The organism is Phreatobacter sp. AB_2022a, assembly GCF_026847585.1.
Lineage (GTDB): Bacteria > Pseudomonadota > Alphaproteobacteria > Rhizobiales > Phreatobacteraceae > Phreatobacter.
The window spans coordinates 1-57671 of the sequence record NZ_JAPSET010000041.1; the positions used below are offsets into that span (position 1 = coordinate 1).

Below are 57671 nucleotides of genomic sequence, written 5' to 3' on the forward strand. Positions count from 1 at the left end.
GCGGCTTCCGCCGCCGGCCAATAGCCGGCTTCGCGCAGCAGGCTGCCGTCGGTGCCGACAAGGCTCGCATAGACATGACCGTGGCGGGCATCGATGGCGGCGAGAACGGGACGCGGGCCGGCTCGGGCCAGGAGCGGCGCGGCCAGCGCGTCGAGCGTCGAGATGCCGACCGCATCGCCGCCGGCGGCAAGGGCCATGGCGCGCGCGGCCGCGACTGCCACGCGCAGGCCCGTGAAGCTGCCCGGCCCGACGGTGGCGGCGAAGCGACCGATCGTGCGCAGCTCGACGCTGGCGCCGGCGGCGAGATCGGCAACCAGCGGCATCAGCCGCTCGGCGTGGCCGCGCTCCATGGGCTCGCTCAGGCGCGCCACGACCTCACCGGTCTCGGTCTCGAGGATGGCGGCAGAGGCCGCGCCGAGCGCGGTATCCAGGGCAAGCAGGAGCATTCTCCTCCTCTATACCGCCGCGGCTGCGCCGCGAAGAGGCCCGAAGTCGCGGGGGAACAGATTTTCCGGTGTTTCAGGCCGGGCGGCGGCCGAGGCCCATGAGCGCGAGGCCGACAAGGGCGAGGCTTGCAAGGCTCACGGCCGTCCGCGCGCCGTTCCAGGCGGTCCAGCGCGGCGCATAGCCGGTCCAGAGCCTTGCCGCCGCGGCCGCATCGGCCGGCGCGCCGGCGGCGGCGAGGGCATCGTTCATCGGCACATTGACGAGGACAGTCGGCGCCATCGCACCGAGAAGATAGACAAGCGCCGCGGCAGCAAGCAGCAGGGCCGCGCGCGGCACGCCAGCGACGAGGGCCGCGAGCGCGGCGGCGGCCGCCGCCAGCGGCGCGCCGAAAAAGGCCGGCGCGAAGGCCGCGTTGCGGACGGTGGCGTTGATGCCCTGCATGGCCGCGACGGCCGCGACCGGTCCGGCTGCGTCGAGGCCGCGCATGACCGACACCGAATAGGCGTAAAAGAAACCGGCGATCGCGCCGAACAGCAGCAAGGCCGCGAACGCCAGCGCCTGCGCGGCGCAGAGCGCGCCGGAAACATGGTTCCGGTCAAGGGGAAGACGGGCGGAAACGACCATGGCGCGATCCTTCGGGTGAGTACCATGCGGTACTGACAGCTTCAGTACCGCATGGTACTCATCATCGCAAGCCCCCCATGCCACAGGTGACAACCGTGCCCGCCCCGATCACTCCCGACCGCCGCGACGACGTTCTCGACGCCGCACTGGCGCTGCTCACCGATGGCGGGCTGAAGGCGGTGACGACGGCAGCGATCGCGCGCGCCGCCCGCTGCTCCAAGGACACGCTCTATCTCCTCTTCGAGGATCGCGACGCCATTCTTGCCGCGCTGGTCAAGCGCCAGGCAGCGGCGCTCAATGCGGCACTCGCGGCCGGCATGACCGGCGCGACGCCGCGCGAGGCGCTGACCGCCGCAGGAGCTCGCCTCGCCGCGCTCCTGACCGGCGAGGCGTCGCTCGTCATCAACCGCGCCGCGCTCGCCGACGACAGCGGCCGGTTGAGCCAGATCCTGATCGCGGCCGGCCGCGACAGCTCCGCGCCCGGTCTCGTCGCACTGATCGCGGCGATGCGGGATGCCGGAGACATCGCCGCCGGCGATCTCGCGGAGGCCTATGCGACCTTTTTCGGCCTGCTCATCGGCGACCGGCAGATCCTCGCGCTGCATCGGGTGCCGGCGGCGGAGGCGGATCACGACGCCGTCGCGCGGCGGGCGGTCGAGCGGTTCGTCCGGATCTATGGCGAGGCTGGCGTCAGCCGGGCCGATGCATCGCCCGCCAGCGGCCGGGCGTGAGGCCGAAGGCGCGGCCGAACTGCCGCGTCAGGTGGCTCTGGTCGGCAAAGCCGCTGATCAGGGCGGCATCGGTGAGCGACTGGCCGGCGCGGATCGCGACCTTGGCCCGGTCGAGCCGGCGCATGGTCAGGTAGCGGTAGGGACTGGTGCCGAGGCCGAGGCGGAACTGGCGGGCCAGCGCGAAGCGGTCGAGGCCGGTGGCAGCCTCGAGCTCCTCCGAGCCGACCTGCCGGTCGAAATGGGCATCCAGCCACGACCGGGCCCGCTCGACGGCCCTGACGTCGACGGTGCGGCCGCGGCCGGCGCCGGCGCGCGCCGAGGCGTCGAGGGCGAGCAGGGCATCGGCGATCGCGATCAGCGCCTGGGTCGTCTCGAGCGGTTCGAGCGGCCGGTCGAGGCAGGCGAGGGCCGCTCCAAGGGCCCCGACGAGGCGCCGATCGGTCGACACCGCCGCCTTGACGAAGGGCAGGCTCGCGGCGCGACCGGCCAAGGCGTCGCGGATGAGGCGCGGCTCGATATAGGCCATGCGGTAGCGGAAGCCGGCAGCGACCCCGGCCCGGCCGTCGTGACGCTCGTCGGGATGCAGCACCATGGCGTGGCCCGTGGCGCTGTCGGCCCGCTCGCCGCGATAGGTGAAGGTCTGCACGCCGGCGACCGTGTAGCCGATCGCATAGGTGTCGTGGCGGTGCGGGTCGTAGGCATGGCCTGAAAAGAAGGCTTCCAGCCGCTCGAAGCCGTGCTGGGACGGCGCCAGCCGGATCCAGTCGCCGGGCGATGGAACGCACGATCGTTCAAGACCGGTCGAGGTCCGCTCGTCCAGATTTCGGGCCATGACGTTCGACACCAAGATCCGTTTTGACAGCAAGATCGCCATCGTGGTGCGCGAGGATCTCGCCACCTGGCAGAAACTGAATGTGACGGCCTTCCTGGCCGGGGGCCTCGTCGGCTCCGCCCCGGAACTGGCCGGCGAGCCCTATGCCGATGCTTCGGGCCGGTTCTACGGCCCGCTGATCCGCCAGCCCGTGCTGATCTTCGCCGCGACGGGCGCGGAGCTGACGCGCACCCTGAGCCGGGCCCGGGAGCGCGGCGTCCGGGCCTCGCTCTATACGCACGAGCTGTTCGCGACGACCAACGATGCCGACAACCGCGCAGCGGTTGCCGCCGTGCCGACCGAGGCGCTCGATCTCGTCGGCCTCGCACTGCATGACGAGCGGCGCCAGATCGACCGGATCGTCAAGGGCCTGAGGCTCCACCCCTGACGCATCCGGCGGCGCCATGCGGCTCAGACCGACTGGACCTCGCGCACGTCGGGCAGGAAGTGGCGCATCAGGTTCTGGATGCCGTGCTTCAGCGTCGCCGTCGAGGACGGGCAGCCGGCGCAGGAGCCCTGCATGTTGAGGTAGACGATGCCGTCCTTGAAGCCGCGGAAGGTGATGTCGCCGCCATCGGCGGCGACGGCCGGGCGCACCCGCGTCTCCAGGAGCTCCTTGATGGTGTCGACGGTCTCGGCATCCGCCGGATCGAAGAACTCCTCGTCACCGTCGGGGGCGATCGGCGTCTCATCGCGCAGCAGCGACTGGCCCGACATGTAATGTTCCATGATCGCGCCGAGGATGGCGGGCTTGAGGTGCTGCCATTCCGCGGCCGCCTTGGTGACGGTGATGAAGTCGTTGCCGAAGAACACGCCGGCGACGCCGTCGATGCCGAACAGCTTCTCGGCGAGCGGCGACTGCCGCGCGGCTTCCGCGTTCGGCATGTGCAATGTGCCTTCGGGCAACACGGTGCGGCCCGGCAGGAACTTCAGGGTCGCCGGGTTGGGCGTCGCTTCGGTCTGAATGAACATCGGTTTCGGTCTCCTCGGGCGCCCGGGTCAAGGCCGGCGCCTGATTGGAACGATTCAAGCAGAACCGTTCCAAAAAATCCACTCGCTGCACTGTCCGCTTCGCATGGGGATGTGGCGATCGCGCCCCCCTGCGTCAACCGGCACCGGAATCAGGCCAGGGCCTCGATCTCCTCATCGGTCAGCTGGCCGGGCACCAGCGCCACGGGGATCGGGAAGGTGCCGGCCGAACGGGCAAGGCTCGAGACGAGCGGGCCCGGACCGTCCTTGCCGATGCCGGCGGCGAGAATGAGGATGGCGACGTCGGGATCCTCCTCGATCTGGGCCAGGATCGCGTCGGCCATGACGCCGTCGCGGACCACGAGCTCCGGCTCGACGCCGACCAGCTTCATGGCGAGATCGGCGGCGCGGTCGAGCTTGGCGCGCGCTTCGGCATGCGCCTCGGCGCGCATCACCTCGGCGACGCCGAACAGCCCCTGGCCGTCGCGCAGCTGGGCATCGACCACCGCCAGCATCTGCAGGTGGTGGCCGGTGCGCGAGGCGCGCCGCGCGGCGAAGACGATGGCACGGTCGCATTCCGGACTGTCGTCGACGACGACGAGGAATTTCGGCGCGTGACCGGACTGGTAGCTGGTGCGCCTGCGGGTCATGAAGCCTCCGTCGATCCGCAAACTCCTAATTTCGCATTTGGCCGGAACCGCCGCAAGACGGCCCGCCGCCAGCAGGCCGCTGCGGCATGCCCGTCGACGGCGAGCCTCGCCCTGTGCCCTGCCGCACAGCACGCCGGCCGCAGCGGGACCAGGCTTGCCCGCACGGTACGAGGAGGCGGCCATGAAGACGTCCCACATGATCCTGTCGATCGGCGCGACCCTTCTGGCCCTCGGCATCCTCTCCGGCGCACTGCGCGGCACGCGCCCGGTCAATCGGCCGATCCGCTTCGACCTCGGCAGCACGATCAGCTTTTCCGAGGGTCTCGACGGCTGAGCCTCGGCAATCGCGCCGCGGCACGCGCGGCAAAGCTTTAAAACTGACCGCAGCGCTGCTATGTGCGGCCTCATGACCGACACGCCGCTCGAACTGATCCGCAATTTCTCCATCGTCGCCCATATCGACCATGGCAAGTCGACGCTCGCTGACCGCCTGATCCAGGTGACCGGCGGCCTGACCGCGCGCGAGATGACCGAGCAGGTTCTCGACAACATGGAGATCGAGAAAGAGCGCGGCATCACCATCAAGGCGCAGACGGTACGGCTGAACTACAAGGCGGCCGACGGCAAGACCTATGTGCTGAATCTCATGGACACGCCCGGCCATGTCGACTTCGCCTACGAGGTCTCGCGGTCGCTGGCGGCCTGCGAGGGATCGCTCCTGGTCGTCGACGCCTCGCAGGGCGTCGAGGCCCAGACGCTGGCCAATGTCTACCAGGCCCTCGATGCCGGCCACGAAATCGTGCCCGTGCTCAACAAGGTCGACCTGCCGGCGGCCGAGCCGGAGCGGGTCAAGGAGCAGATCGAAGAGGTGATCGGCCTCGATGCCTCGGACGCCGTGCCGGTCTCGGCCAAGACCGGCCTCAATATCGAGGCCGTGCTGGAAGCCATCGTCACGCGCCTGCCGCCGCCCAAGGGCGACCGGGCGGCGCCCTTGAAGGCCATGCTGGTCGACAGCTGGTACGATGCCTATCTCGGCGTCATCGTGCTGGTGCGGGTGATCGACGGCGTCCTGAAGAAGGGCAGCCGGATCAAGATGATGGGCACCGGCGCCGTCTACGACGTCGACAAGATCGGCGTGTTCACGCCGAAAATGGCCGATATCGGCGATCTCGGCCCGGGCGAGGTCGGCTTCATCACCGCCTCCATCAAGGAAGTGGCCGATACCCGCGTCGGCGACACCATCACCGACGATCGCAAGCCGACGGCCGAGGCCCTGCCCGGCTTCAAGCCGGCCCAGCCGGTCGTGTTCTGCGGCCTGTTCCCGCAGGACGCTGCCGATTTCGAAGACCTGCGCGCCGCGATGGGCAAGCTTCGGCTGAACGATGCCAGCTTCTCCTTCGAGATGGAGAGCTCGGCGGCGCTCGGCTTCGGCTTCCGCTGCGGCTTCCTCGGCCTGCTGCACCTCGAAATCATCCAGGAGCGGCTGGAGCGCGAGTTCAACCTCGACCTCATCGCGACCGCCCCTTCCGTCGTCTACCAGATCCTGCTGCGCACCGGCGACGTGATGGAGCTGCACAACCCGGCGGACATGCCCGATCCGATGAAGATCGAGAGCATTTCCGAGCCGTGGATCCGCGCCAAGATCATGACGCCGGACGACTATCTCGGCGCCGTGCTGAAGCTCTGCCAGGACCGCCGGGGCGTGCAGATCGACCTCAACTATGTCGGCACGCGCGCCATGGTCACCTATGACCTGCCGCTCAACGAGGTGGTGTTCGACTTCTATGACCGGCTGAAGTCGATCTCCAAGGGTTATGCCTCGTTCGACTATCAGATCACCGACTACCGCGAGGGCGATCTCGTCAAGATGTCGATCCTGGTCAATGGCGAGCCGGTGGACGCGCTGTCCATGCTGGTGCACCGGGCGCGCGCCGAGAGCCGCGGCCGCGCCATGTGCGAGAAGCTGAAGGACCTGATCCCGCAGCACCTGTTCAAGATCCCGATCCAGGCCTCGATCGGGGCCAAGGTGATCGCCCGCGAGACCATCTCGGCCCTGCGCAAGGACGTCACCGCCAAGTGCTACGGCGGCGACATCTCGCGCAAGCGCAAGCTGCTCGACAAGCAGAAGGAGGGCAAGAAGCGCATGCGCCAGTTCGGCAAGGTCGACATTCCCCAGGAAGCCTTCATCGCCGCTCTGAAGGTCGACGTCTGACGCGCCGGCCGCTCAACCCTTCACCAGAACGAGCCGGTGCAGAGTCGCCTCCTTCAGGTTGAAGAAGGCCCAGGAGGTGGCGAAGAAGGCCAGGTACTTGTTGGTCTGCTGGACCCCGACCAGCTGATGGGCGCGCTCGCGGTTGGCGACGAGATTGTCGAACCAGGCGCGCAATGTCGGCCGGTAGTCGTGCTCGGAATCGTGGGTCAGGGTGAAGCCCGCCTCGCGCGCGGCGGCCAGATGATGGCTGTGCAGCGACAGGATCGAGCCGGGGAAGAACAGCTGCGCCGTCACCATGGAGGTGGCGTGCGGGTCGTTGCCGTTGAGCGAGAAGAAATGGTGCACGGCCCGGCCGCCGGGCTTCAGCGCGGCATAGACCTTCTTGGCCAGTTCCGGGATCTCGTTCGGCCGCACGTGCTCCAGGGCGCCGATCGAGTAGATCTTATCGTAGCGCTCTTCGCCGAGGTCGGTGGTGACGAAATCCTCGAGCATGACGTTGAAGCCGAAATTCTCCTCGATATAGCGCTTCTGCTCGTGCGACAGGGTGTAGCCGGACAGCGACTTGAGATCGCCGGCATGGGCGTGGATGTGCCGAAGCATGGAGCCCCAGCCGCAGCCGAGCTCGAGAATGGCCTCGCCCGGCTTCGGATCGATCAACGACAGGATATGGTTGGCCTTGTTGAGCTGGGCCTGTTCCAGCGTGTCGTCGGCTTTGAGAAAGTCGGCGCAGCTGTAGAACATGAAGGTCTTGTCGAGGAACAGCCGGTAGAACTCGTTCGACAGGTCGTAGTGGTATTCGATGCCGCCGGCATGGGGCTGCGCCAGCATCTGGGCGATCAGCCGCTCGCGCCGGCGCGGCGGCGGGTAGTGATCGATCACCGCCTGCAGGAAACGCGGATAGGGCCGCGTGAAGGTACGCCAGACGGTTTCCGGGTCGACCGGCCGCGGCGAGCTGGTGAAAAAGTTGACCACGGCCGATGGCGGGCCATAGGTCAGGCCATCCGAGATCAGGCGCAACCAACGCATCGGCCAGGCGGTCGGCGGGACGACGAGCCGCGGTGCCGCGGCGCCTTCCTCAACGGGCGACATGGCAAGCTCCCTTGCTGATCCAGCCCCCTTGGAGAGGGAACGCGGATTGACGCGGCAGGGAAGCTAACATGGCGCTTTATCCCGTCCAGGCGAGGGACGGTAAGGCAGCCATGTTGTCGTATCTCAGCAAGAACGCGTGATCAGGCGCGGCCACGCGCCGATTTTTGCGGCCGGACCATCACATCGATCCAGCGTCCGATCTCGCTGCGCCGCCTGCCCTTGTCCAGGATCTCGCGGTCGAGGCCATGGCGCCTGGCCATCGGTCGGTCGTCGGGATCGGCCTCGAGCCGGTCGAGATCGGCGCGCCAGCCCCCGAGGGCCGCCTCGTCCTCGAAGAAACCCTCCGCGATCAACCGTTCGCCAATGGCGCCGGCAATGGCGGAAACCTCGCCGAAGGAGAATTCGGGATGGTACTGCACGGCCCAGGCCGTGCCGCGGCCGGACCTGATTTCCACGGCCTGGACCTCGCTCATGCCGTTTGAGGCGAGCAGCGTGGTGCCCGGCGCCATCGTCTCGACCTCGTCCTGGTGCATGGCCAGGGCATCGAAGGCGACCGGCCGGTCGGCCAGCATGGCGTGGGTGCGGCCGGCGCCGTTCGGCGCGATCCTGCGGGCAATGCCCATTTCGCGGCCCTTGGGATTGCGCCTGACGACGCCGCCGGCGGCCGAGGTCAGCACCTGCAGGCCCCAGCAGGAGCCGAAGACGGGCGTGCCCGCGGCGAAGACTGCGCGGGCCAGGTCGATCTGTGCGGCAATGTCAGGCGTCATGTCGTAGAGATTGAGCGAGGAGCCGGTCAGCGCCACGCCGTCATAGGCTTCGAGCCCGGCACTGTCGGGCAGATTGGCGCCGGGATCGGCGGGAAAGCACAGATCGACGACGGCATCCGGCGCGAGTTGGCGCAGCACGTCGGCATAGGCTTCACTCGGCATGGCCCCGCGCGAGGCGGCGTGGCGGGCACGGTCGGCGGCGGTGTTGCCTTCGACGACGAGCAGACGGAGGGTCATGGGGAGCAGTGTCCAGGCGGGGATCAGCCCCGTATCTATCCCGCCGGGCAGGCGGCGAAAAGAGGCCGGCGGGCCGGCCGCAGGGATATCGGCCAGACATGGCGGCACGGCATCATGGTCCCGTTGCCCGTCGCGCGCCGCAGCGGTTGCCCTTGGCGATGAAAAGCGGCATCACGTGCGGTGACCGCACACCGCGCCGGGACCGGCGCACGAGGCCCCTTTGGATACGCCGACGGACAGCTTCCGGCAGATCGACCGCGACCATATGCTGGGCCTCGAAAAGGGCCTTGCGGTGATCGCCTGTTTCGACGCCCAGCACCAGCGCCTGACCATCGCCGACATCGCACGCATGACCGGCCTGACCCGGGCGACAGCCCGGCGCTGCCTGATCACGCTGGCGCGCATCGGCTATGCCGAAACCGACGGCAAGTTCTTCCAGCTTACGCCGCGGGTGCTGAAGCTCGGCTATGCCTACCTTTCCTCGACGCCGCTGACCGCGATCCTGCAGAACGCGCTGGAACGGCTCAGCGAATCGATCGGCGAGAGCTGCTCGGCGTCGATTCTCGACGGCAACGAAATCGTCTATGTCGCACGCGCGGCGACCAAGCGGATCATGTCGGTCGGCCTGTCGGTCGGCGTGCGGCTGCCCGCCTTCTGCACCTCGATGGGCCGCGTCCTGCTCGCCGCGCTGCCGGACGAGACGGCGCGCCAGCTGGTCGAGACCTCGCCGCGCCGGCCGCTGACGCCGAAGACCCGTGTCGGCGTCGGCGCCATCATGGCGGCGATCGCCGGCGCCCGCTCCGACGGCTATGCCATCATCGACCAGGAGCTGGAGATCGGACTCGTCTCGATCGCCGTGCCGGTCGTCGACAGCCGCGGCCGAACGCTCGCGGCGATCAATGTCGGCACCCATGCGAGCCGCTTCTCCTCCGATTCGCTGGCGCGCGACCTGCTGCCGAAACTGAAGGCGGTGCAGGCCGAGCTTTCGCGCATTGTCGGCTGATCGCCTGTGGGCGGCCCCGGCCGAACGGTTGAAATCGTCAGCCTCTCCTGCCAGCGTCCCTCGCCATGTTGAGCCAGACGCCCATCGATTCCGGAACGCCCCAGGAACTGCCCGCGGACAACCGCGTGACGCCGATGATGGAGCAATATCTGGAGATCAAGGCCGCCCACCCGGACAGCCTCCTGTTCTACCGGATGGGCGATTTCTACGAGATGTTCTTCGACGACGCGGTCGCCGCCGCGCGGGCACTGGGCATCACGCTGACCAAGCGCGGCAAACATCTCGGCCAGGACATTCCGATGGCCGGCGTGCCGGTCCATGCCGCCGACGACTACCTGCAGCGGCTGATCAGCCAGGGCTTCCGGGTCGCCGTCTGCGAGCAGGTCGAAGACCCGGCGGAGGCCAAGAAGCGCGGCTCCAAATCGGTGGTCAAGCGCGACGTCATCCGCCTGGTGACGCCGGGCACGCTGACCGAGGATTCGCTGCTGGAAGCCCGGCGCAACAACTTCCTGCTGGCGGTGGCGCGCGCCAAGACCTCCTCCGTCGCCTCGGTCGACGCCTTCGCGCTCGCCTGGCTCGACATGTCGACCGGCGAGTTCCGCGTCACCGAGACCGACGGCAACCGGCTCTCGGCCGACATCGCCCGGATCGATGCGAGCGAGATCGTCGTCTCCGACGCACTGTTCGCGGACGGCGAATTCGGCCCGTTCTGGCGCTCGTTCAAGACCGTGTCGCCGGCACCGCGCGACCTGTTCGACGGCGCCAGCGCCGAACGGCGGCTGGCCGGCTATTTCGGCGTCAAGACGCTCGACGGCTTCGGCAGCTTCTCGCGGCTCGAACTGACCGCCGCCGCCGCCGCGGTGACCTATATCGAGCGCACACAGCTCGCCTCGCGCCCGCCGCTGTCGCCGCCGGTGCGCGAGGCCGAAGGCACGACCATGCTGATCGACGCGGCGACCCGCGCCAATCTGGAGCTGACGCGCACGCTTGGCGGCGAACGGACCGGCTCCCTGCTCGCCGCCATCGACAGGACCGTGGTGGCCGCCGGCGCCCGCCTGCTGGCGAGCCGGCTCGCCAATCCGCTGACCGATCCGGTCGCCATCGCGGCCCGGCTCGATGCGGTCGAGATGCTGGCGGGCGCCACCGCGCTCAGGACCGAGATCCGCGCCCGGCTCGCCAGCGCGCCCGACATGGCGCGCGCCCTGACCCGCATCGCCATGGGCCGGGGCGGTCCGCGCGACCTCGCCGCGATCGGCCAGGGGCTGGTGGCAGCCGCGGGCCTCGCCGAACTGCTGGCCGGAACCCGCGCCGGCGAGCTCGCCGATGTCGCCGAGGGGCTCGCCCAGCCGGATCCCGCCATCGCCGAGACGCTGGCGGCGGCGCTCGCCGACGAATTGCCGCTGCTGAAACGCGACGGCGGCTTCGTGCGGGCTGGACATCTGGCCGATCTCGACGAAGCCAGGGGCCTGCGCGACGAAAGCCGGCGCGTCATTGCCGGGCTGCAGACGCGCTATGCCGAGGAGACCGGCATCCGGGCCCTGAAGATCAAGCACAACAACGTGCTCGGCTATTTCGTCGAGGTGGCGCAGCAGCATGGCGAGAATTTCCTGAAGGAGCCGCTGAACGCGACCTATATCCACCGCCAGACGCTCGCCGGCGTCATGCGCTTCACCACCACCGAGCTCGGCGCGCTGGAGGCGAAGATCGCCGGCGCCGCGGACCGGGCGCTCGGCCTGGAGCTCGAAGTGTTCGACGCCTTGAGCGAGACCGTGCTCGCCCATGCCGGGCCGATCCAGCAGGCGGCGGAGGCGATCGCCCGGCTCGACGTCGCCGCCTCCAACGCGACGCTGGCGGTCGAGCAGGCCTATGTCCGGCCGCTGGTCGACATGTCGCTCGCCTTCGCGGTGAAGGGCGGGCGGCATCCGGTGGTCGAGCAGGCGATCGCCCGCTCGGCGCCGTTCGTCGCCAATGACTGCGAATTGTCGGGCCATGACGGCAAGGGCCGGATCTGGCTGATCACCGGTCCCAATATGGCCGGCAAGTCGACCTTCCTCAGGCAGAACGCGCTGGTCGCGGTGCTCGCCCAGATGGGCGGCTTCGTGCCGGCGGCCTCGGCCCATATCGGCATGGTGGACCGGCTGTTCTCGCGCGTCGGCGCGGCCGACGACCTTGCCCGCGGGCGCTCGACCTTCATGGTCGAGATGGTCGAGACCGCCGCCATCCTCAACCAGGCCGGCCCGCGCGCGCTTGTCATTCTCGACGAGATCGGCCGCGGCACGGCGACCTTTGACGGCCTGTCGATCGCCTGGGCGGCGGTCGAGCACCTGCACGAGACCAATCGCTGCCGGGCGCTGTTCGCGACCCATTTCCACGAGCTGACCGTGCTGTCGAAACGGCTCAACCGCTTGTTCAACGCCACGATGCGGGTCAAGGAGTGGCAGGGCGACGTGATCTTTCTGCACGAGGTCACCGAAGGCGCCGCCGACCGGTCCTATGGCATCCAGGTGGCCAAGCTCGCCGGCCTGCCGCCTTCGGTGATCGACAGGGCCAAGCACGTGCTGGCCGAGCTGGAGGCGACCGACCGGGCCGCGCCTGTGCGCCGGCTGGTCGACGACCTGCCGCTGTTCGCCGCGGCGCCGCGCCGCGAGGCCGCGCCGAAGCCGGATCCGGTGCTCGATCTCATCGACGGCATCGATCCCGACGACATGACGCCGCGCGAGGCGCACGAGGCGCTCTATGCGCTGAAAGCCAAGCGCGCCGCGCTCAAGTCCTGATGCGGCTCACCGCATAGACCAGCAGCGACCAGACGATCGGCACCGCGAAACCGGCGGCGAGGCCGGCCCAGACCTGGCCGGCGGCGGCGAAGAGATGAATCGCCGTCAGGAAGCCGGTGAAGCCGATCAGCATGACCAGCCCGTTGATGATGGCGGCGGCCACCACCGGCCCGCCGAGGCGGCCATGCATCAGGAGGATGAAGCTCGAATAGCTTGCCGGGAACAGCGCCGCGACCCCGGTCACCGTCGGCCCGATATATTCCGACACCGTCACGACCAGCACGACCAGCGTCACCACCAGGGCGGCGCGCAGCGGGATGTCGTACCAGCGCGGACGAGGGGGCCGCGTCAATTCGGCGCGGCGCCACGACCAGGTGGCCGCAATGCCGATGGCGAAGACCACCGCATTGAGGACGAGCGCTGCCGCCAGCGACCAGTCGACCCGGCCGACCACCAGCGCGGCGACCAGCCAGGCTGCGATCATCGCCGTGAAACAGACGGCCAGGCCACGACCCCGGCGGGCGAAAAAGGCATAGGCGACGGCGGCTGGAACGATCGAGACATTGGCCGACAGCGACGACAGGCTGGCTGCCGCGATGAAGGGCGCGTCGTGGTCGAGCGCCAGCATGACATAGGCCGGCCCGGTCGAGACCGGCAGCGACAGCACCATGGCGGCCAGAAACGGGCGCGTCCTTTCGGCCACCACGGCGGCGGACACGACGACGGCGGCCGTCGTCACGGCCTTCAGGGCAAGCGGGAGAATCGACACGAATGCGGGCCAAGCGAAGAGTTCATCCCCGTCTAGCCGCTTCGCCGGGCGGGCGGCAGCCCGCTCAGTGCAGGACGCGTCCGCCCCTGGCGTGCATCTCGGCGACCAGCGCGGCGACGCCTTCCAGATGCGGGTTGATGCCGAGCGCCACCTCGAAGGCGGCCAGCGCGTCCGCCTCGCGGCCATTGCGCAGGCAGATCTGGGCAAAACCCGATATGGCGCCGAAATGACGCGGCTCGCGCCTCAGCGTTTCCATGATGTCGCCGACCGCCTTGGCATCCTCGCCGCGGATGAAATGCAGCGTGGCGCGCTTGTTCCAGGCCTCCGACCAGTCCGCCCGGGCATCGATGAGCGCATCCAGCACCAGATGCGCCATGTCGAAATGTTTCAGTGCCATGGCGTTGATCGCCTGCTCCATGGCCTGGTCGGCATGCGGGTCGGGATGGTTGGTCCACACCGCCCAGATCAGGTCCTGCAGCTCATAGGCCGGCCGGCGCGGATGAAACCGCGCGAGGTCGCGGAACAGGCCGTCAAGCCGTTTCGGCTGCGCCGGCGCCGGCGTCAGCGTGTCCAGCGACATGACGAGTTTGATGCAGGCCTCGAAGGCGATGGGGTCGGCCACGACGTCTCCACACGGCTCATGGACACGCTTGTCAGCTAGGTACTGCGCGGGCCGGTGCCAAGGACCGGCCGGGCTCTACTGTAACCACAACCATGGTGGAAATGGGTCGGCGCTCACCATCCATGACGCGCACGTGCCGCGGCAAGGCGGGCCACCGCCTCAACCAGTCCCGGCCCGGGACAGACGGTCAGCACGTCCGGCACGACGATGCGCCGATCCGGCGGGTAGAGCCTTGCGAGCGCTGGATGGGCAAGCAGCGCCGCGCCCTGGTCGTCGGCGCGGCCGGCCGGGCCGTTCAGGACCAGGACGTCGGGACGCAGCGCCACCATCGCCTCGAGGCTCACGAAGCCGCCATAGCCTGCCCGCGGCTGGGCATGGCGAAACCCGGCGCGTGCCAGCGCGTCGCCGAGCAGGGTGCCCGGCCCGGAAGCATAGCCGCGCCGTTCATAGGGCAGCGCCGTCGGTCCGGCGGCCGGTGCGGCGGCCGCGGCATCGAGCTTCGCCGCGAGCGCGGCGCCGCGTTCGGGATGGCCGAGCAGGGCCGCGGTCTCCTCGATGATGCGCCGGGCGTCGACGAAGGACGTGGCGATCGGCACGCGCTCGACGCGGATGCCGCGGCGGGCGAGCAGCTGGCCGGTGGCGAGGCGGTCGCGCGGGCCGAGAAAGACGAGGTCGGCGCCGAGCGCCAGTGCCTCCTCCGCGGTGCCGCCGGTCAGCGGAAAGGCGCCGGCGGCGGCCGCAGCGGCCGACAGGCCGGGATCGCGCGCATAGGGCGAGAGCCCGGCGATCTGCCCGGGATCGGCCAGCGCCAGGACGAGCTGATCGGCGCAGAGATTGAACGACACGACGCGGCGCGGCTCGGCAGCGGCGCCCGCGATACAGGCGACGAGCGCGGCGAGAACCGCCGGCAGACTTTTCATGCCGCGTTGGACGTGACCGGCTGAGCGAGCAGCAGGCGCAGGGTCGCCTCGTCGCGGGCACTGCGCAGCTTCTGCACATGGGCCGGGTCGCGGGTCAGCCGGGCGATGCGCGACAGCGCCTTCAGATGGTCGGCGCCAGCGCCTTCCGGGGCCAGCAGCGCGAAAACGAGGTCGACCGGCTGGCCGTCGATCGCGTCGAAATCGACCGGGCGGTCGAGGCGGGCGAACAGGCCTGTCATGCGCGTGAGCTTCGGCAGCTTGCCGTGCGGAATGGCGATGCCGCCGCCGGCGCCGGTCGAGCCCAGGCGCTCGCGGTCGTTCAGGGTCTCGTAGATCTCGCGCGCGTCGCGTCCGGTCAGCTCGGCGGCCTTGGCCGCGATCTCCTGGAGCAATTGCTTCTTCGAATCGACGTGGAGCGAAGGAATGATGGCGCCTGCGGCAATGATGTCATGGATCGGCATGGCTGCCTTCTTGGTATCAGCGTGTTGGACGCGGGCCTCTATCTCGGCCCATGCAATGACGATGCCATGACGGGTCAGATCGGCCCGGTCGGCGCCGCCTCCGGAGGATCGACCCAACCGACATGGCCGTCGGCCCTCCGGTACACGACATTCACCCTTCCGTGGACAGCATGATGGAAAACGATGGTGCGGGCGCCGGTCACGTCCAGCTCCATGACCGCGTCCGCCACCGTCATACGCTTCAGATTGGTGGTCTGCTCGGCGATGATGACCGGTTCGAAAGGCCCGGCGGACGCGGCGTCGGCCTCCTCGTCGCTGTCGAGGGGCGATTCGATGACATAGGACCGCGCTTCGACCGAGACGGCCTGGCCGTTGCCGGCCGAGCGGTCCTTCAGGCGCCGGGCATGGCGCCGCAGCCGCTTTTCGATGCGTTCGGCGGCGAGATCACAAGCTGCATAGGCATCGGCGGCGAAGGCTTCGGCCTGCAGGGTGGTCCCGCTCGCCAGGTGCAGCGCATAGACCGCCCGGAAGCCGTGGGCCTCCTTGTCGACGGTGACGTGCCCAGTATAGCGGCCATCGGCATAGCGGCCGGCGGCGTCTCCCACGCGAGCTGCGATTCGTTCCCGCAGCGCTTCGCCGATATCGAGGTTCTTGCCAGAAATGCGCAGAGCCATAAGGCTCCCCCGACTGTCTGTTCGGAGCGCGGACCGGTGGGCCGTCCCGCTTCCATCTTGTTATGCGCTGACGGTTACGAATTACGAAATGACAAGTCAATGCGACATCGCGGGCGACCCGCGGGCAAGTCGACGCGGCGACCGCGCGCGCCCTCGCTTAATATCTGATAACATTGGCGGATTGTTGTCTTCGATGTTGCGTGCGCTTTGTAGGGCTTGACTTTTTGCGACATCTGGCGGGCGGTTGCCGGCGACCCGGCTCTCATCCTGCTTTGCAATGCAACAGAGATTGTCGCAGTTCTTTCGCGATGCAGTTGGACAAAGCCGTCGCTACGGCCGGCGGGCGCGCGCGGGACGGGCATGGTCACGACGATCCGCGCGCGTCCGACGTGCCGCGCGGCCGTTCGTTCCGCCGGGATGCCGCGCGATCGCGGCCGCTCCGTCCCCGGGGCGGGTTGCAGCGCGATAGGCGACGCCGCGGCCGTAGGCCGACATATTGGGGCACGCATGTCGCCGATGCCGGAGCGATCGCCGCCGGCACTGCGGCGAAAAAATCCGGTCGCCAGAGCGGCAGAACGGCCGAAGCGCGCGACGTCCAGTCCGACCTCCTCGTGTCGCCGGCCCCATTGCGGAACAGGGATCACGGCCGGTGCGCGCGGACGCGGCGGCCGCCGTCATGACGTTGGACACGCGCCTGGCGCGCGGCGTGACCCTCGGTCGCCGTCCCAGGCCGGGCGACACGTGCGTCGCCGCTGCCGGGATGCGGGCGATTGGCGTGATAGCCGCAGCGCAAATAGACGATCCGGCCATCGGGTCGAACCATCCGGCTGCCCATGCCGCATGCCGATGCCGGGACCGCCGCCACCATGGCTCCGGCAAGGACAAGTCCGGCCGAGAATGCAATGGCGTATCCAGGACCTGCGAAGCGCATGTCGACCTCTCTCGACTACAATATTCCGTAAGGGAATGTAGCGCGAATAGATCGATGTTGCGAGTCGAATCGACGGCCGAACTCAGCGATCCGGCACGAAGGGCGTGCCCAGTGCTGCGGGTGCCTGGCCCGCCGTCCGGCCGGCGCGACTGATCAGCACCAGGACGAGAATGGTGGCGAGATAGGGCAGCGCCGACATGAGCTGGCTCGGGATGCCGAGGCCATGGGCCTGGGCATGAAGCTGCAGGATGGTGACGCCGCCGAAAAGATAGGCACCGGCCATGGCGCGGCCCGGCCGCCAGCTGGCGAAGACGACGATGGCGAGGGCGATCCAGCCGCGCCCCGCGGTCATGCCGGGCGACCAGAACGGCGTATAGGCGAGCGACAGATAGGCCCCGGCGAGCCCGGCGCAGGCGCCGCCGAACAGCACCGCGAAAAAGCGGATGCGCAGCACCGGGAAACCGAGCGCATGGGCGGAACCATGGCTCTCGCCGACGGCGCGCAGGACGAGGCCCGCCCGCGCCCGGTAGAGAAACCACCAGACCCCGGCTCCCAGCGCCAGCGAGACGTAGACCACCGGGTCCTGCTGGAACAGAAGCCGTCCGATGACCGGCAGGTCCGAAAGCCAGGGAACGACAATCTTGGCCATCGGATCGCGCCGGGCTCCGATGAAATCGGCGCCGACCAGTCCGGACAGGCCGAGCCCCAGAATGGTCAGGGCCAGGCCGGATGCCACCTGGTTGGCGGCAAGGCCGAGCGCGAGCGCGGCAAAGAGGCCCGCCATGACCATGCCGGCGAGAATGGCGGCAAGGCAGCCGACCAGGGTCGAACCGGAGAGGACCGCGGCCGCGAAACCGGTCGCGGCGCCCATGATCATCATGCCCTCGACGCCGAGATTGAGGACGCCGGAGCGTTCCACGACCAGTTCGCCGAGCGCGGCGAGGAACAGCGGCGTCGCCGCGGTCACGACGGTGAGCAGGATGGCTTCGACGATGCCCATCAGGCGGCTCCCTCGCGCCCGGACAGGCGCAGGCGATAGATGAGGAACGTATCGCAGCCGAGCACGAAGAACAGCAGCAGGCCCTGGAACACCCGGGTCAGGTCGAGCGGAATGCGCAGCGCGATCTGGGCGTTCTCGCCGCCGATGAAGGTGAGCGCCAGGAACAGCGCGGCGACGAGCGCGCCGATCGGATTGAGCCGGCCGAGAAAGGCGACGATGATCGCCGTGAAGCCATAGCCTGGCGAGATCGAGGGCTGGAGCTGGCCGATCGGCCCGGCGACCTCGATGATGCCGGCGAGGCCGGCGAGCGCCCCGGAGACGGCGAAGACGAACAGCGTCGTGCGGCGCACATCGAAGCCGGCAAAGCGGGCGGCGCGCGGCGCCGCGCCGACGAGGCGGATCTCGAACCCCTTCAGCGTGCGGCCGGCCAGGACCGCCGCGGCGACCGCCACGACGACCGCGATGACGAAGCCGACATGCATGCGGCCGCCGGATGCGAGGAGCGGCATGACCGCTTCCGGCTCGAAATTGACCGATTGCGGGAAGTTGAAGCCCTTCGGATCGCGCCAGGGACCGCGCACGAGATAGTCGAGCGCAAGTTCCGCGACATAGACGAGCATCAGGCTGACCAGGATTTCGCTGGCGCCGAAGCGGATCTTCAGGACGGCCGGCACCAGCGCCAGGGCAAGGCCGCCGAGCGCGCCGAGCACCAGCATGGCCGGCAGCAGCCAAGGGCCGTTGGCCACGCCGTGGGTGGCGAGCGCGAGCCACGAACCGCAGATCGCGCCGGCGACATATTGGCCCTCGGCGCCGATGTTCCAGACATTGGCGCGGTAGCAGAGGCAGAGGCCGGCGGCGATCAGCGCGAGCGGGGTCGCCTTCACCGTCAGTTCCTGCAGCGCCCAGCCATCGGACAGCGGATCGAGGAAATAGACCTTGAGCGCGGCGAACGGATCCTTGCCCATGACCGCGAACAGGATGGCGCCGGCAACAAGCGTCAGCGCCACCGCGACCAGCGGCGACAGGAGCGCGAGCCAGAGCGGGCTTTCGGCGCGGCGTTCGAGAACGAGCTTCATGCGGCCGCCCCGTGAATGCTCCGGCCGTGAATGCCGCCCATGAGCAGGCCGACCTCCTCGCGGGCGCAGGATGCGGCCGGCCGCGCGGGCGCGAGCCGGCCTTCGGAGATCACCGCGAGGCTGTCGGAGAGCTCGTAGAGCTCGTCGAGATCCTGGCTGATCACCACGACCGCGGCGCCGCGCGCGGCGAGGTCGATCAGTGCCTGGCGGATGGTGGCGGCGGCCGCAGCATCGACACCCCAGGTCGGCTGCGCGACGACGATCACGCCCGGCTCGCGCAGGATCTCGCGGCCGACCACGAATTTCTGCAGGTTGCCGCCGGACAGGGCCTTGGCGGCCGGATCGGGACCGCCGGCGCGCACGTCGAAGGCCTCGACGATGCGCCGGACCCAGCGGCCGAGCGCGCCGCGGTCGACGAAACCGCGCGACACGAAGCCGCCGACGCCATGGCCGGAGAGGAGCGCATTGTCGGTCAGCGAAAAATCCGGCGCGGCGGCATGGCCAAGCCGCTCCTCGGGCACGAAGGCTGCGCCCAGGCGCCGGCGCGCGTCGATGCCCTCGGCCCCGACGGCCGCGCCGTCGATGCGGATCGCCGCGGGCGAGCTCGTCCGTTCGCCCGACAGCGCCGCGAAAAGCTCGTCCTGGCCGTTGCCGGCCACGCCGGCAATGCCGAGGATTTCACCGGCGCGCACCGCGAGAGAGACCTCGTTCAGCGCGACGCCGTGGCTGTCGGCGGCGGGCAGCGACAAGCCCTCGACGCTGAGCCTGACCGCGCCGGCCTGATGGCTGACCGCCCCCAGGGCGGGCACGTCGGCGCCGACCATCAGCCGGGCGAGGCTCGCGGCCGTCTCCGCCCGAGGATCGGCCGAGGCCACCACCTTGCCGGCGCGCATGACGGTCGCCCGGTCGCACAGGCGGCGAACCTCGTCGAGCTTGTGCGAAATGTAGAGCACGCTGCGGCCTTCGGCCTTGAGCGCACGCAGCGTCGCGAACAGCGCATCGGCCTCCTGAGGGGTCAGCACCGATGTCGGCTCGTCGAGGATCAGCAGCTTCGGGTTCTGCAGCAGCGCGCGGATGATCTCGATCCGCTGGCGCTCGCCGACCGACAGGCGCCAGACCTCGCGCCGCGGCTCGAGCGGCAGGCCATAGGCACGCGACAGCGAGGCGACCTGCTGCTCGATCGTGTCCATGGCGGTGCCCGGCGGCAGCGACAGCGCGACGTTCTCGGCGACGGTCAGGGCCTCGAACAGCGAAAAATGCTGGAACACCATGCCGATGCCGCGCGCCCGTGCCGCCGCGGGATTGGCGAAGCGCACCTCGGCGCCGTCCCAGACGATGCGGCCCTCGGCCGGTTCGAGCAGGCCGTAGAGGATCTTGACCAGCGTCGACTTGCCGGCGCCGTTCTCGCCGAGCAGCGCATGGATCTCGGCCGGCTCGACCGTCAGATCGACATGGTCATTGGCGGTGAAGGCGCCGAACCGCTTGACGATACCGCGGGCTTCGAGGAGCGCGGCCATCAATAGGCGATCTTGTCGGTCTTGGCCGCCCAGTCGCGGAACACGGCAAGCGCCTCCGCGCTCGGCCGGTGCTCCATGCGCAGGAGGGTCGTGTCGGGCGCGCGCTTCACCTCGTCGTAGAAGGGCGCGTCGTCGAAGGCGATATCGGCGGCATCGGTCCGGGTATTGGCATAGACGATGCGGCCGACGCGGGCCCAGAGCGCCGAGGCGAGGCACATGGGACAGGGCTCGCAGCTCGTATAGAGCGTCGCGCCGACGAGATCGAACCGGCCGAGCGCCGCGCAGGCGCGCCGGATCGCCACCACCTCGGCATGGGCGGTCGGATCGTTGGTCGAGGTCACCTGGTTCCAGCCCTCGGCCACCATCCTGCCGTCGACCGCGACGACGGCACCGAACGGCCCGCCGGCGCCCCGTTCCATATGCTCGCGCGACAGGGCGACGGCGCGGGCGAGGAACAGCGCGTCGAGCGCGGCGGCTTCAGCGGTCGGGGCGGCGGGGCGGGAGCTCATGGCCTGATCTCACGCAGAGCTGGGCTTCAAGTCAATCGCGGTCATGCCGGTCACAGCACGCCCTCGGCGCGCATCGCCGCGATCTCTTCGGCCGAATAGCCGGCCGCGGCCAGCACCGCGTCGGTATGCTCGCCGAGCCGCGCGCCCGGCCAGCGGATGGCACCGGGCGTGCGGGTCAGCTTCGGCACGATGCCCTGCATGGCCACCGTGCCGAGCTCGGCGGTGTCGACCTCGACGACCATGTCGCGGGCGCGGAAATGCGGATCCGCCGCGACCGCCGCCGCGTCATTGACGGCGCCGGCCGGCACGGCCGCCGCATCGAGCGCGGCGAGCAGCGCGTCGCGCGGCCGCGTCGAGGTCCAGTCCGCGATGATCCGGTCGATCTCGGCCTGGTGCTCCGGCCGGCCGCGCGCGCCATGGCTCGAAAAGCGCGGATCCGTGGCCAGCTCCGGCATGTCCATCACCGCGACGAGGCGCTGGAAGATGGTGTCGGCATTGGCGCCGATGACGATGTGATGGCCGTCGAGGGTAGGATAGATGTTCGACGGGGCAAAGCCCGGCGCGGTCAGGCCGGTGCGCCCGCGGACATGTCCGGTGACCGAATATTCCGCGACGATGCCTTCGCTCGCCGCCAGGATCGCATCGGTCAGGCCGACATCGATGACCTGGCCGCGGCCGTCGCACTGGCGCTGGTGCAGGGCGGCGAGCACGCCATAGGCCGCATAAAGGCCGGCCAGCGTATCGCCGATCGAGAGGCCCGTGCGGGTCGGCAGGCGGTCCGGATAGCCGTTGATCACCCGCATGCCGCCGATCGCCTCGGCGACCGCGGCAAAACCCGCCTTGCCGGCATAGGGCCCGTACTGGCCGTAGCCCGAGACGCGGGCAATGATCAGCCGCGGATTCATCGCATGCAGCGCCGCGGCGGTGAGGCCCCATTTCTCCAGCGTGCCCGGCCGGAAATTCTCCAGGAGCACGTCGGCTTCGGCGATCAGCCGGCGCAGCACCTGCTGGCCGCGTGCCTTGCGCAGGTCGACGGTGATGCTCTTCTTGTTGCGGCCGATCACCGGCCACCACACGGAGGCGCCGCCCTTCTTGGCATAGCCCCACTGGCGCATGGCATCACCCTTGCCGGGATCCTCGAACTTGACGAGGTCGGCGCCGAGATCGGCGAGCAGCTGCCCGCAGTAGGGGCCGGCGATGAACGAGCCGAGCTCGATCACCTTGACGTCGGAAAGCGGACCTGAAGTTCCTGCCATGGCGGCTCCCGTCGGCTGATGGCCGCTGGCGACAGCCGCGCGGCCGGGACGCGGGCGCGGACAGGTGCCGCGCGGGGCGGCGTCCCGCCCCGTCCGCGCGTCAATAGGTGGTCTTCTGGCCTTCGAGGCGGCGCGCCCAGCGCGACAGGCCGAAGCAGATCAGCCAGTAGACCGCGCCGGAAAAGACATAGGCCTCCTTGTTCATGCCGACCCAGGCGGGATCGGCCAGCGAGGCCTGGGCGATGCCGAGCAGGTCGAAGATCGACACGATCGACACGAGCGAGGTGTTCTTCACGAGCGCGATGAACTCGTTGGTCATGGCCGGCAGCGCGACGCGCAGGGCCTGCGGCAGGACGATGAGCCGCGTCGTCGTCCAGTAGCCGAGACCGGCGGCGGCCGCAGCCTCGGTCTGGCCGCGCGGCACCGCCTGCAGGCCGCCGCGCACGGCCTCCGCCATGTAGGCGGAGATGACGAAGGCGAGGCCGATGACGGCGCGCGCCAGGCGGTCGATGTCCCAGCCCGCCGGCATGATCAGCGGCAGCAGAAGGGTCGCCAGGAAAATCACCATGACGATCGGCACGCCGCGCCAGAACTCGATGAAGATGGTCGAGAGCAGGCGGATCACTGGCAGTTCGGACCGCCGGCCGAGCGCCATGACGATGCCGAGCGGCACGGCCAGGACGCCGGCATAGACCGACAGAAAGATGGTCAGCATCAGCCCGCCCCATTGCCGGGTCTCGACCCGGGCAAGGCCGAGCCCGCCGGCCAGCAGCCAGAGGCCGACGACCAAGGTGACGAGCCAGAGGAGCGGCACGACGCGGACGCGCTGCGGCATGCCGCGCCAGAACGACAGCGCGGTGACGGCGAGCAGGAGCAGCGCCAGCAGGTCGACGCGCCAGCGCTCCTCGGCGGGATAGAGGCCGTACATGAACTGGCCGAGGCGCGCCTTGATGAAGACCCAGCAGGCGCCGCCGGCCGTGCAGTCGGCCCGCGTGGTGCCGGCGAAATTGGCATCCAGCACCGCCCAGCGCACCACCGGCACGAGCACGGCGACGAGCAGCACGATGCAGGCGAGCGAGATCGCCGCATCGAGCGGCGAGGAGAAATAGCCCTCGCGCAGGCGGCGGAACAGCGAGGGCGCGGCCCGGCGCAGGGGATCGGCAGCGGTCGCTCGGGCGATACCCTGTGTCATCGGCTCACCAGCTGGGTCTTGGCGTTGTACCAGTTCATGAAGCCGGAGACGGCGAGGCCGATGCCCAGATAGATGGCGAGGGTGATCGCGATGATCTCGATCGCCTGGCCGGTATTGTTGAGCGCCGACCCGACGAAGACGCTGACAAGCTCCGGAAAGGCGATGGCGGCGCCGAAGGAGGAGTTCTTCAGGACGTTGAGATACTGGCTGGTCATCGGCGGGATCATCACCCGCATGGCCTGCGGGATGACGATCAGGCTGAGCGTGCGGTTGGGCCGCAGGCCGAGCGCGTAGGCTGCCTCCCACTGGCCCTTGGCGACCGCCTGGATGCCGCCGCGGACGACCTCGGCGATGAAGCCGGCCGTATAGACGGTGAGCGCAAGGAACAGCGCGACGAATTCAGGCACCAGCACGAAGCCGCCGCGGAAATTGAAGCCGCGCATCGCCGGAACGTCCCAGATGCTGACGAAGCCGGCGAAGACGAAAGCGAGGATCGGCAGGCCGACGAGCAGGGCGAGGCCGGTGGCCCAGGCCGGGAAGATCTGCCCCGTCGCATCGCGCCGCCGGCGCGCCCAGATCGCGATGCCCGCCTGCAGGACGAGGCCGGCGACGACGACCAGGGCGGCGACCTTGAAGGCCGCGGCCTCCGTCGGCACCGGAATGGTCAGGCCGCGGTTGTTGAGATAGGCGACACCGAAAAAGCCGATCGACTGGCGCGGCGCGGGCAGGGCGTTGATGACCAGCGAATACCAGAACATCACGAAGAACAGCAGCGGGATGTTGCGCACCAGCTCGATGAAGGCGCCGGCAATGCCCGACAGCAGCTTGTTCCTGGACAGCCGGGCGACGCCGACCACGAAGCCGAGCAGCGTGGCGGCGACGATCGAGACGATGGTAATCACCAGCGTGTTGACGACGCCGACCCACAGGAGCCCGAGAATGGTGGAATCGCTGGTATAGCCGGTCAGCACGAAGGGCACGTCGATGCCGGACGTGCGCCAGAGGAAGTCGAAGCCGGAGGCGAAGCCGGCCTTGACCATGTTTTGCGAGGCGTTGCGCACCATGATGACGGTGGCGACGAGCAGTCCGATCAGGACCACCGCCTGCCAGAAGATCTCGCGCACGCGCTTGTCGTAGATCAGCCGGGTCAAATCGCAGCCCTGGATCGGATTGGCCGGTCGGCGGAAGGCCCCGACGGGGCTATGCCGGAGGGCCCGTGAAAACGGCAATGCGAAAAGAGAAGGAAGGCCCCGGCCGCGGCCGAAGCCGCGGCGGAACTCCCGCATCATGCTCATGCGGCGGCGAAGCGCGGCTTCGCGGCCGCGCGCCGCCGGTCTCGGAGCTTACTGGAACGGCGGCGAGAACAGCAGCCCGCCGCGGGTCCAGAGCTGGTTGGCGCCGCGCTCGAGCCCGAGCGGCGAGCCCTTGCCGACCGTGCGCTCGTAGCTCTCGGCATAGTTGCCGACCTGCTTGATGGCGTTGAACATCCAGTCGTTGGACAGGCCGAGCATGGCGCCGAAGCCGCCATCGGCGCCGAGCAGGCGGCGGATTTCGGCATTCTTCGAATTGGCCCGCATGTCCTCGACATTGCGCGAGGTGACGCCGAGATTCTCCGCCGAGATGAGGCCGTTCAGCACCCAGCGGACGATGGCCTGCCAGCGCTCGTCGCCCCAGCGCGTGACCGGGCCCTGCGGATCGTTGGAAATGGTCTCGGTCATGATGGTGTGCTCGGCCGGATTCTTGAGCTTGATGCGCTGGCCGGCGAGCGCGCCGAGGCCCGCCGTATAGCTGTCGCACCGGCCGGCATCGTAGGCGGCGATGGCGTCGTCGTTCTTCTGGAAGTTGATGATCGACACCTTGATGTTGCGCTCGCGGAAATAGTCCGCGGCCTGGCGCTCCTCGGTCGAGCCGGCGGCGACGCAGATCGAGGCGTTTTCCAGGTCCGTCGGCTTCTTCGCGCCCGAGGCGGTGCGCACGATGAAGGTCTGGCCCTCGTAGAAATTGATGCCCTGGAAGTTCACGCCGAGCGTGACATTGCGCGAATAGGTGATGGTCGTGTTGCGCGAAAGCACGTCGACCTGGCCGGACTGCAGCACCGGCCAGCGCTGCTGCACCGAGGTGGGCGTGAACCGCACCTTGTTGGCATCGCCCAGCACGGCAGCGGCGAGCGCGCGGCAATAGTCGACGTCGAGCCCCGACCACTCGCCCTTGTCATTGGCGAAGGAGAAGCCGGGCAGGCCGAGGTGCACGCCGCATTCGAGATGGCCGCGGGCACGGATGGCGTCGAGCGTCGGGCTCGGCGCGAGCTGCTGGGCGCCGGCGCTGCCGCCGGCACAGAGGATGGCCGCGACCAGCGCGCCACGAAGCGGGTTCAACATGGAAGGCTCCCATTCCCCTCCGCGCCGACGATCCGGGCGGATGTTGTTTCGCGCACAGTTGAGAGCGCGGCGCTGAGAGTCAACAGGGCAGCGCGCCGTTTCCCACACGGTCCGGCGGCGGCGGTGCCGTCCTGGCGCCGTTCGCCCCGCGCGGCATGGACCGGCGCACCGGCACGTTGCGGCTTCGCGACGCCCGGGCCCTTTCCGGTGCTGCCCGAATTGTCGAGGCTTCCCAAGCCGTGCCGGCCCTGGTTCAAGGTGTCGGCCGGATCGGAGGCCGGCAGTCGTTGACCGAGGCCCGCTCGCCGGCCGGGCGCTGCCCGCCGGACACCTGGAGAATGCGATGTTCAATACGCCAGCCTTTTCGATGATCCTCTTCAGCGGAATGAGGCAGCTCGGAGAAATCCTCCTGCTGATCGGATTGAGCGGAGAAGTCGCCCTTCTCATCCTCAAGATCACCAAGGGATCCTGGGAGAAGGGACTGGGCATCACATTTGCCGTCCTGGTTCTGCTCGGCTGCGGCCTCGAATGGTGGGCCGACAGTCCGCGAACCCTCAGCGCCGCGTCCCAGGAGCGGCTGACCCAGGCGCTGAAGCCGCATCACGGCACGCCTTTCGACTTTTCGGTCGAGCTCGACCCCGAAGCCGTCGGCCTGATGGAGACGATTGGAACGGCGCTCGAAGCCGCCGGATGGAAAAGGCAGGCGGTGGCGCATGGCCATGGCTATGTCCCGCCCGGCAAGCCGACGGCGGGCCTCGCCGTGCTCCGGGGCGTGGAGGTTCACGTCACGCAGGCCCGGATGGCGGAATGGGGAGCCGACGGCCGGCCGGGCGCCGCGCTGCTGCGGGCCCTGCGGAACGAGGGACTGACCGCCTTCTTCAAGGTGATTCCGGATCACCACGAGGGCGGCGGCGCGATCCACATCATGATCGGCGCGAAACCCTAGAATCGTTCGCCGCTTCGTGGAGACGGCAAAGGCGCCAGCCTCCCGTCCCGACGCGTTTTCCGGACGCCAAACGGCAGCCGGCCCGAGGCGGGCTGCCGTTCAGGGTCGATCAGCCCGAGGAGCCGCCGGCCGGTTCAGGACCGGACGAAACCGACAATGTCCTTCACCGCCGCCATGACCGGGGCGGCGATCGCGCGGGCGCGGTCCGCGCCGCCCTTCAGGATCCGGTCGATCTCGGCCGGGTCGGCGACCAGCCGCTTCACCTCGCCGGTGATCGGCGCGAGCTTGGCGACCGCGACGTCGGCCAGCGCCGACTTGAAGCCCGAGAACTGGCCACCGCCGAATTCGGCGAGCACGTCCGCCTTGGTGCGGCCGGAGAGCGCGGCGAAGATGCCGACGAGATTGTCGGCCTCGGCGCGGCCCTCCAGGCCCTTCTCCTCCGACGGCAAGGCCTCCGAATCGGTGCGCGCCTTGCGGATCTTCTGGGCGATCGTGTCGGCATCGTCGGTGAGGTTGATGCGCGCATAATCCGACGGGTCGGACTTCGACATCTTCTTGGTGCCGTCGCGCAGGCTCATGACGCGGGTCGCCGGGCCCATGATGACCGGCTCGGTCACCGGGAAGAAGGCATCGCCATGGCCGAGCGCCGCGATGCGCTCGCCGTAGTCGTGGTTGAACTTGATGGCGATATCGCGGGTCAGTTCGAGATGCTGCTTCTGGTCCTCGCCGACGGGAACGTGGGTCGCGCGGTAGACGAGGATGTCGGCGGCCATCAGGCTCGGATAGGCGAACAGGCCGAGGGAGGCGTTCTCGCGATCCTTGCCGGCCTTTTCCTTGAACTGCGTCATGCGGCTCATCCAGCCCATGCGGGCGACGCAGTTGAACACCCAGGCGAGCTCGGCGTGCTCGTGAACCTGGCTCTGGTTGAAGATGACCGAGCGCCGCGGGTCGACGCCGGCGGCGATATAGACCGCCGTCACCTCGCGGATCGCCTTCTGCAGCGCCGCCGGCTCCTGCCAGACCGTGATCGCGTGCATGTCGACGACGCAGTAGATGCAGTCGTGCGTCTCCTGCATGCGCACCCAGTTGACCAGCGCGCCCAGATAATTGCCGAGGTGCAGGTCGCCGGAAGGCTGCATGCCCGAGAATACGAGCGGTTTGAAAGTCGCCATGGACTGAGGATTCCCTTGACGGTCGGCGCGCGTCGAGCGTGCCTTGCAAGGCGCGCTTCCTCGCATGGCGAGCGCGCCGTTTCAAGGTTCCGCGTCGTTCGCCGGCGGAAGCCCTATTCGGCGAGCACGCGGGTCGCCGGAAACACCACCTCCACCAGGGTGCCCTGGTTGGGCGCCGAGGAGATGCCGAAGCTCGCCCGGTTGGCCTCGACCAGCGCCTTCGTCAGCGGCAGGCCGAGGCCGGTGCCCTTGACGCTCTGCGGGTTGGTGGTCGCGACCTGGCGGAACGGTTCCATCGCCGCCTGCAGCTCGGCATCGGTCATGCCCACGCCGGTGTCGCGCACCCGCAGCACGGCCTCTCCGGCTTCGGACAGCGCGGTGGAGACGATGATCTGGCCGCCCGCGGGCGTGAACTTGACCGAATTGGACAGGAGGTTCAGCGCGATCTGGCGCAGCGAGCGGACATCGGCCACGACATTCGGCAGCTTGCCCTGCAGCGACGAGCGGATGATCACCCGGTCGCGGTTGGCCTGCGGCTGCATGATCGCCACGGTCGACTGGACGACGTCATTGAGATCGACGCTGGTGAACGACAGTTCGAGCTTTCCGGCCTCGATCTTGGAGAGATCCAGGAGGTCGTTGATCAGCGACAGCACGTGGCCGCCGGAGGCGTGGATGTCCTTCAGATAGTCGCGGTAGCGCTCGTTGCCGATCGGGCCGAACCGTTCCTCCATCATCACCTCGGAAAAGCCGATGATGGCGTTGAGCGGCGTGCGGATCTCGTGACTGATCTTGGCGAGGAAATCGGACTTCTGGGACGAGGCCTGCTCCGCCTGGCGGCGGGCGGCGACGAGATCCTCCTCGGCCTTCTTCCACTGGGTCATGTCGCGGAAGACGGCGGCGAGCTTCGGCCGCGCCTTCGGGCCGGTCCGGCCCATGGTCATGTAGAGCGGGATGAGCCCGCCCTGCTTGACCCGCCCGATGATCTGGCGGCCGTCATTGAGCACGCTCGCGACGCCGTTGGCGAGCAGCCCGTCGCAATAGTCGATCGCCGAGCGATGGCTCTCGGGCGCGAACAGGCTGGTGAAGCTGCGGCCCTTCATCTCCGCCGATTCGTAGCCGAAAAGCGCCTCGGCGGACCGGTTCATGCTCTCGATCGCGCCGTCAGGCGCGACGATGACGATGCCGTCGGTGGCGGTGTCGAGGATCTGCTCCACCTCCTCGAGCCGGCCGCGCAGCTCGGTGAGAGTCGCGGTCTCGGCCTCGCCGTCGGCCAGGCCGGCCGGATCGATGCGGGTCAGCGTGAACAGGAAGGCCTTGTCGCCGGCCCAGGGGAATTTCGACAGGCGGGCCTCGACCGGCACCACCGAGCCGTCGGCCGCGGTGATGGAGAGCGGCGCGCCGGCGCCGATCTGCTCCTCGCCCGGATTGGCGGCGAAGACCCGCGCCACGCCACCGGCGGCCTCGAGCGCCGCTTCGCTGGCATAGCCGGTCCAGTCGAGCAGGGTGCGATTGGCCATCAGCACCGAATTGCCGCGATGAACGAGCAGGCCCAGCGGCACCCGGTCGAGCAGCGCCCGGGTATCGGCATCGGCGGCGAGCGGCGGCATGGGAGCCATGGGCGGCTCCGGCGCTGCGGCTTCGGCGTTGGCAGGTTCGGCCGGCGCGGATGACGGCATCGACGGGGCGGCCGGCGGCACCGGTGCGGCAGCCGGCCCGAAGGCGCTCGGCAGCGGCCCGAAAGGGGTCCCGGCGTCGACGAAGCTGCGCGGCGGCACGATCGGCGGCGCATCAATGATGGCCGGGGTCACCAGCTCGGCCCGCGCCGCGGCCGGCGCGACCTCGGTCTCGGCCTGAGGCCGGGCCTCGTCCGCCAGGGTGGCGGCGTCATCCGCGGCGGCAGACGGGCCGGGTTCTTCGTCCGGGCCGGCCGTGCTGCCGGCCGTCGCAGCCGTCTCGGCCGCTGGCGGTTCGGACAAATCGTCGCCGACCGGCGCGGTGGCGGCATCGTGCGGCCCGGCAGCCGGATCCGCCGCCGCGCCATCCGCATCGGTCGGCCGGGCGACGATCCGCGCGGTGATGCGCGCCATGGTCTCGGCCAGAGGGCTTGGCTGCGACGCGGCGCCGGCCGGCGCATCCGGCGTGACCAGGCGGGCCGCCGGCGCGTTCCGCTCCGCGCTGGCCGGAGCCTTGGAGGGAACTTCCTCGTCGGCATCGGGCTCGGCGCCAAGTGCCTTGGCAATTTCGCGGAAGGCGTTGCGCTCGCCCGGCGAGAGGCTGGCAGGGCGCTTCATGTCCTGGCCGGTCGCGCTGCGCAGGGCCACGACATTGGGCGGGTTGGTGTGGACGGTGAGCACCGGCCGCTGGTCCTCGCCGGGCGGCTTCGCAGGCGCGGGCCGGGACTCTCCGGGCTGCTCGGCCGGCATCGACCCGGCTTCGGGCTCGCCGATGGCCGCATGCGGCTCGTCCGCGTCAGGCGCGGCGGAACCGGCTTCGTCGGGTTCGGCGTCCGGGGGAATGGCGACATCGGCGGGCTGCGCTGCACTCGGGGCGGTTTCGAGGGCCGGTTGGGTAGCAGCCTCGGGGGCAGCCGCGACAGCTTCAACCGCCGATGCGGTTAACGAGCTGTCGCCGGCGACGGAGCTGTCGGGGGCGGCCGCAACCGCGATCACCGGCGCCAGCTCGCCGGTGACCAGGCCGAAGCCGGCAAAGCCGCGCACGGCGCCCTCCGCCACGTGCGGAAAGGCGGCAAGCGTCACCGACAGGCGGCGCGTCGTGCCGAGCGGCCAGGCCGCGGCGACGCCGCTGAACGGCCGGGCGGCGGCGATCGCCGCGGCGAACCCGCCGTCGGGGTCGAGACCGAACCGGGCGAGCGCCTCGGTGACCATCAGGCCCGACGGCGCGGCGACCTCGGCCGGCTCGACCGCGGCAAAACGGCCGTCGGCATCGATGCGCCAGGAGAAGCGCGGCGGCGCGGCGAGCGCGGCATCGGCGTTGGCCGGCCCGCCGGCGGCACGACCATCCACCGTGGGGGCCGCGGGCTGCGCTTCGGACCGGGGAACGGCCAGGGCCGACTGGGGAACGATCTCGGGGGCCAGGGACGCCGGGGCGGGACGGGGCGTTTCCGCCGCTGGCGGCGGGACGAGCCGCAGACCCGGTTCGGGCTCGACCCGTTCACGGGCCGAGAGCACGGCGACCTGGACGTCGGCGCCCGGCAGGCGCGCGACGCGCAGCCGGCCGGTGACGAGCTCGACCTGGGCCAGGCCCCGGCTGTCGAGCTCGGCCGCGACGCGCGGCGCTTCCGCTCCGATCAGGCCAGCGAGATCGACGTCGGCGAAAGGCGCGCCGCCGGCGCTGACGCCGAGCGGCGCGCCGGCTGCGTCGAACAGCGCGGCGGGGCTGGTGAGCTCGCGGACGAAAGCCAGCGCAGCCGCGCGCGAGGGCCCCTTGGCCGGCGCCAGGGTCAGGACGACCAGCGGCGCGTCGCCGATCATCAGCCGGCGGGCCTGGGCCAGCGCGTTCTCGGTGCCGAAACGGCCATAGAGACGCAGGCGCTCCAGCCGCGGCGCGCCGTCGGCCGGCAAATGCGGCGCCATGCGCGCGACCTGTCCGGCCAGCGGATGGTTCGGCGCGTAGCTGCGCTCGGTGGCGGCCGCAATGCCCGGAACCCCGGCTGCGCGGGCGCCCGTCGCATTGGTGGCGATCAGGCGCGCGCCATCGGCCGACCACAGCCACCACGGGCCGGACTCGGCCACGAGGGCTGCAAGCGCCGGGTCGGCGAGCACCGTCGACACGTCGGGCGACAGGGATGTCATCCGGGTGGTCCCTCAAAAGCGGCCTTGGACGAGCTTGCGCGCACAAGGCCGACATGATGAACGAAATCTTATCCGATAGTGTCGGAAGCGGCGCCTTCCGTCCACGCCAGCCCGCCGATCCAGAGCCTCAACCGTTCATTAGGGTTAATGTAGGCGCGGGCCGGCGGCACGCAATCCGCGCCGATCGCAGCCATGGCGACGGTTTTGCTTCCGCTCGGCGGCAATTTCAGCAATGATTCCCGCGGGAGCGTCTGATCGCAGGCTGAGTCGGAGGGTCACATGGTCGCCAAGGCACCAGTTTCCTACGAAATTCCGCTGGAAATGCGCGAATTTGCCGACAAGAGCGTCGAACAGGCCCGCAAGGCCTTCGACGGTTTCGTCGGCGCCGCCCAGCGGACCGTCGCCGCCATGGAAGGATCGGGCGAGACCGTCCAGTCCGGCGCCCGCGGGATCGGTCGCAAGGCGATCGAATTCGCCGAGGCCAATGTCGCCGCGAGCTTCGCCTTTGCCCAGCGCCTGGTGCGGGCGACCGACATGGTCGAGGTGATGCGCATCCAGGCCGAATTCCTGGAAAAGCAGATGGCCGCCATGAACGCCCAGGCCCAGGAGCTCGGCGCGACGCTGGCCGGCGGGCCGAAGACGTCCCGCGGCGGTAAGGCGTGATCGGGGCGAACAGCAAATAGCGAGTGGGTGATGCGCGACGCGACGCGCGAAAGCCCCGACCTCTGGGCTGCCCGCTCCTGCCCTATTCGCTATTCCCTATTCCCTATTTGCCATTTTGCGACGCAGCGGAAATCCGCCCGCTGACGTTGGGGCAACTGCGCGCAATTGCACGGGCGCAAGGCTTTGCCGGCACAATTGCGGCCGTCTGCTCTTTTGTGCAATGCAATAATTATTGCGCCGCACAATAAATCTCGCTACAAGGAAGGGCAACATCGGCCCCACGAGACCTGGGGCCGGTTCGCCCGGACAAGCCGCAGCTTCAGGGGGAGCGCTTGCCGGAGCCTCGATGTTCGATTCCCCGAGAGGAAATGCGACATGAGCCAGGCTGCCAAGACCGCCAAATCCGAAACCGCCGCTGCGACCTCGTCGTTCCCGGCGTTCGAAATGCCGAAATTCGATGCCAGCGCCTTCGACCTGTCGAAGGTCGAGGTGCCCGCCGCGCTGCGTGAGACCGCCGACAAGGTCGTCGTCCAGCTCAAGGACGGCTATGCCAAGCTGAAGGCCGCCGCCGAAGAGACCACCGACCTGCTCGAAGACACCTACGCCACCGCTTCGACCGGCGTGAAGGACTTCAACCTGAAGGCCCTGGAAGCTGCCCGCGCCAATCTCAACGCCGGCTTCGACCATGCGCGCGATCTGATGGGGGTGAAGACGCTCGCCGAAGTCGTCGAGCTGCAGTCGGCCTATCTGCGCAAGCAGTTCGAGACGTTCCAGGCCCAGGCCAAGGAACTCTCCGCCATTGCCCAGAAGGTGGCGACCGACACCGTCGAGCCGGTCAAGGAGAAGGTCGAGAAGGCCTTCAAGACCGCCGCCGCGAAGTAATTTCCCGGGCTCGTCCCGGACAGGTGATTGCGGGCGCCTGAAGCCGGCGCCCCCGTTCCTCCCAGAGGCCGCGTTCCTTGCAGCACGCGGCCTGACCTCCAAGGCCCGGGCGATCCGCCTGGGCCTTTTTTCTTGACGCCTTTCCGCCGGCAATGCGGAAAAACCGGCTGCCTTTCGTTTTCACCCCGCCGGGCTCTCTTGCAATGGCCGGCCCTTCGGACTACTAGGGTCCGCGTCGAGCCGGCGACCCGCCGCCCGACACTGTGCAGCCGTAGCTCAATCGGTAGAGCGCCAGATTGTGGCTCTGGAGGTAGCTGGTTCGAAGCCAGCCGGCTGTACCACCCTTCCCCTCATCGTCGGATCCGGTGCGCCAGAGCCTTCCGCCTACAGGCGCGAGGGCGACAGCCGGTTGGTCAGCGTTCCCGTGGCAAAGGCGATGGTCGCCGCCGCGATCAGCGCGTCGCTATGCGCCTTGGCCTTGGCGAGGCGCGCCTGCATCAGCCCGTTCTGGGCGATCGTCGCTTCCGTGATCGTGCCGAGCCCCTGCTTGTAGTAGTCGAGCGTCGCGGCGCTGGTGGTCTGTGCCGCAGCGGTGAGCTCGCTCGCCGCGGCATGGGCGGCGAGGCTGGTGCGCAGGACCTCGTAGGCGAGCACGATCTGGCGGGCCGCGGCATTCTCGACCAGCCGCAGGTCCTGTTCCGTGGCCGCGACCCGCGCCTCGGCGGCGCGCAGCTGGGCATCGCGCAGGCCGCCGTCATAGATCGGCACGCTCAGCCCGAGCAGCAGCGACATGTTGGGCGAGGAGACATTGACGTTGGCGGGAATCGGCAGGCGGCTGTCGCGCACCGACAGGCTGCTCCAGTTGTGATTGGCCGAGCCGAGCAGGGCGACCTGCGGCATGAAGTCGGCGCGTGCCCGGGCGACGTTCTGCCGGCTCGCCGCGACCCGCGCGAAAGCGACCTGGACATCGGGCCGGCGGCGGAGCGATGCCTCGATCATCCGGTTGAGGTCGGCCGGGAAGGTGCGTGGCAGCGGCCGCGCGCTGATATCCTGGACCTGGATGACGAGGGTCGGCGACACGCCCATGGCTTCCAGCAGGGCGTGGTAGGTGTCGCGCGCCTGGCCCTCGGCCTGGGTCAGCTGAAGCTGGGCCTGGGCGACCTGCTGGCGAGCCTGGGCCACCTCGATGGCCGTGCCGATGCCGCGTGCGAGCCGCGCCTTGGCGGCTTCGTGGACGAGCCGTGTCGACTGCACCGCCTCGCGGCCGACCCGGACCTGCACGCGCGTGGCGGTCAGGGCGAAGAAGGCCTTGCTGACGTCGAAGATCAGCTTCTGGTGCGTGCCGTTGAAGGTGACATTGGCGGCGATCGACAATTGCCGCGCGCTTTCGGCCACCGCCTCGCGCCGGCCGAAATCGAACAGCAGCCATTTCACCGTGAGCGAGGGGATGAACTCGCGGCCCTGCACGGTGACCGTACCGCCCGGCACGATGATGGAAGACTGGACGCCGCCCTGCAGCACGTCGGTGCCGGCCTGGGTGCTCGAATCGACCGAAACGCCCGGCACGGCCTGCGTGGAGCGCTGGTAGCCGGCGATGACGTCGGCGGTCAGCACCGGCAGGAAGGTCGCGCGCGCCGCGCCGACCGCAAGCGCCGCTTCGCGCGCCCGTTCCCAGGCCGCCCGCGTGGCCGGATTGGCCATCTGCGCGATGTCGATGAGCTCGGGCAGGCTGTAGGTGTGGCGCGGGTCGATCTCAGGCCGGGCGACATTGACCGGCAGCGCCGGGTTGGGGGCAAGGCCGAAATCCGGGCCGCGGGCGCTGACGGGCACGGCCCGCGGTTCCGCCGGAACGACGCGCGCCTCGGCCGCCGGGCTGGGCCCGGCCTGAGCCTGGCCGGCCGTATCGGCCTGCTCGCCCCGCCACGGGGTCTGCGGGCTTTCCGGGGCAAGAACCAGGGAGGATGCGGCGCAGCCGCCCAGGAGCAAGGCCAAGCCCCACGCAAAACTTGCCTGCCCCGCCTGCCTTGCTCGCCGCCTCGACCGCATCAGACACTCACCGCAACCAGATCCGCCCGTTCCGCCGTCGCTCCAAATCGTCTCAATTGACCGTCTAGGTCACGATAGAGGGCGAGCCGCCGCCCAAGCTCGGCCTGCACCTCCGCTGGCAGGCTCCCAGCCTTGGCGAAGGCGGCCTCGACGGCCCCGAGCGAGCCCGACCAGGCTGGCCATTCGGCAGCCGGACGTCCCTCTGTGATAGCCAGTGCATAGGCCGCCAGCCAGTTTGTCACCTGCTTCTGGTAGGTTTCCGCGGCGTCTTGCACAGGTTTTGGCGCGTGGGCCGCCCAGGCGAGCGATGGCGGATGCTCGGCCAGCACGAAAAAAGGCGCGGCCAGCGCCTCGATGCCGGCCAGGGCCGAATCGGTCGCCGCCAGCGCGGCACCGCCCATGCGCACGCCGCTCGGTTCGAAATCGAGGTACTGGCGGCCGCGCCGCGCCTTGGCGAGCGTCGTGTGGAAACGCTCGGCGGCGAGCGCGGCCGGATCCGGCGCCGCGCCGGCGGGGCGGACGAGGTCGGCCAGCGCGCCGAGCGCCGTGCCAACGGCGCTGCGGATCGCCGGCCCGATGCTTTCGGGCCAGACATTGGAGAAGACCACGGTCATCACGACATTGCCGATGAGGATGCCGATGACGCGGTCGCGGGCCGTCGCTAGCTCGAAGCTCGGGCCGAAAGAATTGAGCGTGCACAGGAAGAAAGCCAGCGCGATCTGCCAGCCCATATAGGAAATGCGTTCGCTGCCGACCGCGATCCAGGCGGCGGCGAAGCTCACCGCGCCGACCAGCAGGGCGAACTCTCCGACGTCCGTCATATGCGGCATGAGGAAGATGATCGAGCCGAGTCCGAGCGCGCCGCCGATCAGCGCCCCGCTGATGCGCAGCGTCAGCTTGTGGATGGTCTCGCCAAGACTCGACAGCGCCACGAAGAAGCAGGTGACGAGCGCCGTGTGCACGTTGAACCAGTCGAGCGAAGTGTAGAGCAGATAGCAGATGACCACGGCGAGCATGGTCCTGAGCGCGAACCGGACATAGGTCGGGTTGGTGAAGGCGTCCGGCTGGAGGAAGGGCTCGGCCGGCCCGGCGCCCGGATCGACCGGCTCGTGGCCGGGCCCCAGTGCCCGGCCGATTGCCGCGACGAGCCCGGCCATGTCGGCGAGCGCCGCCGGCTGCGGCCCGGCATGGAAGGCGAAGAACGGCCGGTCGACAACCGCCGGCTCCGCGGATGGCAGCTCTTGGCCGGACCTGATGGCCCGGGCGGCCGCCGCGCAGGGGTCGGCCAGCAGGGTCAGCACCGGCGGCAGGACAGCCTCCGGTCCCGCCCTCCCGGCTACCGCGCCGGCCAGTACCATCAGCCGGTAGCTGAGGCCGAGCAGTTCGCCGAGCCGGCGCGCCTGGCGCACCGGCAAGCTGGTCAGCAGGCCCGCGAGCTTCTGCAGCTTGCGCGCCTCGCCGTTGCCCTCGCCGAGCAGTTCCATCAGCCGCTCGCGCGCCTGCGGGCCGCCGTCGCGGAACAGCGCGGCGACGGCTTCGAGCCGCATCGCCACGACGTCGCGCAAGGCCTCGCCTGGGCTGCGGCCGCCGACGAGATTGACCAGGATCAGCAGGCACATCGGCACCAGCACGACGATCCACATCCAGACCAGCGCCCGGATCAGCAGTTCCGGGATCGGCACCAGGTCGAACAGGGTCATCACGAAGGCGAGCACGAAGCCGACCGTGCTCGCCACCGGCCCCAGCTTGCTGGCGCGCGCGAAGAACATGCCGACGAAGGTGAAGACCGCCATGAGGATCAGGCGGATCATGGGGTCGTCGGCCGAGGCCATGATGAAGACGATGCCGATCGCGATGCCGACGGCGGCTCCGACGATCAGCGCGATGCCCATCATGGTCGAGGTGCCGGCATCGTCCTTGGCGGCAAAGAAGATCAGGTAGCCCGAGATGGCCGCTTCCGGCACCTGGAAGGTCATGGTGACGAGCACCACGCCCACGCACATGATGGCCATGCGCAAGGCGAGGCCGAGCCGCCCGGGATAGGGCCTCAGCTCGTCGCGAAGGACGGTCAGGACCGGCAGGTCAATGACGGGCCGGTTCTGTGCCATGAGACGCCTGACCCGCGCTCAGCACCACCACGGAGGACGCGCCGATGCGCATGAGGTCCTCGGGCGGATCGTGCAGATGGATATAGACGGGATAGCGCTTGGCGACCCGGACCCAGTTGAGCGAGCGCGAGATGACCGGAATGCCGAGAAGATTGATCGACTCGTCCGAACGCACGCCCCAGCCGATGGCGCGCACCGCGCCGCGGATGACCCGGTTGCGGTCGGCCATGACGAAAACCTCGGCCTCACTGCCGATCCGGATATTGCCGAGATCGGATTCGCGGAAATTGGCCACCGCCTCCCAACGCGTCGTGTCGATCAGGGTGAACACGCTCTGGCCGGTCAGGACATATTCGCCGGCGGCGCGGGTCAGGCCGACGATCTTGCCGTCGAAGGGAGCGCGGACCACCGTGTTCTGCAGGTCGCGCTCGGCCAGCGCCGCCGCGGCGGTGGCGACCGCGAGCTGCGCCTGGCGCGTTTCCAGCGTGCCGATGATCTGGGTCGCGGCCTTCGACTGCTGCAGGGCCTGCTGCAGGCTGACATCGGCGTCGCGCCGCGCGGTGCGCGCCTGGTCGACCTGCTGGGCCGAGACGAAGCCGCGCGGCAGCAGCGGCTCCAGCCGCGCCAGGGTCTGCTCGGCAAGCTGCAGGTTGGCGCGCGCGCGCCGGATCTGCTCCTCGGCGATCTCGGCATTGGTCTTCATGGAGGCGATGTTGCGACCGCCCTGGGCGACTTCCGCCTCCGCCGCCCGCACCTCGGCGCGCGCCTGGTCGAGCCGCAGCCGGTAGGGTTCCGGATCGATCTCGAACAGGATGTCGCCGCGCTTGACGCTCGCATTGTTCTCGACGCGGAAGGCGATGATCCGGCCGGGGACGTTGGACGACACGTTGACGATCGGCGCCTCGATCTCGGCGGCGTCGGTGCGCGGCCGGCGGTCCATGTCGCCGAGCGCCCAATAGGCGGCGACGACGCCGCCGGCAATGATCGCCCAGCCGATGGCCTTGCCGGCGAAACGAAACGCGGGCGAGCGCGCCATCAGCCGGGGCTCCCGCCGAACCAGAGCGACCAGAGGCCGACCGCCGCCATCAGCGCCAGGCTCGCATAGACGATGAGGCGGACGGGCAGCACTTCGTCGAGGCCGATGACGATGAACAGTTTGCGCACGGCCACCGCGACGACCACGCCGAGGATCGCGCAGACGATCCAGGCGGGGAAATACGAGCCGAAAAAGACGAAGGTCGGCGCGGCGGGCGGGCGATCGCAGCCGGCGAGCGGCATCGGCAGGCAGGATATGAGGCCGAACCGGGGAAGAAGCGGTCCCCGCGCCCAAGGCCGCATGTGGCTCTGCCCGGCACCCGTCATCGATCGGCGCGTCGCTCCCACGAGAATCACCCCGACCATTCTTAATGAATGATCAGGCGACACGCCATGTCGCCGGCAAACCGACGCGAGCCCACGGAAACGGAAGCGGGCCGCCGCGCCGGCGGCGGCCCGCGAGACCTCTGGTCAGCGGCGGGCGCGCTGACGGATCATGAAGGCGTCATAGGTGAACTCGGCCACCTGCCACCACAGATACTGGTCGTTCCGGGTGGCGACCATGGCGTCGTAGATCTTCTTGAAGTCCGGATTCTTGGCGCTGATCTCGGCGTAGAGCTCGTTGGCGGCGTTGTAGCAGACCTCCATCACCTCCTGCGGGAAGGGACGGAGCTGCGTGCCGGCGGCCACCAGGCGACGCAGCGCCTGCGGGTTCTGCAGGTCGTACTTGCCCTGCATGAGGATGGTGGCATTGGCGCAGGCATTGTTCAGCGCGGCCTGATAGGCCTTCGGCAGCGAGTTCCACTTCTCCAGATTGATGTAGACGTGGACGGCCGGGCCGCCTTCCCACCAGCCGGGATAGTAGTAGAACGGCGCGACCTTGTTGAAGCCGAGCTTTTCGTCGTCATAGGGGCCGACCCACTCGGCGCCGTCGATCGTGCCGCGCTCGAGCGCGGGATAGATGTCGCCGCCGGCGAGCTGCTGCGGCACCACGCCGAGCTTCTGCAGCACCTGGCCGGTAATGCCGGCAATGCGCATCTTCAGGCCGTTGAGATCGGCCGGCGTCTTGATCTCCTTGCGGAACCAGCCGCCCATCTGGGCGCCGGTGGAACCGGCCTGGATCGCGTGGAAATTGTATTTCTTGTAGAACTCGTTGAACAGCGCGTCGCCGCCGCCCTGGGCGAGCCAGGCGTTCATCATGCGCGAGTTGAGGCCGAAAGGAATCGACGTGCCGATGGCGAAGGTCGGGTCCTTGCCGACATAATAATACGAGCAGGTGTGGCAGGATTCGACCGAACCGTTGGTGACCGCGTCGGCCGCCTGCAGACCCGGGACGATCTCGCCGGCGGCGAAGACCTGGATCTGGAACTTGTTGTCGGTCATTTCCGCGACCTGCTTGGCCACGTTCTCGGCGCCGCCATAGATCGTGTCGAGCGACTTCGGGAAGCTGGACGTCATCCGCCACTTGATCTCGGGCGCGGACTGGGCCACCGCGGGGGCGGCAACCGCGGTCGCGGCCAGACCGGCCCCGGTCGCGGCAATGAAGTGGCGGCGTTTCATCGGCATTCCTCCTGGGATCCCCTATCAGCCGGCTCGTCTGCCGGCCGGTCGCGCCATAGATCATTCGAACCGCCCGCAAATCAAGGCCCCGCGCGCCGTTCTGGTGCGCGAATCGCTAAAATTGGCAAAGCACTGAAAACCGATGTGAAAGCCGCGGCGGCACGATGCCGGCCGCGCCGCTGCCATTTGCCGGACTGGCGGGCCCCTGCGGAAGGCTTATAGTCCTTTGGTCGAACACCAAGAAGAACAAGGCCAGGCTATCGGGAGGACGGCGCATGGAAGGCGGCAAGCCCTGTTCGGAGCGATTCATGCTCTACGGTCCGGACCGGGTCTTCTATGCCGGGCTGCTCGGCCGGCCGCGCAAGCGCACCTCCGGCGCCCTGATGCTCTACGCCTCGATGGACGGCATGCTCGAACTGACCGTCGAAGGCGAGCCGACCCGCACGGTCGAGGCCGCCGTGGTGATGCCGAACACCATGCACAGCGTGAGCAGCGACCGCCTCTCGGTCGCCTGCGTGCTGATCGAGCCGGAAACGATCGAGCGCGCCGCGCTCGCGCAGCTGGCGGCGACGGCGGCCGCCACGCCGGAAGCTGAACTTGCCGGCCGCATCCGCACCGCCTACCGCGCCTTCCGCCACCGGCCGGCGCGCCACGACATCACGCCCGCCGAATTCGACACCGTCATCTTCGGCGCGCCGCTGCCGCAGCGCCGCTTCGACCCGCGCATTGCCCGGGTGCTGGACGAAATGCGCGCCCAGCCCGGCAACGTCCTGCCGGCAAGCCATTGCGCCGCGGCGGCGAACCTGTCCGTGTCGCGCTTCCTGCACCTGTTCAAGGCGGAAACCGACGTGTCGTTCCGCGCGCTCAGGGCCTGGAAGCGCGCCCGGCACCTGCTCAACTTCGCCAACGAGGCGATCAACATGGCGCATCTGGCGCTCGATATCGGCTATCCCGATTCGACCCATTTCAGCCATTCGATCCGCCGCTTCTACGGCCTGAAGCCGCGCGCGATCTTCTCCGGCTCGCGCGAGCTCGACATCTTCCGCAACGCGGCCGTCCCGCTCGAACATCATCCGCCGGCCTGACCGGAGCCGCGCCCGAGCGCGCATCGGCGCGCGTGACCACTGAACGCAAGCCGAAGGCTGACGTTAACGGCAAGCTCTGGCCGATCCTCAGCCCTAACGATTGTGGAACCGGCCATGCTCGACACGCCCGAACACGAAGAGGTCCGGCGCAGCCTGCAGAAATTCATCGCCACCGAGGTCAACCCTCATGTCGACGAATGGGAGAAGGCCGGCATCTTCCCGGCCCACACGCTGTTCAAGAAGCTCGGCGATCTCGGCTTTCTCGGCCTCAACAAGCCGGTCGAATATGGCGGCCAGGGCCTCGACTATTCCTTCTCGCTCCTGATGGCCGAAGAGCTCGGCATGATCCGCTGCGGCGGCGTGCCGATGGCGATCGGCGTGCAGACCGACATGGCGACCCCGGCGCTCGCGCGCTTCGGCTCCGACGCGGTACGGCGGGAGTTCCTCGCGCCTTCGATCAGCGGCGACTACGTCGCCTGCCTCGGCGTCTCGGAACCCGGCGCGGGCTCCGACGTCGCCTCGATCAGGACCAGCGCCCGCTCCGACGGCGACGACTACGTCATTTCCGGCGGCAAGATGTGGATCACCAACGGCACCCAGGCCGACTGGATCTGCCTGCTCGCCAATACCGGCGATGGCCCGGTCCACCGCAACAAGTCGCTGATCTGCGTGCCGATGAAGACGAAGGGCGTCGAGATCGCCCGCAAGCTCGACAAGATGGGCATGCATTCGTCGGACACCGCCCAGATCTTCTTCGACAATGTCCGCGTGCCCAAGCGCAACCGCATCGGCGAGGAGGGCATGGGCTTCACCTATCAGATGCTGCAGTTCCAGGAAGAGCGCCTGTGGGGCGCCGCGGCGAGCCTCAAGGCCAACGAATTCCTGATCGAGGCGACCATCGACTACACCCGCCAGCGCAAGGCGTTCGGCCAGTCGATCCTGGACAACCAGGTGGTGCATTTCCGGATCGCGGAGCTGGCGACCGAGGTCGAGCTGCTGCGCTCCCTGGTCTACCGGGCCGGCGCGCTCTACCTCAAGGGCGAGGATGTCACGCGGCTCGCCACCATGGCCAAGCTCAAGGCCGGCCGGCTCAACCGCGAGCTGACCGACGCGCTGCTGCAATATTGGGGCGGCATGGGCTTCATGAACGAAACCCCGGTCAGCCGCGCCTATCGCGACAGCCGCCTGACCTCGATCGGCGGCGGCGCGGACGAGGTCATGCTCGGCGTGCTCTCGAAGATGATGGGCATCCTGCCCGGAACCAGCAAGACCTGACGGACCGGCCGACCATGATCCAGCTCTACCATTGCGCCAGCGCGCGGTCGTTCCGCCCCTTGTGGATGCTGGAGGAGATGGGGCTTCCCTATGCGTTGAAGATGCTGCCCTTCCCGCCGCGGGTCTTCGCCAAGGACTATCTGGAGCTCAACCCGCTCGGCACCATTCCCCTCATGGTCGACGGCGGGACGCGGATGACCGAGTCGGCCGCGATCTGCCACTATCTCGGCGTCAGGCACGGGCCGACCCCGCTCGTGGTCGGGCCGGACGAGGCCGATTACGGCGCCTATCTCAACTGGCTGCATTTCGGCGAGGCGACGCTGACCTTCCCGCAGACGCTGGTGCTGCGCTATTCGCGCCTGGAGCCGCCGGAGCGGCGCAGCGCCCAGGTCGCCGAGGACTATGCCCGCTGGTTCCTCGGCCGGCTGCGTGCCGTCGACCGGGTGGTGGCGGGCCAGGAGACGCTCGCCGCCGGCCGGTTCACCGGCGCCGACATCTCGGTCGGCTATGCCCTGCTGCTCGCCGAAATCCTCGACCTTGCCGACCAGTTCGTGCCGGAGACCCGCGACTACTGGGCAAGGCTCAAGACCCGGCCCGCCTTCGTCCGCGCCATGACGGCGCAGGCCGAAGCCGCAGCCAAGGCCGGGCTGCCCGAAGGGCTGCCGATCCCGAAGGCTTAGCGCGCGGCCGCGCCACCGCGCCGCGCCAGACCCGGCCGGACAGCCACTCGACACAAGACGGGCGAGGCCGCCGCTCGCCAGTCTTGGCGCCGAGCCCTTCGCTTCTTCCCGCAACTCTTTTCGTCCAAGGGGGCCACCCTATGGCCGTCATCGAAACCATGCTGTCGCCGGGCGCGGAAAGCTTTCGCGCCAATCGCGACGGCATGCTGGCCCTGATCGACAAGGTCCGGCTCGTCGAGGAGCGCACCCGCACCGCCTCGGCGGCGGCCCGGACCCGCTTTCACGAGCGCGGCCAGCTGCTGCCGCGCGAACGGATCGCCCTGCTGCTCGATCCCGGCGCGCCGTTCCTCGAGCTCGCGACGCTTGCCGGCTACATGATGGACGTGCCCGATCCCGACAAGAGCGTGCCGGGCGGCGGCGTCATCGCCGGCATCGGCTTCGTTGCCGGCGTGCGCTGCATGATCAGCGCCAGCGATTCCGGCATCGATGCCGGCGCGCTGCAGCCGATGGGCCTCGACAAGCAGCTGCGCGTGCAGGAGCTGGCGCTGGAGAACCGCCTGCCCTACCTGCAGCTGGTCGAAAGCGCCGGCGCCAACCTGATGCGCTACCGGGTCGAGGATTTCGTCCGCGGCGGCAACATCTTCCGCAACCTCGCCCGGCTGTCGGCGGCGGGCCTGCCGGTCGTCACCGTCACCCACGGTTCCTCGACCGCGGGCGGGGCCTATCAGACCGGCCTTTCGGACTATATCGTCATGGTGCGCGGCCGCACCCGCGCCTTCCTGGCCGGACCGCCGCTGCTCAAGGCGGCGACCGGCGAGATCGCGAGCGAGGAGGAGCTCGGCGGGGCGGAGATGCACACCGCCATTTCCGGCCTCGGCGACTATCTCGCCGAGGATGACCGCGACGCGCTGCGCCTCGCGCGCGACATCATGGCCGGCCTCGACTGGAACAAGGATGCGCGGCCGGCGGCGCGCCGGCCGTTCCTGCCGCCGCGCTACGACGCCGAGGAGCTGATCGGCATCATGCCGATGGACGGCAAGCGCCCGGTCGACATGCGCGAGGTGATCGCCCGCATCGTCGACGATTCGGACTTCGTCGCCTTCGGCGAGAATTACGGCCCCGGCACCGTCTGCGGCCATGCCGCGATCGAGGGCTTTTCGGTCGGCATCATCACCAACAACGCCCCGATCGATCCGGCCGGCGCCAACAAGGCGACCCATTTCATCCAGGCCTGCTGCCAGTCGAGAACGCCCATCCTCTATCTCAACAACACGACCGGCTACATGGTCGGCCGCGCCTATGAGGAGGCCGGCATGATCAAGCACGGCTCCAAGATGATCCAGGCGGTGACCAGCGCGACCGTGCCGCAGATCACGCTCTATTGCGGCGCCTCCTACGGCGCCGGCAATTACGGCATGTGCGGCCGCGGCTTCCATCCGCGCTTCTGCTTCTCCTGGCCCAATGCCCGGACCGCCGTGATGGGCGGCGAGCAGGCAGCCGAAACCATGGCGATCGTCACCAAGGCCGCGGCCGCGCGGCGCGGCAGGCCGGTGGACGAGGCCCAGCTCGGCAAGCTGAAGAGCGACATCGTCGATCTGTTCGAGCGGCAGATGGACGTCTTCACCACCAGCGCCAAGCTGCTCGACGACGGCGTCATCGACCCGCGCGATACCCGCGCCGTGCTGGCGGAAACGCTTGCCATCTGCCGCGAGGCGGAGGAACGCCGGCCGGCGCCGATGCAGTTCTCGGTGGCGCGGCCATGAGAACGGCGATCAGAGACGAGGCAGCCATGGCAACAGCCCGAACGGTCACCGGACCGACACCGTTCCGCACCGTGCTCGTCGCCAACCGGGGCGAGATCGCGCTGCGCATCATGCGTACCGCGCGCCGCGCCGGCTACGGCGTGGTGGCGGTCTATTCCTCCGCCGATGCCGGCGCCCGGCATGTCGAGATGGCCGACCGCGCCGTGCACATCGGCGAGGCGCTGCCGAGCCAGTCCTATCTCGCCATCGACCGGATCATCGCCGCCGCGCGGGAGGCCGGCGCCGATGCCGTACATCCCGGCTACGGCTTCCTTGCCGAGAATGCCGCCTTCGCCAGGGCCTGCCGCGAGGCCGGCCTCGTCTTCATCGGCCCCTCGCCGGAGGCGATCGAGGCCATGGGCAACAAGGCCGGGGCCAAGGCGATCATGGCGGAGGCCGGCGTCCCCGTCGTGCCCGGCTACCAGGGCGAGGACCAGAGCCCCGCGCGCCTCGCGGCGGAGGCCGAACGGATCGGCTATCCCGTCATGATCAAGGCGGTGGCCGGCGGCGGCGGCCGCGGCATGCGGCTCGTCACCGAGGCCGGGCGCCTGGCCGATCTGCTCGCCCAGGCGAAATCGGAGGCGAGCCACGCCTTCGGCGATCCGACGGTGATCCTGGAACGGGCCATCGTCGATCCGCGCCATATCGAGATCCAGGTGTTCGGCGACCGCCACGGCGGCGCCGTGCATCTCGGCGAGCGCGACTGCTCGGTGCAGCGCCGCCACCAGAAGCTCGTCGAGGAAGCGCCCTCGCCCGCCGTGTCGCCCGAGCTGCGCGCCGCCATGGGCGAAACCGCGGTCAACGCCGTGAGGGCGCTCGGCTATGAGGGCGCCGGCACGCTCGAATTCCTGCTCGACCGCACGGGCGCCTTCTACTTCATGGAAATGAACACGCGCCTGCAGGTCGAGCATCCGGTGACCGAGCTGATCACCGGGCTCGACCTCGTCGAATGGCAGTTCAGGATCGCCGCGGGCGAAAGGCTGCCGCTCGACCAGGAGGCGATCCGCTTTGCCGGCCATGCGATCGAGGTCAGGCTCTGCGCCGAGGATCCGGCCGACGATTTCATGCCGCAGTCCGGGCGCATCGCCCATTGGGCCATGCCTGAGACCCTGCGGGTGGAAACGGCCGTCGGCGCCGGCAGCGAGGTGCCGCCCTTCTACGATTCGATGATCGCCAAGGTGATCGCCCATGGCGCGAGCCGGGAGGAGGCCCGCCGCAAGCTGAGCCACGGCCTCGCCCAGGCGGCCGTGCTGGGCCTGAAGACCAATCAGGGCTTCCTGGCACGGACGCTCGACCATCCGGTCTTCGCCGCAGGCGAAGCGACGACCGGCTTCGTCGCCCGCCATGCCGGTGAGCTGACCCGCCGGCCACAGCCCGGCCTGCCGCTGCCGGTGGCCGCCGCGCTCGTTCTCTACGCGACCGATACCGCGTCGGCCCATCGCGGCACGGCCCGCCATCTCGGCCCGCCGCTGCCGGTGCCGATGCTGATCGAGGTCGAGGGCGAAACGGCCGAAGTCGGTGTCTTCAGGGCGCGCGACGGCCGGCATCACGTGGTGTTCGGCGGCGAGGAATTCGCATTGCGGATCGTGGCCGTCGAACCGAACGGTCTCGGTCTCGACCGCGATGGCACGATCAGCCGGATCGTCTATGCCCGCGACGGCGCGATGCTCGCGCTGCAAAGCGGCGCCGATGCGGTCACCATCCGCGACCTCACCCGCGCCCCGGCCGCGGCGGCCGGCGCCGAGGCGGGCGACGGCCGGCTGCTCGCCGCCATGACCGGCCGGATCGTTGCGGTGCATGTGGCGGCCGGCGACACGGTGGTCGCCGGCCAGCCGATCGTGACGCTGGAGGCGATGAAGATGGAACATGTCCATACCGCCCCGGCCGCCGGCCGGCTGGCCGAGATCGTGGTCGCGCCCGGCGAGCAGGTCACCGCCCACCGGCTGATCGCGCGGATCGAGCCCGGCGCCTAGAGCGGCGGCGGGACACCTGTCATCGAGGAGGTTTGCCGATGTCCGACACGGTTCTCATCGACAAGCGCGGCCCGGCGCTGTGGATCACCATCAACCGGCCCGACCGGCGCAACGCCCTCAATGGAGAGATGATCGCCGGCATCGCCAGAGGCTATGGCGAGGCCCATGCCGACGACACGGTGCGCGCCATCGTGCTGACCGGCGGCGGCGACAAGGCTTTCTGCGCCGGCGCCGATCTCACCGGCGGCCAGGCCGCCTTCCGCGACCTCGCCAAGCCGAACAGCGACTATGCCGACCTGCTGCGGCTCGCCCAGAACGCCACCAAGCCGTCGATCGCGCGGGTCAACGGCGTCTGCATGGCCGGCGGCATGGGCCTCCTGTGCATGACCGACATGGCGGTCGCCGCCGACAGTGTCGTGTTCGGCCTGCCGGAGGTGAAGGTCGGCGTCTTCCCGATGCAGGTGCTGAGCCTTTTGCAGGTGACCGTGCCGCGGCGCATCGTCAACGAATGGTGCCTGACCGGCGAACCCTTCGACGCGGCCGAGGCGAAGGCGGCCGGCCTCGTCAACCACGTCGTGCCGGCGGCCGAGCTCGACGCCAAGGTCGACTGGCTGATCGGGCGGCTCGCCGACAAGTCGCCGACCGCCATCCGGCGCGGCAAATATGCCATGCGCGCCATCGCCGCCATGTCGTTCGACGAGGCGATCGCCTACACCGAGGCACAGATCGCCCTGACCGCGGCGACCGAAGATGCCCGCGAGGGCGTCGCCGCCTTCGTCGAAAAGCGCAAGCCGAACTGGACCGGACGCTGACGCCCGGGGGGCTGCGACACTTCGCCCGGCGGCGCCGCGACTAGCCGCTTAACACAAGACAGGCCCCGGCGCGGCTGAAACCATCGACAGGCTGGCGCATGGCAACCGGGGCATAGAGCAAGAACGGTCATGAGCGACAAGGCGATCATCACCTGCGCGCTGAACGGCGTGCTGACCGACCCGAAACAGCATGCCGTGCCGGTGACGCCGGCCGAGATGGCGGCCGAGGCCCGCCGCGCCTTCGAGGCGGGCGCCTCGGTCATGCACATCCACCTGCGCCAGCAGGGCGAGGGCAAGGGCCATCTGCCGTCCTGGGATCCGGCGCTCTCGGCCGAGGTGCAGGCGGCGATCCGCGCGGCCTGCCCCGGTGTCATCATCAACCACACCTCGGGCGTCGTCGGTCCGGACTTTTCGGGCGCGCTCGCCTGCATCGCCGAGACCCGGCCCGAAATGGCCGCCTGCAATGCCGGCTCGCTCAACTATCTCAAGGTGAAGGCGGATGGCACCTGGGCCTGGAAGCCCATGCTGTTCGACAACCCCGTCGAAAAGATCAAGGCCTATCTCGACGTGATGGCTGCGGCCGGCACGCTGCCGGAGTTCGAATGTTTCGATGTCGGCATCGCGCGCTGCGTCGCCATGTATTCGCAGGTCGGCATGGTGAAGGGTCCGCTCCAGTACAACTTCGTCATGGGCGTGGAATCCGGCATGCCCGCCGATCCCGACCTCCTGCCGATCCTCCGGCGGCTCAAGGCGGCGGACGCCAACTGGCAGGTCACCGCCATCGGCCGCGCCGGCATCTGGCCGCTGCACCGGGCCTGCGCCGAACAGGGCGGCCATCTGCGGTCCGGCCTCGAGGACACCTTCTACCTGCCCGACGGCGCGAAGGTTGCGTCGAACGGCGCCTTGATCGAACAATTGGCCGCCTATGTACGAGATGCGGGGCGCGAGGTTGCGAGCCCCGCCGAAGCGCGCAGGCTCTTGAAGCTGCAATAACCCCGCTGCCCGAAAGCCGGACCAACCGGCACGGGCAGACGGAACGATCCAAAAAAATCCGAGATGGGAACGCCGACAGAGCGAGGGGGACCACAAGCTTGCAGATCGTTCAGCTGCTGATCAGCGGCCTGGCGCAGGGGTGCATCTACGGCCTGATCGCGCTCGGCTTCGTGCTGATCTACAAGGCGACCGAGACCGTCAACTTCGCCCAGGGCGAGCTGATGATGATCGGCGCCTTCGCCGGCCTGTTCGCCGCCACCACGCTCGGCCTGCCCTACTGGCTGGTCATCCTGTTCGCCATGGCCGCCACCGCCGCGGTCGGCTATTGCCTCGAGCGCGTCGTCCTGAGGCCGGTCCTCGGCCATCCGGCCTTCGCCGTGGTCATGGTGACCATCGGCCTCAGCTATATGGGCCGCGGCCTCGTCACCATGCTCCCGGTGGTCGGCACCGACACCCACAGCCTGCCGGTGCCGTTCCGCGGCGAGACCTATCGGCTCGGCGGCCTGGTGATCAGCGCCGAGCACATCGTCATCATCGTGACCACGTTCGCGCTCTGCGCCCTGCTCGCCGCGGTGTTCCGCTACACCAAGGTCGGCGTCGCCATGCAGGCCATGTCGCAGAACCAGCTCGCCGCCTACTACATGGGCATTCCGGTGAAGCGGCTGTCCAGCCTGATCTGGGCGATCAGCGCCGGTGTCGCGGCGATCGCCGGCATCCTGCTCGCGCCGCTCACCTTCATCCACGCCAATATGGGCCTCATCGGCATCAAGGCGTTCCCGGCGGCGGTCATCGGCGGCTTCACCAGCCTGCCTGGCGCGATCGTCGGCGGCCTGATCATCGGCGTCGTCGAGTCCTTTGCCGGCTTCTACCTCATGGAAGGCTTCAAGGACGTCGCCGCCTTCGTCGTCGTGCTCGCCATGCTGGTGTTCAAGCCCACCGGCCTGTTCGGCGAAACCGCCCGCAAGAAGGTGTGACGCCATGCGCTTCATCTTCAAGACCCGCTACGAGCAGGACATCAACCTGATCCAGCATGGCGGCCAGCTGTTCTGGTACGGGCTGCTCGTCGTCGCCCTGCTCGCCCTGCCGCTCGCCGCCTCGCCCTATTTCCTCAGCCAGGTGAGCCAGGTGTTCATCTATGTGCTGATCGCCTATGGGCTGATGCTGCTTGCCGGCTTCACCGGCCAGATGTCGCTCGGCCATGCGGCCTTCATGGCGGTCGGCGCCTATACGGAAGCGGTGCTCGCCATTGCCGGCTGGCCGTTCTTCCTGTCGACGGCGGTCGCCGGCCTGCTCGCCGCCGCCGTCGGCGTCATCATCGGCCTGCCGGCGCTGCGCGTGCGCGGCCTCTATCTCGGCATCGCGACACTCGCCTTCGGCACCATCGTCGAGGAGATCATCGCCCGCGCCGAGCCGATCACCGGCGGCAATGCCGGCCTGATGGTGCCGCCGATCCAGCTGTTCGGCCTGCGCTTCGCCGACGGCGTGCCGTTCTACTACCTCGCCCTCGCCTTCGCGATCGGCGGCGCGCTCATCCTGATCAACCTGCTGCGCTCGCCGACGGGCCGCGCCTTCGTCGCCATCCGCGACTCGGAGATCTCGGCGCAGAGCATGGGCGTGCATCTTGCCACCTACAAGACGCTGTCCTTCGCCATCAGCGCCGCCTTTGCCGGCGTCGGCGGCGCGCTCTACGCCCACAATATCCGCTTCCTGTCGCCCGACCAGTTCACCGTCATCCAGTCGATCGAGCTCCTGATGATGGTGGTGATCGGCGGCCTCGGCTCGATCCACGGCGCGGTGTTCGGCGCCATCTTCCTGATCGCGCTGCCGCAGGCGATCAACGCCTCGAAACCGTTCCTGCCGGCCGCGCTCGCCGAAGCCACCGGCCTGCAGCCGACCGTCTTCGGCCTGGTGCTGATCCTCATGGTGCTGTTCGAGCCGCTCGGCATCTACGGCGCCTGGCTCAAGTTCCGGGCCTATTTCGACCTGTTCCCGTTCTACCGGCAGGGCATGTTCCGCCGGCAGAAGGCCTTCCAGAAATCGGACCGGCTGAAATGACGGAACCCCTGTTCGAAGCGAAAGGCCTGTCGGTCCAGTTCGGCGGCCTGAAAGCCGTCGACAATGTCGGCTTCAGCGTCGACAAGGGCGAGGTCTTCACGATCATCGGCCCGAACGGTGCCGGCAAGACCACCGTCTTCAACATCATCAGCCGGATCTACGATCCGAGCGCCGGCGCCATCAGCTTCGAAGGCCGCGACATCACCGGCGTCGCGCCGCACAAGATCGCCGGGCTCGGCATCGCCCGCACCTTCCAGAACATCGAGCTGTTCGAGCAGGCGACCGTCCTGCAGAACCTCTTGATCGGCGCCCATGTGCACCGCACCACCTACCCGCTCGCCGAGGCGCTGTTCCTGCCCTCGGTGAAGCGCGCGGAGGTGCGCCTGCGCGAGCATGTCGAGGAGATCATCGACTTCCTCGACCTCGCCGTCCACCGCGACAGCATGGTGGCGGGCCTGCCCTATGGCGCGCGCAAGGTGGTCGAGCTCGGCCGGGCGCTGGCGATCCGGCCGAAGCTGCTGCTGCTCGACGAACCTTCCTCCGGCCTCAATGTCGAGGAGACCGAGGACATGGCCTTCTGGATCGAGGACATCACCAAGGACCTCGGCATCACCGTCATCATGGTGGAGCACGACATGACGCTGGTCTCGCGCGTCTCCGACCGGGTGCTGGCGATCAACCAGGGCCGCGTCCTCGCGCTCGGCACGCCCGACGCGGTGCAGAGCCACCCGGCCGTCGTCGAGGCCTATCTCGGCCGGACCGAGCCCGAGGCGGTGCCGGCATGACCCGTCCCGTGTCGACCAGCGAACCGATCCTGACGCTCGCCAATGTCGAGGCCGCCTATGGCGCGGTGAAGGCCATCCGCGGCGTCTCCCTGTCGGTGCCGAAGGGCGCGATCGTCACCGTGCTCGGCGCCAATGGCGCCGGCAAGACCACCATCCTGAAGACGATCTCGGGCATTCTCGATCCGCAGAAGGGCACGATCACCTTCAAGGGCCAGGCGATCGACCGCCGCGACCCGGCCGAGATCGTCCGCCTGGGCCTCGGCCATTCGCCCGAAGGGCGCGAAGTGTTTCCGCTGCTCTCGGTGCGCAACAACCTGCTGATGGGCGCCTATACGCGCGCCGACCGCGACGAGGTGGCGCGCGACCTCGAACTGGTGGAGGGCTATTTCCCGATCCTGAAGGAGCGCGCGAGCCAGGAGGCCGGGCTCCTGTCCGGCGGCCAGCAGCAGATGCTCGCCATTTCCCGGGCGCTGATGTCGCGGCCCGATCTGCTGCTGCTCGACGAGCCCTCGCTCGGCCTGTCGCCGAAGCTCACCCAGGAGATCTTCTCGATCGTCAAGAGGGTCAACCGCGAGCGCGGGGTCACCATGCTGCTGGTCGAGCAGAACGCCGCCATGGCCCTGGAAACCGCCGATTTCGGCTACATCCTCGAACAGGGCCGGATCGTCATGGAAGACACCACGGCGCGGCTGCGCGAAAAGGACGACGTGAAGGAATTCTACCTCGGCATGAAGCAGGCCGGCGTGCGCGGCGAGCGGCGCTGGAAGAAGAAGAAGATGTGGCGCTGAACAGGAGGCCGCCCGGCATGTTCGAGATCTGGCCATCCCAGGCGATCCGCCCGCCGAAGACGCCGGCGGGCAAGACCGTCGTCGAAGTCTTCACCGCGGCCGTTGCCATGCGCGGCGACAGGACGGCGCTCAGGCAGAAACATTTCGGCCTCTGGCAATCGACCAGCTGGGCCGACATGGGCAGGATCGTCCGCGAGATCGCGCTCGGCCTTGCGGCCCTCGGGCTTCAGCCCGGCGACGTCGCATCGATCCTCTCCAATACGCGGCGCGAATGGACCTTCGCCGACTATGCGATCCTCTGCGCCGGCGGCGTGTCGAACGGCATCTATCCCACCGACGCGGCCGAGCAGTGCGAATATCTCGTCAACGACTCGCACAGCCGCTTCGTCTTCGTCGAGGACGAGGAACAGCTCGACAAGATCCTGGAGATCCGCGCCCGCACGCCGCAGCTCGACAGGATCATCGTCTTCGACACCGAGGGCCTGTCGCGCTATTCCGACCCGCAGGTGATGAGCCTCGATCAGCTGCGCGCGCTCGGCCGCGACGAGGAGCGCGCGAAGCCCGGCCTCTGGCAGGAGCGGCTCGGATCGCGCAAGCCGGAGGATCTCGCCATCCTCGTCTACACGTCGGGCACGACGGGCAAGCCGAAAGGCGCGATGATCACCCACAGCAATATCATCGCGGCCATCTCGGTGATCACGACGGAGACGCTGAAGCAGAACGAGGACGACCAGCGCATGGCCTTTCTGCCGCTCTGCCATGTGGCCGAGCGCGTCGGCGGCCAGTTCATCGCACTCTATTCCGGCGCCACGCTGAACTTCGTGGAGAACCCGGAGACCGTGCCCGAGAATGTGCGCGAGATCCAGCCGACCATCTTTTTCGCGGTGCCGCGGATCTGGGAGAAGTTCTATTCGGCCGTGACGATCCGCCTGAAGGAGGCGACGCCGCTGCAGCGTCTCGTCTATCGCTGGGCGATCGCGCAGGGCACCAAGGCCGCCGATCTCCATATCGACGGCAAGCCCGTGCCGCTCGGGCTGCGCCTCAAGGTGCTCGCCGGCCGCTGGCTCGCGCTCAACAATGTCCGCAAGATGATCGGCATCCACCAATGCCGGTTCATGGCGACGGGCGCCGCGCCGATCTCGCCCGACCTGATCCGCTGGTATTTCGCGCTCGGCGTGCCGCTGCTCGAGCTCTGGGGCATGACGGAGACGACCGGCGTCGGCACCATCGTGCCGGTCGACCGGATCAGGCCGGGCATGATCGGCCGACCGGTCAGCACGGTGGAAATGAAGATTTCTCCGGACAGCGAGATCCTTATCCGCGGGCCGACCATCATAGCCGGCTATCTGAACCAGCCCGAAAAGACCAGCGAGGCTATCCGCGGCGGCTGGCTCCATACCGGCGATGTCGGCCTCGTCGACAACGAGGGCTTCTTCAAGATCACCGACCGGATGAAGGACATCATCATTACCGCCGGCGGCAAGAACATCACGCCGAGCGAGATCGAGAACGAGCTGAAATTCTCGCCCTATATCACCGATGCCGTCATCATCGGCGACCGCCGGCCCTACCTCACCGCCCTCGTCATGATCGACCAGGAGAATGTCGAGAAGTTCGCGCAGGACCGCGACATCCCCTTCTCCAACTATGCGAGCCTGTGCCGCGCGCCCGCGGTGATCGAGCTGATCGGCGCCGAGGTCGAGCGGGTCAACGCCAAGTTCGCCCGCGTCGAACAGGTCAAGACCTTCCGCCTGATCGACCAGCAGCTGACCGCCGAGGACGAGGAGCTGACCCCGACCATGAAGCTGAAGCGCGGCCTGGTGCAGAAGAAATATGCCGAGCTGATCGAGAGCATGTACCGCAGCGCCGCGGCCTGAAGCGGTGGCAGCCGGCCGGCCAGGCCCGACAAGGGCTGCCGGCCCAAGAAAGCCGCGGGACCAGCCGCGGGCATTCACGAGGAGACGCATCGATGAGACAGCACGTTCGAACGGCCCTGGCGCTCGCGCTCGGCCTCGCCGCCGGCCCGGCCCTCGCCCAGCAGACGCAAGGGGTGAGCGCCAGCCAGATCACGCTCGGCACGATCCAGGATCTGTCCGGCCCGGTCGCCGCCTACGGCAAGCAGGCCCGCAACGGCATGCAGATGTATTTCGACGAGCTCAATGCGCGCGGCGGCATCCACGGCCGGCGCGTCAGCCTCCTCGTCGAGGACAGCGCCTATGATCCGCGCAAGGCGCTGCTCGCCGCCCAGAAGCTGGTCAACAGCGACCGCATCTTCCTGATGATCGGCCATATCGGCACGGCCCAGAACATGGCGGCCATGCCCGTGCAGTTCGAGCGCAATGTGGCGAACTTCATGCCGCTCACGGCGGCGCGCGAGATGTACCTGCCCGCCCAGCCGCTGAAGATGGCCTATGTCACGGCCTATTACGACCAGGTGCGCACCATGCTGCCCGAGCTCGTCCGCGAGCGCGGCCTGAAGCGCGCCTGCGTCGTCTACCAGGACGACGAGTTCGGGCTTGAAGTGGTGCGCGGCGGCGAGGCCGCCCTGCAGACGCTGAACCAGACCTATGTCGAGCGCGCCTCGTTCAAGCGCGGCGCCACCGAATTCTCCTCGCAGGTGGCGCGCCTCAAGGCCGCCAACTGCGACCTCGTGGTGATGGGCACGATCATCCGCGAGACGGTGGGCGTGCTCGCGGAAGCCAAGAAGGTTGGGCTCGAAGCGGTCTTCGTCGGCACCGCCGCCGCCTACACCCACCTCATCCCTCAGCTCGGCGGCCGCGTCACCGAAGGCTTCTACGCGGTGATGACCACCGCCCACCCCTACCCCGACGATCCGAGCGCCGAGATTCGCGACTGGGCGCAGCGCTACAAGGCGCGTTTTGGCGAGGATCCGACCGTGTTCTCCGCCTTTGGCTGGCAGGTCAGCCACCTGTTCACCGAGGCGGCCATGAAGGCGGGGCCGAACCTGACGCCGCAGAGCTTCAACCAGGCGATGGAGACGACCCGCTACGGCACCGACATGTTCGGCAGCCAGGGCTGCGCGATCACGCCGCAGAACCGCCTCTGCAACAATGCCGCCCGCCTGTCGCAGATCCGCGACGGCCGCTGGGTGGTGGCACGCGACTGGGTTCATGGCGAGGCGCCGGCCCACTGAGCGCGGGATGCCGGCACCGGCGGCCCCGCCGGCGCCGGCCGGACGCGACATGGAAGGATGAAAAGCGTGGCGAGCCCCTTCTACACAGCCGAACACGACGCGTTTCGCGACGTCGTCAGGCGCTTCGTCGCCGAGGAGATTACGCCCTACGCCACGGCCTGGGACGAAGCGGAGGAGTTCCCGCGCGCGCTCTACGCCAAGGCGGCGGCCATCGGCCTCATCGGTCTCGGCTTCCCCGAAGAATATGGCGGGGTCGCCGCCGACCGCTTCATGTGGCTGGTGGCGGTGCAGGAGCTGGCGCGCGCCGGCTCCGGCGGCGTCAGCGCCAGCCTCATGAGCCATTCGATCGGCACGCCGCCGATCGCGCTCGCCGCCCGGCCGGAGCTCAAGGCAAGGGTGCTGCCCGAGATCCTCTCGGGCGACAAGATCTCGGCGCTGACGATCACCGAGCCGAGCGGCGGCTCCGACGTCGCCAACCTGAAGACCACGGCGCGCCGCGACGGCGCCGACTATGTGGTCAACGGCGAGAAGACCTTCATCACCTCGGGAATGCGCGCCGACTACTACACCGTTGCGGTGCGCACCGGCGGTGAGGGAGCCGGCGGCGTCAGCCTCATCCTGATCGAGCGTGACCGGCCGGGCTTTGCGCGCACGCCGCTGAAGAAGATGGGCTGGTGGGCCTCCGACACCGCGACGCTCTATTTCGACAATGTCCGCGTGCCTGCCGAGAACCTGATCGGCGAGGAGGGCCAGGGCTTCAAGATCGTCATGCGCAATTTCAACCATGAGCGCCTGACGCTGGCCGCCGGCTGCATCGCCTTCGCCGCGGTGTGCCTCGACGAGGCGACGGCCTATGCCCGCGAGCGGCAGACCTTCGGCAAGCCTTTGACCCAGCACCAGGTGATCCGTCACAAGCTGGTCGACATGGCCCAGCGCGTATCGGCGAGCCAGGCCTGGCTCGAAATGCTGACCTGGCGGCTGGAGCAGGGCGAGAACCCGGTCGCCGACATCTGCCTCTTGAAGAACCAGGCGACCCAGACCATGGCCTTCTGCGCCTCGGAGGCCGTTCAGATCTTCGGCGGCGCCGGCTTCATGCGCGGCGCCAAGGTCGAACGGATCTATCGCGAGGTGAAAGTCAATGCGATCGGCGGCGGCACCGAAGAGATCATGAAGGATCTCGCCGGCCGCCAGATGGGGCTTTAGGTCCGCGGGTGGCAGCTGCCCCTAGGACAGATGCAGGAATTCGACTAGCTTTTCCCGGACCATCGCATTCATGCCCGACATTCCCAGAACTGCACCGCGGGCGAACCGCGGGCGATCCAGATGGAGGACACCCATGACCATACGACTTCCCGCCGGCCTTGCCCTGGCGGCCTGCCTCGTCGCCGGCGGCGCCACGGCCCAGGCCCCGGGCCCCACGCAAGGGGTGAGCGCCAACCAGATCACGCTCGGCACCATCCAGGACCTTTCCGGGCCCCTGGCCGCCTACGGCAAGCAGACCCGCAACGGCCTGCAGATGTATTTCGACGAGCTCAATGCGCGCGGCGGCATCCACGGCCGGCGCGTCAACCTGATCGTCGAGGACAGCGCCTACGATCCGCGCAAGGCGCTGCTCGCGGCCCAGAAGCTGGTCAACAGCGACCGCATCTTCATGATGGTCGGCCATATCGGCACGGCCCAGAACATGGCGGCCATGCCCGTGCAGTTCGAGCGCAATGTGCCGAACTTCATGCCGGTGACGGCGGCGCGGGAAATGTACCTGCCGCCGCAGCCGCTGAAGATGGCCTTTGCCACCGCCTATTACGACCAGCTGCACACCATGCTGCCGGGCATCGTCCGGGAGCGCGGCCTGAAACGCGCCTGCGTCGTCTACCAGGACGACGAGTTCGGGCTTGAAGTGGTGCGTGGCGGCGAGGCCGCCCTGCAGACGCTGAACCAGACCTATGTCGAGCGCGCCTCGTTCAAGCGCGGCGCCACCGAATTCTCCTCGCAGGTGGCGCGCCTCAAGGCCGCCAACTGCGACCTCGTGGTGATGGGCACGATCATCCGCGAGACGGTGGGCGTGCTCGCGGAGGCGAAGAAGGTCGGCCTCGAAGCGGTGTTCGTCGGCACCAGCGCGGCCTATACCCATCTCATCCCTCAGCTCGGCGGAGCCGTGGCCGAAGGCTTCTACGCCATGATGACCACGGCTCATCCCTATCCCGACGACCCGAGCCCGCAGATCCGCGAATGGGCCCAGCGCTACAAGGCGCGCTTCGGCGAGGATCCGACCGTGTTCTCGGCCTATGGCTGGCAGATCGGCAACCTCTTCTACGAAGCCGCCATGAAGGCCGGCCAGAGCCTCACCGTCGAGAGCTTCCTGC

Annotated in this window: 51 protein-coding genes and 1 tRNA gene (1 of these 52 running past the window's edge); 25 read left to right on the plus strand and 27 right to left on the minus strand. The window is 68.9% G+C overall.

The window, feature by feature from the left end; translation table 11 throughout:
• Together tsaB and OZ671_RS24130 are read right to left on the minus strand one after the other, a co-directional pair.
• Positions 1–446, minus strand: a 446-nt coding sequence (gene tsaB / locus OZ671_RS24125) for a tRNA (adenosine(37)-N6)-threonylcarbamoyltransferase complex dimerization subunit type 1 TsaB (RefSeq protein ID WP_268863082.1), incomplete at its 3' end; no start/stop codon positions are given.
• A 73-nt stretch (positions 447–519) separates the two neighbouring features.
• Positions 520–1071: an anthrone oxygenase family protein gene (locus OZ671_RS24130; protein ID WP_268863083.1), complete on the minus strand. Its 552-nt coding sequence runs from the start codon at positions 1069–1071 to the stop codon at positions 520–522.
• A gap of 77 nt (positions 1072–1148) precedes the next feature.
• On the opposite strand from OZ671_RS24130, the gene OZ671_RS24135 reads away from it, so the two are divergent.
• Entirely contained in the window at positions 1149–1802 is a 654-nt protein-coding gene (locus OZ671_RS24135) for a TetR/AcrR family transcriptional regulator (RefSeq protein ID WP_268863084.1), read from the plus strand.
• Here the strand turns inward: OZ671_RS24135 and OZ671_RS24140 are convergent.
• Positions 1762–2634, minus strand: coding sequence for an AraC family transcriptional regulator (locus OZ671_RS24140; RefSeq protein ID WP_268863085.1), 873 nt, complete (start codon positions 2632–2634; stop codon positions 1762–1764). The genes OZ671_RS24135 and OZ671_RS24140 overlap by 41 nt on opposite strands.
• Positions 2635–2650: 16 nt before the next feature.
• Between OZ671_RS24140 and OZ671_RS24145 the strand changes: the two genes are divergently transcribed.
• Positions 2651–3061 carry a DUF2000 domain-containing protein gene (locus OZ671_RS24145; protein WP_268863134.1) on the plus strand — a complete coding sequence of 137 codons (411 nt, stop codon included), beginning with the start codon at positions 2651–2653 and terminating at the stop codon, positions 3059–3061.
• 23 nt (positions 3062–3084) lie between these two features.
• On the opposite strand, the gene OZ671_RS24150 is transcribed toward OZ671_RS24145, so the two are convergent.
• Together OZ671_RS24150 and OZ671_RS24155 are read right to left on the minus strand one after the other, a co-directional pair.
• A complete protein-coding gene (locus tag OZ671_RS24150; RefSeq protein ID WP_268863086.1) occupies positions 3085–3645 on the minus strand; it encodes a NifU family protein in 561 nt (186 codons plus the stop codon).
• Between the two features lie 149 nt (positions 3646–3794).
• On the minus strand, positions 3795–4292 hold the full coding sequence (locus OZ671_RS24155) for a universal stress protein (protein ID WP_038302133.1): 498 nt from the start codon (positions 4290–4292) through the stop codon (positions 3795–3797).
• A gap of 181 nt (positions 4293–4473) precedes the next feature.
• On the opposite strand from OZ671_RS24155, the gene OZ671_RS24160 reads away from it, so the two are divergent.
• Positions 4474–4626, plus strand: coding sequence for a hypothetical protein (locus OZ671_RS24160; protein WP_268863087.1), 153 nt, complete (start codon positions 4474–4476; stop codon positions 4624–4626).
• Positions 4627–4698: 72 nt separating this feature from the next.
• Positions 4699–6504, plus strand: a complete 1806-nt coding sequence (gene lepA / locus OZ671_RS24165; protein WP_268863088.1) for a translation elongation factor 4 — start codon at positions 4699–4701, stop codon at positions 6502–6504.
• Between the two features lie 12 nt (positions 6505–6516).
• Here lepA and OZ671_RS24170 read toward each other — a convergent pair whose 3' ends face one another.
• A complete protein-coding gene (locus OZ671_RS24170) occupies positions 6517–7593 on the minus strand; it encodes a class I SAM-dependent methyltransferase (RefSeq protein WP_268863089.1) in 1077 nt (358 codons plus the stop codon).
• A gap of 140 nt (positions 7594–7733) precedes the next feature.
• On the minus strand, positions 7734–8597 hold the full coding sequence (locus tag OZ671_RS24175) for a type 1 glutamine amidotransferase (protein WP_268863090.1): 864 nt from the start codon (positions 8595–8597) through the stop codon (positions 7734–7736).
• A 220-nt stretch (positions 8598–8817) separates the two neighbouring features.
• Between OZ671_RS24175 and OZ671_RS24180 the strand changes: the two genes are divergently transcribed.
• On the plus strand, positions 8818–9600 hold the full coding sequence (locus OZ671_RS24180) for an IclR family transcriptional regulator domain-containing protein (protein ID WP_268863091.1): 783 nt from the start codon (positions 8818–8820) through the stop codon (positions 9598–9600).
• Positions 9601–9665: 65 nt separating this feature from the next.
• Positions 9666–12374, plus strand: a complete 2709-nt coding sequence (mutS, locus tag OZ671_RS24185) for a DNA mismatch repair protein MutS (RefSeq protein ID WP_268863092.1) — start codon at positions 9666–9668, stop codon at positions 12372–12374.
• On the opposite strand, the gene OZ671_RS24190 is transcribed toward mutS, so the two are convergent.
• The 13 genes from OZ671_RS24190 to OZ671_RS24250 all read right to left on the minus strand — a co-directional run bounded on the left by OZ671_RS24190 (position 12364) and on the right by OZ671_RS24250 (position 25679).
• Entirely contained in the window at positions 12364–13143 is a 780-nt protein-coding gene (locus OZ671_RS24190) for a hypothetical protein (protein ID WP_268863093.1), read from the minus strand. The genes mutS and OZ671_RS24190 overlap by 11 nt on opposite strands.
• A gap of 64 nt (positions 13144–13207) precedes the next feature.
• Positions 13208–13765 (minus strand): hypothetical protein, encoded by a 558-nt coding sequence (locus tag OZ671_RS24195; protein ID WP_268863094.1) that lies wholly within the window; start codon positions 13763–13765, stop codon positions 13208–13210.
• Positions 13766–13878: 113 nt separating this feature from the next.
• Positions 13879–14685 (minus strand): ABC transporter substrate-binding protein, encoded by an 807-nt coding sequence (locus OZ671_RS24200; RefSeq protein ID WP_268863095.1) that lies wholly within the window; start codon positions 14683–14685, stop codon positions 13879–13881.
• Positions 14682–15146, minus strand: a complete 465-nt coding sequence (ptsN, locus tag OZ671_RS24205; protein WP_268863096.1) for a PTS IIA-like nitrogen regulatory protein PtsN — start codon at positions 15144–15146, stop codon at positions 14682–14684. Before ptsN ends, OZ671_RS24200 begins: the two co-directional genes overlap by 4 nt.
• Before the next feature lie 74 nt (positions 15147–15220).
• Complete coding sequence (hpf, locus tag OZ671_RS24210; protein WP_268863097.1) at positions 15221–15820, minus strand: ribosome hibernation-promoting factor, HPF/YfiA family; 600 nt, start codon at positions 15818–15820, stop codon at positions 15221–15223.
• 1013 nt (positions 15821–16833) lie between these two features.
• Complete coding sequence (locus OZ671_RS24215) at positions 16834–17751, minus strand: ABC transporter permease (RefSeq protein WP_268863098.1); 918 nt, start codon at positions 17749–17751, stop codon at positions 16834–16836.
• Positions 17751–18827 (minus strand): ABC transporter permease, encoded by a 1077-nt coding sequence (locus OZ671_RS24220; RefSeq protein ID WP_268863099.1) that lies wholly within the window; start codon positions 18825–18827, stop codon positions 17751–17753. The genes OZ671_RS24215 and OZ671_RS24220 overlap by 1 nt, the downstream gene beginning before the upstream one ends.
• The gene (locus tag OZ671_RS24225) at positions 18824–20344 is read right to left on the minus strand and encodes an ABC transporter ATP-binding protein (protein WP_268863100.1); all 1521 of its coding nucleotides are present in this window, start codon (positions 20342–20344) and stop codon (positions 18824–18826) included. The genes OZ671_RS24220 and OZ671_RS24225 overlap by 4 nt, the downstream gene beginning before the upstream one ends.
• Positions 20344–20853: a nucleoside deaminase gene (locus tag OZ671_RS24230; protein ID WP_268863101.1), complete on the minus strand. Its 510-nt coding sequence runs from the start codon at positions 20851–20853 to the stop codon at positions 20344–20346. Before OZ671_RS24230 ends, OZ671_RS24225 begins: the two co-directional genes overlap by 1 nt.
• 50 nt (positions 20854–20903) lie before the next feature.
• Positions 20904–22109 (minus strand): CaiB/BaiF CoA transferase family protein, encoded by a 1206-nt coding sequence (locus tag OZ671_RS24235; RefSeq protein ID WP_268863102.1) that lies wholly within the window; start codon positions 22107–22109, stop codon positions 20904–20906.
• A 100-nt stretch (positions 22110–22209) separates the two neighbouring features.
• A complete protein-coding gene (locus OZ671_RS24240; RefSeq protein ID WP_268863103.1) occupies positions 22210–23301 on the minus strand; it encodes an amino acid ABC transporter permease in 1092 nt (363 codons plus the stop codon).
• Positions 23298–24452 (minus strand): amino acid ABC transporter permease, encoded by a 1155-nt coding sequence (locus tag OZ671_RS24245; protein WP_268863104.1) that lies wholly within the window; start codon positions 24450–24452, stop codon positions 23298–23300. Before OZ671_RS24245 ends, OZ671_RS24240 begins: the two co-directional genes overlap by 4 nt.
• 192 nt (positions 24453–24644) lie before the next feature.
• A complete protein-coding gene (locus tag OZ671_RS24250) occupies positions 24645–25679 on the minus strand; it encodes an amino acid ABC transporter substrate-binding protein (RefSeq protein ID WP_268863105.1) in 1035 nt (344 codons plus the stop codon).
• A 343-nt stretch (positions 25680–26022) separates the two neighbouring features.
• On the opposite strand from OZ671_RS24250, the gene OZ671_RS24255 reads away from it, so the two are divergent.
• Positions 26023–26625, plus strand: coding sequence for a hypothetical protein (locus tag OZ671_RS24255; RefSeq protein ID WP_268863106.1), 603 nt, complete (start codon positions 26023–26025; stop codon positions 26623–26625).
• Between the two features lie 134 nt (positions 26626–26759).
• Here the strand turns inward: OZ671_RS24255 and trpS are convergent, their stop codons facing one another.
• Both trpS and OZ671_RS24265 read right to left on the minus strand, forming a co-directional pair.
• Positions 26760–27797, minus strand: coding sequence for a tryptophan--tRNA ligase (gene trpS, locus OZ671_RS24260; protein ID WP_268863107.1), 1038 nt, complete (start codon positions 27795–27797; stop codon positions 26760–26762).
• Positions 27798–27910: 113 nt separating this feature from the next.
• Complete coding sequence (locus tag OZ671_RS24265) at positions 27911–31612, minus strand: histidine kinase dimerization/phospho-acceptor domain-containing protein (RefSeq protein WP_268863108.1); 3702 nt, start codon at positions 31610–31612, stop codon at positions 27911–27913.
• A 279-nt stretch (positions 31613–31891) separates the two neighbouring features.
• Between OZ671_RS24265 and OZ671_RS24270 the strand changes: the two genes are divergently transcribed.
• The 3 genes from OZ671_RS24270 to OZ671_RS24280 all read left to right on the plus strand — a co-directional run bounded on the left by OZ671_RS24270 (position 31892) and on the right by OZ671_RS24280 (position 33498).
• Positions 31892–32275 carry a phasin gene (locus tag OZ671_RS24270; protein ID WP_268863109.1) on the plus strand — a complete coding sequence of 128 codons (384 nt, stop codon included), beginning with the start codon at positions 31892–31894 and terminating at the stop codon, positions 32273–32275.
• Positions 32276–32650: 375 nt separating this feature from the next.
• Entirely contained in the window at positions 32651–33157 is a 507-nt protein-coding gene (locus tag OZ671_RS24275; protein ID WP_038302157.1) for a phasin, read from the plus strand.
• Positions 33158–33422: 265 nt separating this feature from the next.
• Positions 33423–33498: transfer RNA gene (locus OZ671_RS24280), tRNA-His, on the plus strand.
• A gap of 43 nt (positions 33499–33541) precedes the next feature.
• Here OZ671_RS24280 and OZ671_RS24285 read toward each other — a convergent pair.
• The 5 genes from OZ671_RS24285 to OZ671_RS24305 form a co-directional block, all read right to left on the minus strand.
• Positions 33542–34987, minus strand: coding sequence for a TolC family protein (locus tag OZ671_RS24285; RefSeq protein WP_268863110.1), 1446 nt, complete (start codon positions 34985–34987; stop codon positions 33542–33544).
• Between the two features lie 215 nt (positions 34988–35202).
• Positions 35203–37311, minus strand: a complete 2109-nt coding sequence (locus tag OZ671_RS24290) for an FUSC family protein (RefSeq protein WP_268863111.1) — start codon at positions 37309–37311, stop codon at positions 35203–35205.
• Complete coding sequence (gene mdtN, locus OZ671_RS24295) at positions 37286–38347, minus strand: multidrug transporter subunit MdtN (RefSeq protein ID WP_268863112.1); 1062 nt, start codon at positions 38345–38347, stop codon at positions 37286–37288. The genes OZ671_RS24290 and mdtN overlap by 26 nt, the downstream gene beginning before the upstream one ends.
• A complete protein-coding gene (locus OZ671_RS24300) occupies positions 38347–38649 on the minus strand; it encodes a YtcA family lipoprotein (RefSeq protein WP_268863113.1) in 303 nt (100 codons plus the stop codon). The genes mdtN and OZ671_RS24300 overlap by 1 nt, the downstream gene beginning before the upstream one ends.
• Positions 38650–38817: 168 nt before the next feature.
• Positions 38818–39906, minus strand: a complete 1089-nt coding sequence (locus OZ671_RS24305) for a TRAP transporter substrate-binding protein (protein WP_038302162.1) — start codon at positions 39904–39906, stop codon at positions 38818–38820.
• 308 nt (positions 39907–40214) lie between these two features.
• Between OZ671_RS24305 and OZ671_RS24310 the strand changes: the two genes are divergently transcribed.
• From OZ671_RS24310 to OZ671_RS24380, 15 genes are all read left to right on the plus strand, one after another.
• On the plus strand, positions 40215–40991 hold the full coding sequence (locus tag OZ671_RS24310) for a helix-turn-helix domain-containing protein (protein ID WP_268863114.1): 777 nt from the start codon (positions 40215–40217) through the stop codon (positions 40989–40991).
• A 114-nt stretch (positions 40992–41105) separates the two neighbouring features.
• Positions 41106–42266: an acyl-CoA dehydrogenase family protein gene (locus tag OZ671_RS24315; protein ID WP_268863115.1), complete on the plus strand. Its 1161-nt coding sequence runs from the start codon at positions 41106–41108 to the stop codon at positions 42264–42266.
• Positions 42267–42280: 14 nt separating this feature from the next.
• Positions 42281–42946 carry a glutathione S-transferase family protein gene (locus OZ671_RS24320; RefSeq protein ID WP_268863116.1) on the plus strand — a complete coding sequence of 222 codons (666 nt, stop codon included), beginning with the start codon at positions 42281–42283 and terminating at the stop codon, positions 42944–42946.
• Between the two features lie 140 nt (positions 42947–43086).
• On the plus strand, positions 43087–44709 hold the full coding sequence (locus OZ671_RS24325) for an acyl-CoA carboxylase subunit beta (RefSeq protein WP_268863117.1): 1623 nt from the start codon (positions 43087–43089) through the stop codon (positions 44707–44709).
• A gap of 26 nt (positions 44710–44735) precedes the next feature.
• Positions 44736–46721 carry an acetyl-CoA carboxylase biotin carboxylase subunit gene (locus OZ671_RS24330; protein WP_268863118.1) on the plus strand — a complete coding sequence of 662 codons (1986 nt, stop codon included), beginning with the start codon at positions 44736–44738 and terminating at the stop codon, positions 46719–46721.
• Between the two features lie 38 nt (positions 46722–46759).
• Positions 46760–47533: an enoyl-CoA hydratase/isomerase family protein gene (locus tag OZ671_RS24335; RefSeq protein WP_268863119.1), complete on the plus strand. Its 774-nt coding sequence runs from the start codon at positions 46760–46762 to the stop codon at positions 47531–47533.
• 129 nt (positions 47534–47662) lie between these two features.
• Positions 47663–48526: a 3-keto-5-aminohexanoate cleavage protein gene (locus tag OZ671_RS24340; protein WP_268863120.1), complete on the plus strand. Its 864-nt coding sequence runs from the start codon at positions 47663–47665 to the stop codon at positions 48524–48526.
• Positions 48527–48624: 98 nt separating this feature from the next.
• A complete protein-coding gene (locus tag OZ671_RS24345) occupies positions 48625–49500 on the plus strand; it encodes a branched-chain amino acid ABC transporter permease (RefSeq protein WP_268863121.1) in 876 nt (291 codons plus the stop codon).
• Positions 49501–49504: 4 nt separating this feature from the next.
• Complete coding sequence (locus OZ671_RS24350; protein WP_268863122.1) at positions 49505–50581, plus strand: branched-chain amino acid ABC transporter permease; 1077 nt, start codon at positions 49505–49507, stop codon at positions 50579–50581.
• Positions 50578–51366: an ABC transporter ATP-binding protein gene (locus OZ671_RS24355; protein WP_268863123.1), complete on the plus strand. Its 789-nt coding sequence runs from the start codon at positions 50578–50580 to the stop codon at positions 51364–51366. The genes OZ671_RS24350 and OZ671_RS24355 overlap by 4 nt, the downstream gene beginning before the upstream one ends.
• Entirely contained in the window at positions 51363–52154 is a 792-nt protein-coding gene (locus OZ671_RS24360) for an ABC transporter ATP-binding protein (RefSeq protein WP_268863124.1), read from the plus strand. Before OZ671_RS24355 ends, OZ671_RS24360 begins: the two co-directional genes overlap by 4 nt.
• A 17-nt stretch (positions 52155–52171) precedes the next feature.
• On the plus strand, positions 52172–54031 hold the full coding sequence (locus OZ671_RS24365) for an AMP-dependent synthetase/ligase (protein WP_268863125.1): 1860 nt from the start codon (positions 52172–52174) through the stop codon (positions 54029–54031).
• Positions 54032–54123: 92 nt separating this feature from the next.
• Positions 54124–55308 (plus strand): ABC transporter substrate-binding protein, encoded by a 1185-nt coding sequence (locus OZ671_RS24370; RefSeq protein WP_268863126.1) that lies wholly within the window; start codon positions 54124–54126, stop codon positions 55306–55308.
• A gap of 57 nt (positions 55309–55365) precedes the next feature.
• The gene (locus OZ671_RS24375; protein WP_268863127.1) at positions 55366–56511 is read left to right on the plus strand and encodes an acyl-CoA dehydrogenase family protein; all 1146 of its coding nucleotides are present in this window, start codon (positions 55366–55368) and stop codon (positions 56509–56511) included.
• 133 nt (positions 56512–56644) lie between these two features.
• A protein-coding gene (locus OZ671_RS24380; protein ID WP_268863128.1) for an ABC transporter substrate-binding protein crosses the window boundary here: on the plus strand, positions 56645–57671 show its 5' portion. It continues 164 nt past the right edge of the window; the window shows 1027 of its 1191 coding nt (coding positions 1–1027); it begins with the start codon at positions 56645–56647; its stop codon lies beyond the right edge, outside the window.

Coding starts and splice junctions, on each gene's coding strand:
- OZ671_RS24130 (WP_268863083.1), bottom strand. CDS start 1,071: ATGGTCGTTTCCGCCCGTCTTCCCCTTGACCGGAACCATGTTTCCGGC.
- OZ671_RS24135 (WP_268863084.1), top strand. CDS start 1,149: ATGCCACAGGTGACAACCGTGCCCGCCCCGATCACTCCCGACCGCCGC.
- OZ671_RS24140 (WP_268863085.1), bottom strand. CDS start 2,634: ATGGCCCGAAATCTGGACGAGCGGACCTCGACCGGTCTTGAACGATCG.
- OZ671_RS24150 (WP_268863086.1), bottom strand. CDS start 3,645: ATGTTCATTCAGACCGAAGCGACGCCCAACCCGGCGACCCTGAAGTTC.
- OZ671_RS24155 (WP_038302133.1), bottom strand. CDS start 4,292: ATGACCCGCAGGCGCACCAGCTACCAGTCCGGTCACGCGCCGAAATTC.
- OZ671_RS24160 (WP_268863087.1), top strand. CDS start 4,474: ATGAAGACGTCCCACATGATCCTGTCGATCGGCGCGACCCTTCTGGCC.
- lepA (WP_268863088.1), top strand. CDS start 4,699: ATGACCGACACGCCGCTCGAACTGATCCGCAATTTCTCCATCGTCGCC.
- OZ671_RS24170 (WP_268863089.1), bottom strand. CDS start 7,593: ATGTCGCCCGTTGAGGAAGGCGCCGCGGCACCGCGGCTCGTCGTCCCG.
- OZ671_RS24175 (WP_268863090.1), bottom strand. CDS start 8,597: ATGACCCTCCGTCTGCTCGTCGTCGAAGGCAACACCGCCGCCGACCGT.
- mutS (WP_268863092.1), top strand. CDS start 9,666: ATGTTGAGCCAGACGCCCATCGATTCCGGAACGCCCCAGGAACTGCCC.
- OZ671_RS24200 (WP_268863095.1), bottom strand. CDS start 14,685: ATGAAAAGTCTGCCGGCGGTTCTCGCCGCGCTCGTCGCCTGTATCGCG.
- ptsN (WP_268863096.1), bottom strand. CDS start 15,146: ATGCCGATCCATGACATCATTGCCGCAGGCGCCATCATTCCTTCGCTC.
- hpf (WP_268863097.1), bottom strand. CDS start 15,820: ATGGCTCTGCGCATTTCTGGCAAGAACCTCGATATCGGCGAAGCGCTG.
- OZ671_RS24215 (WP_268863098.1), bottom strand. CDS start 17,751: ATGGGCATCGTCGAAGCCATCCTGCTCACCGTCGTGACCGCGGCGACG.
- OZ671_RS24220 (WP_268863099.1), bottom strand. CDS start 18,827: ATGAAGCTCGTTCTCGAACGCCGCGCCGAAAGCCCGCTCTGGCTCGCG.
- OZ671_RS24225 (WP_268863100.1), bottom strand. CDS start 20,344: ATGGCCGCGCTCCTCGAAGCCCGCGGTATCGTCAAGCGGTTCGGCGCC.
- OZ671_RS24230 (WP_268863101.1), bottom strand. CDS start 20,853: ATGAGCTCCCGCCCCGCCGCCCCGACCGCTGAAGCCGCCGCGCTCGAC.
- OZ671_RS24235 (WP_268863102.1), bottom strand. CDS start 22,109: ATGGCAGGAACTTCAGGTCCGCTTTCCGACGTCAAGGTGATCGAGCTC.
- OZ671_RS24240 (WP_268863103.1), bottom strand. CDS start 23,301: ATGACACAGGGTATCGCCCGAGCGACCGCTGCCGATCCCCTGCGCCGG.
- OZ671_RS24250 (WP_268863105.1), bottom strand. CDS start 25,679: ATGTTGAACCCGCTTCGTGGCGCGCTGGTCGCGGCCATCCTCTGTGCC.
- OZ671_RS24255 (WP_268863106.1), top strand. CDS start 26,023: ATGTTCAATACGCCAGCCTTTTCGATGATCCTCTTCAGCGGAATGAGG.
- trpS (WP_268863107.1), bottom strand. CDS start 27,797: ATGGCGACTTTCAAACCGCTCGTATTCTCGGGCATGCAGCCTTCCGGC.
- OZ671_RS24265 (WP_268863108.1), bottom strand. CDS start 31,612: ATGACATCCCTGTCGCCCGACGTGTCGACGGTGCTCGCCGACCCGGCG.
- OZ671_RS24270 (WP_268863109.1), top strand. CDS start 31,892: ATGGTCGCCAAGGCACCAGTTTCCTACGAAATTCCGCTGGAAATGCGC.
- OZ671_RS24275 (WP_038302157.1), top strand. CDS start 32,651: ATGAGCCAGGCTGCCAAGACCGCCAAATCCGAAACCGCCGCTGCGACC.
- OZ671_RS24290 (WP_268863111.1), bottom strand. CDS start 37,311: ATGGCACAGAACCGGCCCGTCATTGACCTGCCGGTCCTGACCGTCCTT.
- mdtN (WP_268863112.1), bottom strand. CDS start 38,347: ATGGCGCGCTCGCCCGCGTTTCGTTTCGCCGGCAAGGCCATCGGCTGG.
- OZ671_RS24300 (WP_268863113.1), bottom strand. CDS start 38,649: ATGCGGCCTTGGGCGCGGGGACCGCTTCTTCCCCGGTTCGGCCTCATA.
- OZ671_RS24305 (WP_038302162.1), bottom strand. CDS start 39,906: ATGAAACGCCGCCACTTCATTGCCGCGACCGGGGCCGGTCTGGCCGCG.
- OZ671_RS24310 (WP_268863114.1), top strand. CDS start 40,215: ATGCTCTACGGTCCGGACCGGGTCTTCTATGCCGGGCTGCTCGGCCGG.
- OZ671_RS24315 (WP_268863115.1), top strand. CDS start 41,106: ATGCTCGACACGCCCGAACACGAAGAGGTCCGGCGCAGCCTGCAGAAA.
- OZ671_RS24320 (WP_268863116.1), top strand. CDS start 42,281: ATGATCCAGCTCTACCATTGCGCCAGCGCGCGGTCGTTCCGCCCCTTG.
- OZ671_RS24325 (WP_268863117.1), top strand. CDS start 43,087: ATGGCCGTCATCGAAACCATGCTGTCGCCGGGCGCGGAAAGCTTTCGC.
- OZ671_RS24330 (WP_268863118.1), top strand. CDS start 44,736: ATGGCAACAGCCCGAACGGTCACCGGACCGACACCGTTCCGCACCGTG.
- OZ671_RS24335 (WP_268863119.1), top strand. CDS start 46,760: ATGTCCGACACGGTTCTCATCGACAAGCGCGGCCCGGCGCTGTGGATC.
- OZ671_RS24340 (WP_268863120.1), top strand. CDS start 47,663: ATGAGCGACAAGGCGATCATCACCTGCGCGCTGAACGGCGTGCTGACC.
- OZ671_RS24350 (WP_268863122.1), top strand. CDS start 49,505: ATGCGCTTCATCTTCAAGACCCGCTACGAGCAGGACATCAACCTGATC.
- OZ671_RS24355 (WP_268863123.1), top strand. CDS start 50,578: ATGACGGAACCCCTGTTCGAAGCGAAAGGCCTGTCGGTCCAGTTCGGC.
- OZ671_RS24360 (WP_268863124.1), top strand. CDS start 51,363: ATGACCCGTCCCGTGTCGACCAGCGAACCGATCCTGACGCTCGCCAAT.
- OZ671_RS24365 (WP_268863125.1), top strand. CDS start 52,172: ATGTTCGAGATCTGGCCATCCCAGGCGATCCGCCCGCCGAAGACGCCG.
- OZ671_RS24370 (WP_268863126.1), top strand. CDS start 54,124: ATGAGACAGCACGTTCGAACGGCCCTGGCGCTCGCGCTCGGCCTCGCC.
- OZ671_RS24375 (WP_268863127.1), top strand. CDS start 55,366: ATGAAAAGCGTGGCGAGCCCCTTCTACACAGCCGAACACGACGCGTTT.